Origin of the sequence: Neoroseomonas marina, from assembly GCF_012927745.1 — a bacterium.
Taxonomy (GTDB): domain Bacteria; phylum Pseudomonadota; class Alphaproteobacteria; order Acetobacterales; family Acetobacteraceae; genus Neoroseomonas; species Neoroseomonas marina.
This window is the reverse complement of record NZ_JABBKX010000001.1, coordinates 878949-933786: the sequence shown is the minus strand read 5'-3', so window position 1 is coordinate 933786 and position 54838 is coordinate 878949. Positions and strand designations below refer to the sequence as shown.

The 54838-nt window shown below is 70.3% G+C and carries 58 protein-coding genes and 4 tRNA genes (2 of these 62 only partly in view); 38 read left to right on the top strand and 24 right to left on the bottom strand.

Annotated features, from left to right (window positions below):
* On the top strand, positions 1 to 447 hold the 3' portion of the coding sequence (gene rfaE1, locus GWK16_RS04625) for a D-glycero-beta-D-manno-heptose-7-phosphate kinase (RefSeq protein WP_170052898.1). 1014 nt of this gene lie to the left of the window's left edge; the window shows 447 of its 1461 coding nt (coding positions 1015–1461); the start codon falls outside the window, past its left edge; it ends in the stop codon at positions 445 to 447.
* 163 nt (positions 448 to 610) lie between these two features.
* Here the strand turns inward: rfaE1 and GWK16_RS04620 are convergent, their stop codons facing one another.
* The 7 genes from GWK16_RS04620 to GWK16_RS04590 all read right to left on the bottom strand — a co-directional run bounded on the left by GWK16_RS04620 (position 611) and on the right by GWK16_RS04590 (position 8717).
* Positions 611 to 1072, bottom strand: a complete 462-nt coding sequence (locus GWK16_RS04620) for an MmcB family DNA repair protein (RefSeq protein WP_170052733.1) — start codon at positions 1070 to 1072, stop codon at positions 611 to 613.
* 30 nt (positions 1073 to 1102) lie between these two features.
* Complete coding sequence (locus GWK16_RS04615) at positions 1103 to 1627, bottom strand: dihydrofolate reductase family protein (protein ID WP_211187051.1); 525 nt, start codon at positions 1625 to 1627, stop codon at positions 1103 to 1105.
* Positions 1624 to 2199 (bottom strand): hypothetical protein, encoded by a 576-nt coding sequence (locus GWK16_RS04610; RefSeq protein WP_170052732.1) that lies wholly within the window; start codon positions 2197 to 2199, stop codon positions 1624 to 1626. Before GWK16_RS04610 ends, GWK16_RS04615 begins: the two co-directional genes overlap by 4 nt.
* 9 nt (positions 2200 to 2208) lie before the next feature.
* The gene (mdoH, locus tag GWK16_RS04605) at positions 2209 to 3870 is read right to left on the bottom strand and encodes a glucans biosynthesis glucosyltransferase MdoH (protein WP_170052896.1); all 1662 of its coding nucleotides are present in this window, start codon (positions 3868 to 3870) and stop codon (positions 2209 to 2211) included.
* A gap of 70 nt (positions 3871 to 3940) precedes the next feature.
* Positions 3941 to 4273: a thioredoxin TrxA gene (gene trxA / locus GWK16_RS04600; protein ID WP_168043038.1), complete on the bottom strand. Its 333-nt coding sequence runs from the start codon at positions 4271 to 4273 to the stop codon at positions 3941 to 3943.
* A gap of 78 nt (positions 4274 to 4351) precedes the next feature.
* Positions 4352 to 7525, bottom strand: coding sequence for an efflux RND transporter permease subunit (locus GWK16_RS04595; protein WP_170052731.1), 3174 nt, complete (start codon positions 7523 to 7525; stop codon positions 4352 to 4354).
* Positions 7526 to 7529: 4 nt separating this feature from the next.
* Complete coding sequence (locus GWK16_RS04590; protein WP_170052730.1) at positions 7530 to 8717, bottom strand: efflux RND transporter periplasmic adaptor subunit; 1188 nt, start codon at positions 8715 to 8717, stop codon at positions 7530 to 7532.
* A gap of 173 nt (positions 8718 to 8890) precedes the next feature.
* Between GWK16_RS04590 and GWK16_RS04585 the strand changes: the two genes are divergently transcribed.
* The 4 genes from GWK16_RS04585 to GWK16_RS04570 all read left to right on the top strand — a co-directional run bounded on the left by GWK16_RS04585 (position 8891) and on the right by GWK16_RS04570 (position 12087).
* Positions 8891 to 9565, top strand: coding sequence for a lysophospholipid acyltransferase family protein (locus GWK16_RS04585; protein WP_170052729.1), 675 nt, complete (start codon positions 8891 to 8893; stop codon positions 9563 to 9565).
* Complete coding sequence (locus GWK16_RS04580; RefSeq protein ID WP_170052728.1) at positions 9549 to 10886, top strand: 3-deoxy-D-manno-octulosonic acid transferase; 1338 nt, start codon at positions 9549 to 9551, stop codon at positions 10884 to 10886. The genes GWK16_RS04585 and GWK16_RS04580 overlap by 17 nt, the downstream gene beginning before the upstream one ends.
* A 64-nt stretch (positions 10887 to 10950) precedes the next feature.
* Positions 10951 to 11940, top strand: a complete 990-nt coding sequence (lpxK, locus tag GWK16_RS04575; RefSeq protein WP_170052727.1) for a tetraacyldisaccharide 4'-kinase — start codon at positions 10951 to 10953, stop codon at positions 11938 to 11940.
* A gap of 61 nt (positions 11941 to 12001) precedes the next feature.
* Positions 12002 to 12087, top strand: a tRNA-Leu gene (locus tag GWK16_RS04570).
* 20 nt (positions 12088 to 12107) lie between these two features.
* Here the strand turns inward: GWK16_RS04570 and GWK16_RS24960 are convergent.
* A complete protein-coding gene (locus GWK16_RS24960; RefSeq protein ID WP_211187050.1) occupies positions 12108 to 12527 on the bottom strand; it encodes a hypothetical protein in 420 nt (139 codons plus the stop codon).
* 118 nt (positions 12528 to 12645) lie between these two features.
* Between GWK16_RS24960 and GWK16_RS04560 the strand changes: the two genes are divergently transcribed.
* Entirely contained in the window at positions 12646 to 14049 is a 1404-nt protein-coding gene (locus GWK16_RS04560; protein WP_170052726.1) for a phenylacetate--CoA ligase family protein, read from the top strand.
* Here the strand turns inward: GWK16_RS04560 and GWK16_RS04555 are convergent.
* The 12 genes from GWK16_RS04555 to GWK16_RS04500 all read right to left on the bottom strand — a co-directional run bounded on the left by GWK16_RS04555 (position 14046) and on the right by GWK16_RS04500 (position 28489).
* On the bottom strand, positions 14046 to 14606 hold the full coding sequence (locus GWK16_RS04555; RefSeq protein WP_277613538.1) for a GNAT family N-acetyltransferase: 561 nt from the start codon (positions 14604 to 14606) through the stop codon (positions 14046 to 14048). The two genes, GWK16_RS04560 and GWK16_RS04555, sit on opposite strands and share 4 nt — an antisense overlap.
* Before the next feature lie 23 nt (positions 14607 to 14629).
* Positions 14630 to 15970, bottom strand: coding sequence for an aldehyde dehydrogenase family protein (locus GWK16_RS04550; RefSeq protein WP_170052724.1), 1341 nt, complete (start codon positions 15968 to 15970; stop codon positions 14630 to 14632).
* A complete protein-coding gene (locus tag GWK16_RS04545; RefSeq protein ID WP_170052723.1) occupies positions 15967 to 17202 on the bottom strand; it encodes a hydroxysqualene dehydroxylase in 1236 nt (411 codons plus the stop codon). The genes GWK16_RS04550 and GWK16_RS04545 overlap by 4 nt, the downstream gene beginning before the upstream one ends.
* A complete protein-coding gene (locus GWK16_RS04540) occupies positions 17199 to 18836 on the bottom strand; it encodes a squalene/phytoene synthase family protein (protein ID WP_170052722.1) in 1638 nt (545 codons plus the stop codon). Before GWK16_RS04540 ends, GWK16_RS04545 begins: the two co-directional genes overlap by 4 nt.
* On the bottom strand, positions 18833 to 19936 hold the full coding sequence (locus tag GWK16_RS04535; protein WP_170052721.1) for a glycosyltransferase: 1104 nt from the start codon (positions 19934 to 19936) through the stop codon (positions 18833 to 18835). The genes GWK16_RS04540 and GWK16_RS04535 overlap by 4 nt, the downstream gene beginning before the upstream one ends.
* On the bottom strand, positions 19933 to 20748 hold the full coding sequence (locus GWK16_RS04530) for a lysophospholipid acyltransferase family protein (protein ID WP_170052720.1): 816 nt from the start codon (positions 20746 to 20748) through the stop codon (positions 19933 to 19935). Before GWK16_RS04530 ends, GWK16_RS04535 begins: the two co-directional genes overlap by 4 nt.
* A complete protein-coding gene (locus GWK16_RS04525; protein ID WP_170052719.1) occupies positions 20745 to 22325 on the bottom strand; it encodes a phytoene desaturase family protein in 1581 nt (526 codons plus the stop codon). Before GWK16_RS04525 ends, GWK16_RS04530 begins: the two co-directional genes overlap by 4 nt.
* 17 nt (positions 22326 to 22342) lie before the next feature.
* Positions 22343 to 23917, bottom strand: coding sequence for a phytoene desaturase family protein (crtI, locus tag GWK16_RS04520; RefSeq protein WP_170052718.1), 1575 nt, complete (start codon positions 23915 to 23917; stop codon positions 22343 to 22345).
* 69 nt (positions 23918 to 23986) lie between these two features.
* On the bottom strand, positions 23987 to 25600 hold the full coding sequence (locus GWK16_RS04515; protein ID WP_170052717.1) for an acyl-CoA dehydrogenase family protein: 1614 nt from the start codon (positions 25598 to 25600) through the stop codon (positions 23987 to 23989).
* Positions 25597 to 26760 carry an FAD-dependent oxidoreductase gene (locus tag GWK16_RS04510; RefSeq protein WP_170052716.1) on the bottom strand — a complete coding sequence of 388 codons (1164 nt, stop codon included), beginning with the start codon at positions 26758 to 26760 and terminating at the stop codon, positions 25597 to 25599. The genes GWK16_RS04515 and GWK16_RS04510 overlap by 4 nt, the downstream gene beginning before the upstream one ends.
* A gap of 10 nt (positions 26761 to 26770) precedes the next feature.
* Complete coding sequence (locus GWK16_RS04505; protein ID WP_170052715.1) at positions 26771 to 27628, bottom strand: aldose epimerase family protein; 858 nt, start codon at positions 27626 to 27628, stop codon at positions 26771 to 26773.
* 87 nt (positions 27629 to 27715) lie between these two features.
* Positions 27716 to 28489, bottom strand: coding sequence for a 2-keto-4-pentenoate hydratase (locus tag GWK16_RS04500; RefSeq protein WP_170052714.1), 774 nt, complete (start codon positions 28487 to 28489; stop codon positions 27716 to 27718).
* Positions 28490 to 28553: 64 nt separating this feature from the next.
* Between GWK16_RS04500 and GWK16_RS04495 the strand changes: the two genes are divergently transcribed.
* The gene (locus GWK16_RS04495) at positions 28554 to 28850 is read left to right on the top strand and encodes a hypothetical protein (RefSeq protein WP_170052713.1); all 297 of its coding nucleotides are present in this window, start codon (positions 28554 to 28556) and stop codon (positions 28848 to 28850) included.
* A gap of 111 nt (positions 28851 to 28961) precedes the next feature.
* On the opposite strand, the gene rlmB is transcribed toward GWK16_RS04495, so the two are convergent.
* Entirely contained in the window at positions 28962 to 29837 is an 876-nt protein-coding gene (gene rlmB / locus GWK16_RS04490) for a 23S rRNA (guanosine(2251)-2'-O)-methyltransferase RlmB (protein WP_170052712.1), read from the bottom strand.
* A 119-nt stretch (positions 29838 to 29956) separates the two neighbouring features.
* Between rlmB and GWK16_RS04485 the strand changes: the two genes are divergently transcribed.
* The 6 genes from GWK16_RS04485 (at position 29957) to nusG (ending at position 32410) form a co-directional block, all read left to right on the top strand.
* Positions 29957 to 30039, top strand: a tRNA-Tyr gene (locus tag GWK16_RS04485).
* Positions 30040 to 30118: 79 nt separating this feature from the next.
* Positions 30119 to 30192, top strand: a tRNA-Gly gene (locus tag GWK16_RS04480).
* 58 nt (positions 30193 to 30250) lie between these two features.
* Positions 30251 to 31438, top strand: a complete 1188-nt coding sequence (gene tuf, locus GWK16_RS04475; protein ID WP_170052699.1) for an elongation factor Tu — start codon at positions 30251 to 30253, stop codon at positions 31436 to 31438.
* A 69-nt stretch (positions 31439 to 31507) separates the two neighbouring features.
* A tRNA-Trp gene (locus GWK16_RS04470) sits at positions 31508 to 31584 on the top strand.
* Positions 31585 to 31659: 75 nt separating this feature from the next.
* Positions 31660 to 31860: a preprotein translocase subunit SecE gene (gene secE, locus GWK16_RS04465; RefSeq protein ID WP_456306747.1), complete on the top strand. Its 201-nt coding sequence runs from the start codon at positions 31660 to 31662 to the stop codon at positions 31858 to 31860.
* A 13-nt stretch (positions 31861 to 31873) separates the two neighbouring features.
* On the top strand, positions 31874 to 32410 hold the full coding sequence (gene nusG, locus GWK16_RS04460; protein WP_170052710.1) for a transcription termination/antitermination protein NusG: 537 nt from the start codon (positions 31874 to 31876) through the stop codon (positions 32408 to 32410).
* Between the two features lie 72 nt (positions 32411 to 32482).
* Here nusG and GWK16_RS04455 read toward each other — a convergent pair whose 3' ends face one another.
* The 3 genes from GWK16_RS04455 to GWK16_RS04445 all read right to left on the bottom strand — a co-directional run bounded on the left by GWK16_RS04455 (position 32483) and on the right by GWK16_RS04445 (position 34080).
* Positions 32483 to 32866 carry a hypothetical protein gene (locus GWK16_RS04455; protein WP_170052709.1) on the bottom strand — a complete coding sequence of 128 codons (384 nt, stop codon included), beginning with the start codon at positions 32864 to 32866 and terminating at the stop codon, positions 32483 to 32485.
* Positions 32867 to 32942: 76 nt separating this feature from the next.
* Entirely contained in the window at positions 32943 to 33158 is a 216-nt protein-coding gene (locus tag GWK16_RS04450) for a hypothetical protein (protein WP_170052708.1), read from the bottom strand.
* 88 nt (positions 33159 to 33246) lie between these two features.
* Entirely contained in the window at positions 33247 to 34080 is an 834-nt protein-coding gene (locus GWK16_RS04445; protein ID WP_170052707.1) for a protein-methionine-sulfoxide reductase heme-binding subunit MsrQ, read from the bottom strand.
* A 219-nt stretch (positions 34081 to 34299) separates the two neighbouring features.
* On the opposite strand from GWK16_RS04445, the gene rplK reads away from it, so the two are divergent.
* The 25 genes from rplK to rpsN form a co-directional block, all read left to right on the top strand.
* The gene (gene rplK, locus GWK16_RS04440) at positions 34300 to 34734 is read left to right on the top strand and encodes a 50S ribosomal protein L11 (RefSeq protein WP_170052706.1); all 435 of its coding nucleotides are present in this window, start codon (positions 34300 to 34302) and stop codon (positions 34732 to 34734) included.
* Between the two features lie 4 nt (positions 34735 to 34738).
* Positions 34739 to 35440, top strand: coding sequence for a 50S ribosomal protein L1 (gene rplA / locus GWK16_RS04435; protein WP_170052705.1), 702 nt, complete (start codon positions 34739 to 34741; stop codon positions 35438 to 35440).
* A 288-nt stretch (positions 35441 to 35728) separates the two neighbouring features.
* Positions 35729 to 36253: a 50S ribosomal protein L10 gene (gene rplJ / locus GWK16_RS04430; protein WP_168044354.1), complete on the top strand. Its 525-nt coding sequence runs from the start codon at positions 35729 to 35731 to the stop codon at positions 36251 to 36253.
* Positions 36254 to 36338: 85 nt separating this feature from the next.
* Positions 36339 to 36722, top strand: a complete 384-nt coding sequence (gene rplL / locus GWK16_RS04425; RefSeq protein ID WP_170052704.1) for a 50S ribosomal protein L7/L12 — start codon at positions 36339 to 36341, stop codon at positions 36720 to 36722.
* A 183-nt stretch (positions 36723 to 36905) separates the two neighbouring features.
* A complete protein-coding gene (rpoB, locus tag GWK16_RS04420) occupies positions 36906 to 41090 on the top strand; it encodes a DNA-directed RNA polymerase subunit beta (protein WP_170052703.1) in 4185 nt (1394 codons plus the stop codon).
* Between the two features lie 79 nt (positions 41091 to 41169).
* On the top strand, positions 41170 to 45342 hold the full coding sequence (gene rpoC / locus GWK16_RS04415) for a DNA-directed RNA polymerase subunit beta' (protein WP_170052702.1): 4173 nt from the start codon (positions 41170 to 41172) through the stop codon (positions 45340 to 45342).
* Positions 45343 to 45419: 77 nt separating this feature from the next.
* Entirely contained in the window at positions 45420 to 45722 is a 303-nt protein-coding gene (locus GWK16_RS04410; RefSeq protein ID WP_170052701.1) for a hypothetical protein, read from the top strand.
* A gap of 326 nt (positions 45723 to 46048) precedes the next feature.
* Positions 46049 to 46420, top strand: a complete 372-nt coding sequence (gene rpsL, locus GWK16_RS04405; RefSeq protein ID WP_137127375.1) for a 30S ribosomal protein S12 — start codon at positions 46049 to 46051, stop codon at positions 46418 to 46420.
* A gap of 11 nt (positions 46421 to 46431) precedes the next feature.
* Positions 46432 to 46908 carry a 30S ribosomal protein S7 gene (rpsG, locus tag GWK16_RS04400; RefSeq protein WP_170052700.1) on the top strand — a complete coding sequence of 159 codons (477 nt, stop codon included), beginning with the start codon at positions 46432 to 46434 and terminating at the stop codon, positions 46906 to 46908.
* A gap of 27 nt (positions 46909 to 46935) precedes the next feature.
* Complete coding sequence (tuf, locus tag GWK16_RS04395) at positions 46936 to 48123, top strand: elongation factor Tu (RefSeq protein ID WP_170052699.1); 1188 nt, start codon at positions 46936 to 46938, stop codon at positions 48121 to 48123.
* A gap of 24 nt (positions 48124 to 48147) precedes the next feature.
* The gene (rpsJ, locus tag GWK16_RS04390) at positions 48148 to 48456 is read left to right on the top strand and encodes a 30S ribosomal protein S10 (RefSeq protein ID WP_137127378.1); all 309 of its coding nucleotides are present in this window, start codon (positions 48148 to 48150) and stop codon (positions 48454 to 48456) included.
* A 28-nt stretch (positions 48457 to 48484) separates the two neighbouring features.
* Positions 48485 to 49171, top strand: a complete 687-nt coding sequence (gene rplC / locus GWK16_RS04385; protein ID WP_168040298.1) for a 50S ribosomal protein L3 — start codon at positions 48485 to 48487, stop codon at positions 49169 to 49171.
* Between the two features lie 11 nt (positions 49172 to 49182).
* Positions 49183 to 49803 (top strand): 50S ribosomal protein L4, encoded by a 621-nt coding sequence (gene rplD / locus GWK16_RS04380; protein ID WP_170052698.1) that lies wholly within the window; start codon positions 49183 to 49185, stop codon positions 49801 to 49803.
* Positions 49804 to 49832: 29 nt separating this feature from the next.
* On the top strand, positions 49833 to 50129 hold the full coding sequence (locus GWK16_RS04375) for a 50S ribosomal protein L23 (protein ID WP_456306750.1): 297 nt from the start codon (positions 49833 to 49835) through the stop codon (positions 50127 to 50129).
* 3 nt (positions 50130 to 50132) lie between these two features.
* A complete protein-coding gene (rplB, locus tag GWK16_RS04370) occupies positions 50133 to 50969 on the top strand; it encodes a 50S ribosomal protein L2 (protein ID WP_168040302.1) in 837 nt (278 codons plus the stop codon).
* 5 nt (positions 50970 to 50974) lie between these two features.
* Positions 50975 to 51253: a 30S ribosomal protein S19 gene (gene rpsS, locus GWK16_RS04365; protein WP_168040304.1), complete on the top strand. Its 279-nt coding sequence runs from the start codon at positions 50975 to 50977 to the stop codon at positions 51251 to 51253.
* Between the two features lie 4 nt (positions 51254 to 51257).
* Entirely contained in the window at positions 51258 to 51659 is a 402-nt protein-coding gene (rplV, locus tag GWK16_RS04360; protein ID WP_168040306.1) for a 50S ribosomal protein L22, read from the top strand.
* Between the two features lies 1 nt (position 51660).
* Complete coding sequence (gene rpsC, locus GWK16_RS04355; protein WP_170052696.1) at positions 51661 to 52338, top strand: 30S ribosomal protein S3; 678 nt, start codon at positions 51661 to 51663, stop codon at positions 52336 to 52338.
* A gap of 12 nt (positions 52339 to 52350) precedes the next feature.
* Positions 52351 to 52770, top strand: a complete 420-nt coding sequence (rplP, locus tag GWK16_RS04350) for a 50S ribosomal protein L16 (RefSeq protein ID WP_170052695.1) — start codon at positions 52351 to 52353, stop codon at positions 52768 to 52770.
* A gap of 1 nt (position 52771) precedes the next feature.
* Positions 52772 to 52987, top strand: a complete 216-nt coding sequence (gene rpmC, locus GWK16_RS04345; RefSeq protein ID WP_170052694.1) for a 50S ribosomal protein L29 — start codon at positions 52772 to 52774, stop codon at positions 52985 to 52987.
* Positions 52988 to 53003: 16 nt separating this feature from the next.
* Positions 53004 to 53282: a 30S ribosomal protein S17 gene (rpsQ, locus tag GWK16_RS04340; RefSeq protein WP_170052693.1), complete on the top strand. Its 279-nt coding sequence runs from the start codon at positions 53004 to 53006 to the stop codon at positions 53280 to 53282.
* A 3-nt stretch (positions 53283 to 53285) separates the two neighbouring features.
* Positions 53286 to 53654 (top strand): 50S ribosomal protein L14, encoded by a 369-nt coding sequence (rplN, locus tag GWK16_RS04335; protein ID WP_137127388.1) that lies wholly within the window; start codon positions 53286 to 53288, stop codon positions 53652 to 53654.
* Between the two features lie 2 nt (positions 53655 to 53656).
* Positions 53657 to 53977, top strand: a complete 321-nt coding sequence (rplX, locus tag GWK16_RS04330; protein WP_170052692.1) for a 50S ribosomal protein L24 — start codon at positions 53657 to 53659, stop codon at positions 53975 to 53977.
* The gene (gene rplE / locus GWK16_RS04325; RefSeq protein ID WP_170052691.1) at positions 53974 to 54534 is read left to right on the top strand and encodes a 50S ribosomal protein L5; all 561 of its coding nucleotides are present in this window, start codon (positions 53974 to 53976) and stop codon (positions 54532 to 54534) included. The genes rplX and rplE overlap by 4 nt, the downstream gene beginning before the upstream one ends.
* Before the next feature lie 52 nt (positions 54535 to 54586).
* A protein-coding gene (rpsN, locus tag GWK16_RS04320) for a 30S ribosomal protein S14 (protein WP_170052690.1) crosses the window boundary here: on the top strand, positions 54587 to 54838 show its 5' portion. The gene runs 54 nt beyond the window's last position; only the first 252 of its 306 coding nucleotides appear in the window; it begins with the start codon at positions 54587 to 54589; the stop codon falls past the right edge of the window.

Here is a 54838-nt window from a genome sequence, read left to right as displayed (position 1 = left end):
TCCGCCGCGTTGGAGCAGGTGGAACGCTGGCGCCGCCGCGGCTGGCGCATCGGCTTCACCAACGGTTGCTTCGACCTGCTGCATCCCGGCCATGTGCACCTGCTGGAGCAGGCGCGGTCCTGGTGCGACCGGCTCGTCGTCGGGCTGAACACGGATGCTTCCGTGAAGCGGCTGAAGGGCCCGGCCCGGCCGATCCAGTCGGAGGCGGCGCGCGCGGCCGTGCTGGCGTCACTCGCGACAGTCGACTGCGTGACGCTGTTCGACGAGGACACGCCCATCGAACTGATCCGCGAACTGCGCCCCGACGTGCTGGTGAAGGGTTCGGACTACACGGTCGAGCAGGTGGTCGGCGGGAACATCGTTCTGGACTACGGCGGGCAGGTGAAGCTCGCGGAACTGCTGCCGGGGAATTCGACGACAGCGACGGTGGCGCGCATCAAGGGCTGATGCACGACCGGGAAGGGCGCTGCCCCTCTCGGCCTCTCCCTGCCACGGGTTCCCATCGGCCGAAAGGCCAATGGAAACCTGGCATTGCCCCCTCCGCGGCGGATAACGGTTTCCAAAGGCCTTTCGGCCTTTGGCGGGGAGGTTTGGAGGGGCGGAGCCCCTCCTATTCCACCCTGAGCGCCGCCCGCATTTCCGCCGCCCCTGTCGGATCCGCCAGCGCCGCGAGCCTCCCGCCCGCCAGCATCGCGTACCGATGGAGCAACGATCGTCGCCGCGCCGGCGCCAGCCGATGTTCCGGCGCGTCGCGCAGCAGCGCCGCCTCGCGGTCCTCGGCGACGATCAACCCGATGTCGTCCGGCAGCAGGTCCTGCGGGAAGTCGAGGTCCACGGCGAAGTAGAGCCGGTCGCACCAGGCCCGGTAGTCCGGCCATTTGCCGTCGGACAGGTAGTCCCGCGCGCAGGACTTCACCTCGATGATCGTGAAGTCGCCGGTCGGCTGCAGGGCGAGGATGTCGGCGCGGCGGCCGTCGGGCAGGGGCACCTGCTCGACCGGCGCCCAGCCGCGCAGGGCGCAGAAGCGCGCGGCGGCGCGGGTGACGGCGAGGGTGCGGGCCGGGACGTCCATGCCGCACGTTCGCGCTTCGTTCGCGTTCGATCAAGCCCGGTGGTAGGTCAGCCCCACCACGCCGTTCGCATAGGTCGTCGCCGCCTCCAGCCGCCAACCCTGCGGCATGCCGGCGGGCGAGAACAGCCGCAGGCCCGCGCCGAGCACCAGGGGAATGACGAAGAGCTCCAGCGAGTCGACGAGGTCGAGCGCGAGGCAGGCCTGCGCCACGGCCGCGCCGCCGAGCAACCAGATGTCGCCCGTCGTTTCGGCGCGCAGGCGCGCCACGACGGATCCGATCTCGCCCTGCATGGCCTCGACGCCGGCGGGTGGGTCGGCGTCCAGCGGGCGGCGCGTCAGCACGACGACACGCTTGCCCGCATAGGGCCAATCCCCGAATCCGCGTGCCTGGTCGTAGGTCGCACGGCCCGTCAGCACCGTACCGATGCCGGCGAGGAAGCCGGCCATGCCGTAATCCTGCACATCGAAGGGGTGCAGCCAGCCGACCTCGCCGCGGTCGTCCGCGAGGCAGCCATCGAGGGAGATCGCGGCGTAGAGCCGCAGGCGCGCGCTCACGCCTGGCCTCGCCACGTGCGGCGCGCGGAGCGCACACGCTCGAGCAGCGAGGGCGCCTCGCCGAGCAACGCCAGGCGCACGCGGCGCGCTGCCGCATGGATCGCGGCCTTCGCCCGCTTCATCGCATGGCGCACCGCCTGCCAGGCGGGCGAGGAATCGAGGAACGCGTGTGCCCGGGCGAGCAGCGCGACCACCCAGTTCCGCACCTTCGCGAAGATCGGGATCGTCATCAGCTTCGGCTCCGCGACCACGTAGAGGCGCGCCGAGAAGGCCGTGCCGATCGTCTTGGCCGCCAAAAGCACCGCGAGCCCGCCCAGTGGCTGGCCGTTGGTGATGAGCCAAAGCGCGGCGATCTTCACGGGGAACAGCAGCGCGATCGGGATGGCGAAGATCAGCAGCACCATCCGCGCGTCGAGTCGCAGGATCAGGCGCTCGAGAACCGCGAAGAGCGGGATGCGCGCGATCAGCCCGCCGATGGCCTTGGACCAGGACCACAGGGTCTCCTCCAGCACCACCCAGAGGAAGGCGAGGAGCAGGAGCGGGGGGCGCAGCAGGGCTTTCAGCGAGCGCATCGCGGCATTCTAGCGCATTGCTCCGCCGATCTCCTCGGGCAACGCGCAGATCCCGGCGTGGCGCAGCCGGGCGGAGACACCGGGATCGGCGGTGACCACCGCGAAGGGGATGGTGAGCAGCAGCGAGGCCAGCACCGGCAGGGCCAGCAGCAGGGCCAGCGGCGAGGCCATGGCGAAGAGCCAGGTCAGTACCAGTCCCGCCAGCGTCGGCGGCCAGAATTGCCGCGCCGCATCGACCCAGGAAACGCCGCGATCGGCCCGGTTCTGCGCCGTCCAGCCGACCTTGAGCCCGAAGGGCAGGGCGATCAGGAACAGCGTCTGCGCCATCAGCCGCGCCGGTTCCATCAGGGTGGTGAAGGCGATCTCGGCCGCCGCGCCGCGGGCGAAGGCGGTGCGCCCGCCATAGCGGTCGGCCAGCGCCGGCTTCAGCAGCACCTCGGCATAGCCCGCCAGCTTCGGGGCATAGTGGCAGGCCCAGGTCGCCGCCAGCAGCGCGACCAGCGCACCGGTCGGGGTCGTCGCCCCGCCGCCCGTCAGGGCGTTGCCGGCGGCCAGCACGAGGATCGCGCACCAGAGCGGCGCGCCGAGGAAGAGGAGGATGGCCTGCATCAGCTGCCAGCGCGCCATCGGCGTCATGCCCGGCAGGCGCAGCAGCGCGAGGTACTGCATGTTCCCCCCCGCCCAGCGCAGGTCGCGGATGACGAAATCGCCGAAGGTCGGCGGGTTGCCCTCGGCGCTGCCGGTGTCGTCGGGCAGCACCCGCACCTTCCAGCCGGCGGCGTGCAGGCGCGTCGCCTCGACCTGGTCGTGGGAGAGGATGCGCGACCCGTCGGGCAGGGGTTCCAGCCGGCAGAGCTCGCGGAACGGCGCGATGCGGATCAGCGCGTTGTGGCCCCAATAGGGGCCCTCGTCGCCCTGCCACCAGGCCTGGCCGGTCGCCCAGGACCGCATGCCCTGGCGCATGCCGAACTGGAACAGGCGCGGGAAGGCCGCGGTGGCCGGCAGGCCATGGATCAGCTGCTGGACGATGGCGAGCCGATCATCGGCCTCCATGCAGGCGACGAGGCGCAGCACGGCGGCCGGCGTCATCTCCGAATCGGCGTCGAGGCAGAGGAAGTAGTCGAGGCCCGCCGCGTGATGATCGAGGAAATCCATCACGTTGCCGGCCTTGAAGCCCTCGTTCACGGATCGGCGGCGGTAATGGACGTTGGGGCGGTCGGCGGCGAAGGTCCGGACCGCGGCTTCCTCGGCTTCGGCGCTGGGGCCGCCGGGCGTATCCGACAGCACCCAGAGCGCGAAAAGGTCCGGCGGCAGCCCATCCATCAGCCGGCCGAGCGGCGGCAGCACGGCGCCCATGTCCTCATTGCGGATGCAGATGGCGATGGCGGTGCGCCCGCTGGGTGGGTCGGGACGGGCCGCGCGGAGCGCCGGCAGGACGGCTGCCGGCGGGTCCTTGGCGGCCAGCAGGATGACCAGCCCCACCAGGGCATTCGCCGCGGACAGCGCGCTCCAGGGGACGGTGCCGAGGTAGCAGAGGAGGATCAGGATTTCCCACGCCGTCCAGCCGCCCGGTGCCAGCACGGCGACGGCAAGCGCCACCAGCCCCACCGTGATGGCGAGCGCAAGGCCGAGGAACAGGCTGCGTCGGACAAGCGGCGACTCGGTGGGCAGGCGCGGCCTCCTGCACCGCGGCGGGGCCGGGCGGGCGAAGCCGGGGCGCGCGGGGCGCCCCGGGGCGGGATCACTCGCCGATGGCGCCCGAGATCCAGGCCTTGAGCTGGCCCTTCGGCATGGCGCCGACCTTGGTGTCGAGCGGCTTGCCGTCCTTGAACAGGATCATGGTCGGGATGCCGCGCACGGCATACTCGGTCGGCGTCATCGGATTGTCGTCGATGTTCACCTTCGCAACGGTCAGCTTGCCGGCATATTCGGCGGCAAGCTCGTCCAGGATCGGCGCGACCATGCGGCACGGGCCGCACCATTCGGCCCAGAAATCCACGAGCACCGGGCCCGGCGCCTCCAGCACGTCCTGCTTGAAGGTGTCGTCCGAGACGGGCTTGGTGAGGTCACCCATCGGGGGGATGTCTCCATGTGGGGCGGGGGCGGAAGGCCGCCGCGGTTGTAACAGAGATCGTGCGGCGGGCGCGCCGGGTCAAGCGTGCGGCGCAGCGCCGTCGTCGGGCGCCGCCGCAGGCTCCGGCGGCTTCCAGCCCAGCAGCCGGGACTTCAGCTTTTCGCGAACGGTCTGAAACACGACGTAGAGCATCGGGATCATGAAGATGCCGACCGAGGAGGCCGCCAGCATGCCCCAGAAGACCGGCGTGCCGACGGCACGGCGGCTGATCTCCGACGCGCCTTCGGCCACCACCAGGGGGTAGAGGCCGAGGATGAAGGCGAAGGAGGTCATCATCACCGCGCGGAAGCGCAGCTTCGCGCCCAGGGTTGCTGCCTCCTGGATCGACTTCCCCGCGTGCTCGCGCTGTTCCTTCGCGAACTCGATGATGAGGATGCCGTTCTTCGCCGCGAGCGCGATCAGCACCACGATGCCGACCTGGGCATAGAGGTCCAGCGCCAGGCCTGCTGGTCCGATCGAGATCATCGCCCCCAGCACGCCCACCGAGACCGACAGCAGCACCGGCACCGGGATGGTCCAGGATTCGTAGAGGCCCACCAGGAAGAGGAAGGCGAACAGGACGGCGAGGGCGAGGATCGTCCCCGTCTGCCCGGCCGCCGCCTTTTCCTGGAAGGCCGTGCCCGTCCATTCATAGGAATAGCCCGCCGGCAGCGTCGCGGCCGCCACGCGTTCCATGGCCGCGAGGCCATCGCCGGAGGACCGCCCGGCGGCCGGCTCCCCGTTGATCGTCAGGCTGCGGACGTTGTTGTAGCGGATGATGGATTGCGGGCCGAACTCGATGCGCGCATCGGCCAGCGCGCGGAGCGGGATCATCTCCCCGTCCCGGTTGCGAACATGGACGCGGTAGATGTCCGGGATGCCCGCGCGATCGGCCTGCTCGGCCTGCAGACTGACCTTCCAGGTGCGGCCGAACAGGTTGAAGTCGTTCACATAGGCCCCGCCCATCGCCGAGGACAGGGCGGAGAAGATGTCGTTCAGCGACACCCCGAGCACCTGCGCGCGGTCACGGTCGATGTCGAGGAAGACCGAGGGCGTCGAGGCCGCGAAGGTCGAGAACACGCGGGTGAGATTCGGATCCTGGTTCGCGGCCAGCACCAGGGCGCGCATGACCGCTGCCATCTCGCCCACGGGACGGCCTTCGAGGTTCTGCAGCTGGAACTCGAAGCCGCCGGCGGTGCCGAGGCCCACGATGGGCGGCAGGTTGAAGGGAATGACGCGGGCCGGCACGGCAGCCGTGCGCGCGAGCGTCGCGCGGATGAGCGCATTCACGTCCGTGCCCGGCGCCGTCCGCTCCGAGAAGGGCTTGAGCGTGACGATGATGATGGCGGAGTTCGACTGCGCGAGGCCGTTCAGCATCGAGTAGCCGCTGATCGTCATGACGTCCTGCACGCCCGGCAGGTCGCGGATCGCCGCCTCGACCTGGCCGGCGATGACCCGCGTGCGGTTCAGCGAGGCGCCGTCGGGCAGGGCCACCTCCGCGAAGAAGGCGCCCTGGTCCTCCTGCGGCAGGAAGCCGGTCGGCGTGCGGGCTCCGACGCCGACGATGCCGGCGCCGAAGGCCGCCAGCAGCACGAGCGAGATGGCGGCGATGCGCACGAGCCGGGTGACCAGCCCGGCGTAGCCGTCCCGCACCCGGTCGATCCCGCGCGAGATGCGCCCCATGATCCCCTTCTTCGGGCCGTGATGCGCCGAGAGCAGGACGGCGCAGAGCGCCGGCGAGAGCGTCAGCGCGTTGATCGCCGAGAAGAACATCCCGACCGAGACGACGACCGCGAACTGGCGGAACAGCTCACCCGAGATGCCCGGGATGAAGGCGAGCGGCACGAAGACCGACAGCAGCACCAGGGTAATGGCGATGATCGGCGCGGTGATGGTCTCCATCGCCGCCTTCGTCGCATCGGCGACGGACAGCGAATGGTTCTCCTCCATCTTCGCCTCGACCGCCTCGACCACCACGATGGCGTCGTCCACCACGATGCCGATGGCGAGCACCATGGCCAGCAGCGAGACGGTGTTGGCCGAATAGCCCATCGCGTTCATGACCACGAAGGTCGCGATCAGGCTGACCGGCACGGCGATGAGCGGGATGAGCGTCGCGCGGACGGAACCGAGGAAGATGAAGACCACCAGCACGACGAGGACGAAGGCCTCGATCAGGGTGTGGATGACGACCTCGATCGTCAGCTTCACGAAGCCCGTGGTGTCGTAGGTGACCGCGTATTCGACGCCCTGCGGGAAGCGGGCGGCGAGGCCGCGCATGGTCTGGGCCACCGCTTCCGCCGTGCCGACCGCATTGGCGCCGGGGGCCAGGTAGATCTGGATGCCGATCGCGTCCTGCCCGTTCAGCGTCATCGCCTGGTCCTGGTTCCAGGCGCCGAGCTCGATCCTGGCGACGTCACGCACGCGCAGGACGGATCCGTCGGGGTTCGCGCGCACCAGGATGGCGCCGAACTGCTCCACGTCCTCGAGCCGGCCGGTGGTGCGGATATTGAGCTGGTAGGAGGTGTCGTTGGACGAGGGCTGCGCCCCGATCCGCCCCAGCGGCGCGACCTGATTCTGCGCGCGGATGGCCGAGACGATGTCGTTCGGCGTCAGATTGAGCGCCGTCAGCCGGTCCGTTTCGAACCAGATGCGCATGGCGTAGTCGCGCGCACCGAACATCGACGCGTCGCCGACGCCGGGGACGCGCTTCAGCACGTCCATGATGTTGATGGTCGCGTAGTTCGACAGGAAGAGCGGGTCTTGCTCCCCGCTGACCGAACGCAACGTGATGACCTGCAGCAGCGCCGAGGACTTCTTGCGCACCGTCAGGCCCTGGCGCTGCACTTCCTCGGGCAGCTGCGCCAGCGCGAGCTGCACGCGGTTGTTCACGTTGGTGGTGTTCTGGTCCGGATCGGTGCCGACGCGGAAGGAGACGGTGAGGTTGTAGGACCCGTCATTGCCGCTGGTGGACCGCATGTAGATCATGTTGTCCACGCCGTTGACCTGGCTCTCGATCGGCTGGGCGACCGTCGCCTCCACCACCTCGGCGGAGGCACCGGGGAAGAAGGCCGTGACCGAGACCTGCGGCGGCACGATGTCCGGGAACTGCGCGACCGGGATCTGCTTCAGCGCGACGATGCCGGCGATCGTCATGACGATGGCGATGACGACCGCCAGGCGCGGCCGATCGACGAAGACCTTGCTGATCATGGACTCAGCCGCCGCGAGCCGGGGTGGCGGGATCGGCGCCGAGGGGCGGGGCATCCTGCGGGCGTGGCGTGACCGGCTGGCCGGGCCGGGCGCCCTGCGAGCCCTCGGTGATGATGAGCTGGCCGACCTCGAGCCCTTCGGTCACGACGACCTGGCCCGCCGGGCCGGCGTTGGTGCGGATGCGCTTGACCTCGACCTTGTTGTCCGCCCCGACCACGAGGACGAAAGCCCCCTGCTGATCGATCTGCAGCGCGGACTGGGGAATGACGATCGCATGGCGCCGCTCGGGAGCCTCCACCACCACCGCGACGGCCTGGCCGTCGGTGAGCAGCCGCTGGGCATTCGGCACGACGGCCTGCACCAGCACCGAGTCCGTCGAGCGGTTGGCGGTGACGTCGACGAAATCGATCCGCCCGGTCGTATCCATCAGCGTGCCGTCGGGCAGGCGCACGCGCACCTGCACGCCGTCCGGAGCGCCGTTGGTGCCGCTCGCCCGCCGCACCCGGAGCAATTCGCGCTGGGTGACGGGGAAGTTCACGCGGATCGGGTCCTCGCGGACGATGGTGACGAGCACGCCCGAATCGGGCCCCACCACGTTGCCCGGGCTGAGCGGGGAGCGACCTGCGCGCCCGTCGAAGGCGGCGCGGATCTCGGTGTAGCCGTACTGGATGCGCGCCTGTTCGAGCTGCGCGCGCGCGGCCTCGATCTCCGCCTTGGCCTGGGCTTCGGCGGCGATGCGTTCATCCAGCGTCGATTGCGGGATGGCGTTGGTGCGCACCAGTTCCCGCCCGCGCGCCACCTGGGCGGTGGCGTAGTTGAGGTCCGCGACGCCACGGTCGACCTGCGCCTGGCGCAGTGCGACCTCGGCGGCGAAGGGCGCCTGCTCGATGGTGAAGAGCAGGTCGTTGGCCTTCACCGCGTCGCCTTCATTGAAGTGCCGCGCGTAGAGGAAGCCGGTGACGCGGGCGCGGACGTCGACCTTGTCGATGGCCTCGACGCGGCCGATGAACTCCGCCGCCGGCGTGATGGACTGCATCGCGACGCGCTGGACGCCGACCGCCGGCGGCGGGCCGGCCTGGCGCGCCGGCGGCGCGGCGTCCTTGCAGCCGGCGAGCGTCAGCACGGCCGCCAGCCCCACCGTCGCCAAGGTCCCGGCACGCCACGAAACCTGCCCCTCACGCGCCTCGACCATGCCGCCTGCCCCTCGAACACAGGATGATGTCGGCGCCAGACTACGCGCCCTGCGCGCCCGCCACCATTGCCGTCGCGTTGCAAATCGCCGGCCCTTCGCGCGGGGGGCCGCCTTCGCCGCCGCGCCCGGGCGTGCTAGGGCCGGCTCGTGACCCCCGCCCTTCGCACCCTCCCATGGCGAAACGACTGATCCGCCACCCCGCGGTGCAGGGGCTGCTGGCGTGGCTGGTCGCGGTCTACCTGCGGGTGGTCTGGGGGACGACGCGCTGGACCCTGGTGGGGGAGGACCATGCCCGCCCCTTCGCCGACCAGCCGATGATCCTCGCTTTCTGGCACGAACGGCTGCCGCTCGCGGCGCTCGGCTGGCGCCTGCTTGCCAAGCGGGTGCCCCAGTCCGGCGGGCGCCGGGCCCAGGTGCTGATCTCGCGCCACCGGGACGGACGGCTGATCGCGGCCGCGGTGCGGCCCTTCGGGATCGACGTCGTGCACGCCTCCTCCTCGAAGGGCGGTGCGGCGGGACTGCGCGGCCTGGCGCGGATCCTGTCCCATGGCGGGGTCGCGGTCATCACGCCGGACGGGCCGCGCGGGCCGGCGCGGATCGCAGCGCCGGGGGTCGCACAGCTCGCCGCCCTGACCGGCGTGCCGGTGCTGCCCTGCGCCGTGGCGTCGACGCGCATGCGGCTGGCGCGGTCCTGGGACCGGATGCGTTTCCCGCTGCCCTTCGCGCGCGGCGTCGCGGTCATGGGGCCGCCCATCGCCGTGCCGCGGGACGGGGCGGACGCCGCGCTGCCGGCCATCGCCGCCGCGCTGACGGCCGCCTGCGACCAGGCGGATGCGCTCGCTGCATGAGGCGCCGGTGACGATCGGGGGCTGCGTCTGGCACTGGGGTACGACGGCGATCGCGCCGGCGCTGCCCTTGCACCTTCGCCGCCGCGTCGCGCGCGGCAAGGAGATCGCGGACCGCCTGCCCGAGCGCTACGGCCTGAACGCCGACCGACCCGCCGGGCGATTGCTGTGGCTGCATGCGGCAAGCGTCGGCGAGACCCTGTCCGTCCTGCCGCTGATCGAGGCGCTGGCCACCGCCGATCCGGCATTGACCATCCTGCTGACGACGGGAACGGTCACCTCGGCGACGCTGCTCGCGCGGCGCCTTCCGGCCGCGCTGGCACCGCGCGTGCTGCACCGCTTCGTGCCGCTCGACGTGCCGCGCTGGGTGGCGCGATTCCTTGATGGCTGGCGGCCCGATGCCGCCGTGCTGGTCGAATCCGAGATCTGGCCGAACATGATCGCCGCGGTCGCGGCGCGCGACATTCCACTCGCGCTGATCAACGGACGGATGTCCGAGCGCTCGGCGCGCTGGTGGGCGCGCGTGCCGGGCCTTGCGCGCAGCCTGCTGTCGACATTCCGCCTCGTGCTCGGCCAGACCGAAGCCGATGCGGCGCGCTTCCGCGCCCTCGGCGCCGCCGGCGCGGCCTGCTGGGGCAACCTGAAATACGCCGCCGCCCCGCTGCCGGTGGAGGAGGCCGAGCGCCGGCGCCTCGCGGCCATGATCGGCGATCGCCCGGTCTTCCTGGCCGCCAGCACGCATCCCGGGGAGGAGGCGATCGTCATCGCCGCCCATCGCCGCATCGCCGCCGCGCATCCGGGGCTGTTGACGGTGATCGTGCCGCGCCACCCCGAGCGGGGGACGGAGGTTGCCGCCCTCGGCACCGGCCTCATCGTCGCGCGCCGCGCGGCGGGCGAGGATCCATCACCTACGGCCGAGCTCTATATCGCGGACACGCTTGGCGAGCTCGGTCTTTTCTATCGCCTGGCGCGGCTGGCCTTCGTCGGCGGGTCCCTGGTGCCGCATGGCGGGCAGAACCCGCTGGAGCCCGCGCGTCTGCACTGCCCCGTCCTGACCGGCCCGCACACCTGGAACTTCGCCGAGATCCTGGCGCGACTCGATGCCGTGGGTGGGGTTACAAGGATCGATATCGGAACGGATCCGGCCGCCGCGCTGGCCGAGGCGGTTTCCGCCATGCTAACGGAGTCGGACCGGGGGCGGGCTCAGGCCGAGGCCGCCGCCGGGATCGCGGCCGAGGAGGCCGGATTGCCCGGGCGGGTCGCGGCGGCGCTGCTGCCGCTGCTGTCTGCGGATGGGAAGGCGGCAGCCGCGTCGGGCGGCTGATCGCGGGCGGTTCCGGAAGCCTCCGGGCCGCGGGGGCTATTGTGAAGGTGGACGACACGAACTGATGCGCGCTCCTGAGTTCTGGAGCGGCGGTGGCGGGGGGCTCGTGCCTTTCCTGCTCTCGCCCGTCTCCGCCCTGTATGCCGCGACCACGGCGCGGCGTATGGCGCGCCATGGATGGACGGCGCCGGTGCCGGTGCTGTGCTGCGGCAATGCCACGGCCGGCGGGGCCGGCAAGACGACCGTCGCGCTCGATATCGGGCGGCGGCTCGGCAATCGCGGCATCAACGCGCATTTCCTGCTGCGCGGCTATGGCGGCCGGATCAAGGGGCCTGCGCGCGTGGACCCGGCGCAGCATGACAGCACTGCGGTGGGCGACGAGGCATTGCTGCTGGCCGCCGAGCGCCCGACCTGGGTCGCGGCCGACCGCGCCGCCGGCGCGCAGGCGGCGATCGCGGGCGGGGCGCAAGCCATCGTCATGGATGACGGGCTGCAGAATCCGACGCTCGAGAAGGATTTGTCGCTGCTGGTGATCGACGGGTCCTACGGCTTCGGCAATGGCCGGGTCATCCCGGCCGGGCCGCTGCGCGAACCGGTCGCCGCCGCGGCCGCGCGCAGCCGCGCGGCCGTGCTGATCGGGGAGGACGAAACCGGGGCGCTGGCGCAGCTGCCCGAGGCGCTGCCTGTCCTGCGCGCACGGCTCGTACCCGGGCCGGAGACGGAGCTCCTGTCCGGCCAGCCGGTCTTCGCCTTCTGCGGCATCGCCAATCCGCGGAAATTCTTCGCCACGCTGCAGGAGGCCGGCGCCTTCATCGCGGGGCGGCAGGCCTATGCCGACCACTACCCCTATGACGAGGGCGACCTGCGCGACCTGTTCGCCGAAGCCGAGACTCTGCGCGCCACGCCGGTGACGACGAAGAAGGATTGGGTGCGTCTGCCGCCCGCCTATCGCAACCGGGTGACGGTCGTGACGGTGCGGCTGGAATGGGACGAGCCGGTGGCGATCGAGGCGCTGATCGACCCGCTCGCGGCCCGGGTGCCGATGCCGGCGTGACGGCGCGGCCCGATTGCATGAGGCCGGGCCGGCCTTAACCTGCACGCTCGCGATTCGGCACGCCCGCCTGGCGGAATGGTAGACGCAGCGGACTTAAAATCCGCAATCCGCAAGGATGTGCCGGTTCGAGTCCGGCGGCGGGCACCAATCGCGCCCGCGCCCTGTCCCTAGAACCGGAAGTTCAGGCTGACGCCCGGCGCCGGCGCGTAATAGGCCGGGGGCGGAGGCGCGTAGTACACGGGCGGCGGCGGCGCGTAATAGACCGGCGGCGGCCGGTAGTACCGCGGCCGCGGCGGGGGCGCGTAGTAGTAGCCCGGCGGCGGACCCCAGCCCGGATAGGCGTAGTAGCCGCGGCGTCCACGGCCCCGCCCGCCTTCGCCGACCGGCACGATGTCGGCCGCCTCGGTCTGCGGCGCGGCGAGGAAACTGCTGGCACCGGCGCGCGCGAGCGTCACGCCCGTCCCGCCATCGGCAATCGCCGCCGGCACCGCCGCGGTCGCGGCGGCGGGCGCGGCAGCGGCCGGGCCGGCCGCGAAGGTCACATGCGCGACGCCGAGCAGCACCGCGCTGATCGCACCCTGTCGCATGGCGTCACTCCTTTGCTTCAGGCAGGACATGAACATCTGTTCATACTCTCGCGGCCGGTTGTGGCCATGTCATGGCAGGAATTGAGGCAGCCGCCATGGCTGTCCACGGAGGTCCGGATTGCACAACGTTCCGCCGCTCGACTTGGTTTCAGCCGTTCCCGGGGTCGCCTGGCCGGCGCTGCCGGATCCGGCGGGCTCGGCGCTGCTCGCCTTGTTGTTCCAGTTCGAACGCAGCCAATGGTGGCCGGCGGCGCGGATCGAGGCGTCGCAGCGGCGGCAGCTCGCGGCGCTGCTGGACCATGCGCGGCGCACGGTGCCCTTCCACGCCGCGCGGCTGCCTGTCGCCATGCCCGATCCCGACGACGGCGCGGCCTTCGAGGCCGCCTGGCAGGCGCTGCCCATTCTGACCCGCGGCGAGATCCAGGCCGCCGACGCCGAGGAGGCGTTGCTCGCCGAATCATTGCCGCCCGGGCATGGCGAGTACCGGGAGATCTTCACCTCGGGTTCCACGGGCCGCCCGGTGCGCGCCATACGCAGCCAGCTCTGGGAACTGATCTGGAGCGCCTTCACCCTGCGCGACCATCTGTGGCATCGGCGGGACTTCGCCGGGACGCTCGCCGTAATCCGCGACAGCACGCCAGGGGCCGCACCTTGGCCGGAGGGCATGACGGCGCCTGGCTGGGGTGGCGCGGGCGGCGGCCTGATCGCGACCGGCCCTCTCGTCGGCCTGAACGTCATGACACCGCCGGCAGAGCAACTCGGCTGGCTGCTGCGGCGCGATCCCGACTACCTGCTGTCGCATCCCTCGATCCTCGCGCGCCTCGCCGAGGAATCGCGCCGCACCGGACGTCGGCCGACCCGGCTGCGCCAGGTGATCGCCATTGCCGAGACGCTGCGTCCCGAGACGCGCGCCACGATCGAGGCCGCCTTGGGGGCGCCGGTCGCCGAGGTCTACAGCACGCGCGAGGCCGGCTACCTCGCTCTGCAATGCCCCGACCATCCGCACCTGCACGTGCAGTCGGAGGGCGTGCGCGTCGAGGTGCTGGACGAGGCCGGACGCCCCTGCAGGCCGGGCGAGGTCGGCCGCGTGGTGGTCACGCCGCTGCACAACCTCGCCATGCCGCTGATCCGCTACGACATCGGCGATGCGGCCGAGGTCGGCGCACCCTGCCCCTGCGGGCGGGGCCTACCCGTTCTGAACCGCGTGATCGGGCGCCGGCAGAACATGCTGCGCCTGCCGGGCGGGGAGCGGCGCTGGCCGCTGCTGTCGTCGTCGGACCTCGGCGCGCTCGTCGCGGCGGTGCCGGGGCTGCGCCAGTATCAGGTCGTGCAGGAGGCGCTCGACCGGCTGCGCCTGGTCCTCGCGGTCGAACGGACGCCGTCGACGGCTGAGCAGGCGGCTGCGATCGCCTGGGCGCGTGGGAAGTTCGGCGCGGACTTCGCCGTGACGGTCGAGGTGCTGTCGGAGGTCCCGCGCAGCGTCGCCGGCAAGTTCGAGGATTTCGTCTGCGAGGTGCCTTAGCGGCCCGCGGCGTCCGGCCGAGCGACCTCGAACCAGAGGCAGGATTCCTCCTGTCCGCGCGACGGACACCAGATGCGGCCGGTCCCCATCGGCCTCATCCCGAGCAACTCCACCACGGCGAGGGAGGCGCCGTTGTCCACCTGCACCGCGGCGCGCACACGGTCGATGTCCAGGACACGAAAGGCCTCGGCGAGGGCGGCCGGCGCCGCCTCCCGCATCAATCCCTGGCCATGGAAGGGCTCGCCGAGCCAGTAGGTGATCAGCGCCGTACGGGGATTTCCCGGCGCGCAGGAGATGCTGATCCAGCCTGTGACCGCGCCGTCCTCCCGCCGTTCCATCACCAGGGGCAGGGACCGGCCCGCCTCGGCGGCCATGCGGATGCCGGCGATGCGGTCGAGCGCCATGAGAGGCGTATAGGGCACCGGCCAGGAGGCAAGCCGCCGGCTGATCGTCTCGTTCATCAACGTCGCCAGCGCTTCGGCGTCGCGGGGTTCCGGACATCGGAGGCGCAGGCGTGGAGTCTCGACAGCGGGCAAAATCGACAAGGCCGCAACCATGTGGGGAATTTAGGGAACGAGTCTTAACGCAATAACAGCCTCGCCACGAGTTCAGCGGCACGCCGGCGGGGCGGGTCGAACAGTCGCGCCAGGGAGAAGCGCCGATGCCGGACGCGGGTGCGGAGGTTGGACAGGCTCCGGAAGCCTTCTTCCCCATGCAGCCGACCCTGGCCGGAGGCGCCGATGCCGCCGAAGGGCAGGGCGGGGAATCCGACATGCTCGACGCAGCGTTCGCTGACCAGCGCGCCCGAGCGGGTCCCGGCGGCGATGGCGCCTTCTTCCTCGGGCGTCGCCCCGAAGATGTAGATGACGAGCGGCGCCGGACGCGCCGCGATCCAGGCGATCGCGTCGGCTAGCCCGGCACAGGGCCGCACGGGCAGGACGGGGCCGAAGACTTCGTCCTGCAGCAACGGGGCATCGTCCGCCGCTTCCGCCAGCGTCAGGGGGCGGCGTAGGCCCTCGCCGGGCGGGCCGAGGGCCGTCAGCGTCGCATCCCCTGCGAGGCGTTCGAGCCGCGTCGCCTGGGTCGCGTTCAGCACGGCAGTGGCCGGGACGGCGATGCCGGCCGCACGGCAGGCGGCCGCGAAGGCCTCGGGCGCATGGCCGACGAGCAGGACGGTGTCGGGTGCCACGCAGGTCTGCCCGGCATTCAGCGCCTTGCCCGCGAGCAGGTCGCGCGCCGCGACGACGAGGTCGGCCCCCGGCAGCACGACGGCGGGGCACTTCCCACCCAGCTCCAGCGTGACCGGCACCAGGTTCGCCGCCGCCGCCTGCGCGACCCGCCGGCCGGTCGCGGTGCCGCCGGTGAAGACCAGGTGGTCCCAGGGCTGGGCGGCGAAATCGGCGGCGACCGCGGCATCCCCGGTAACGCAGCGGGCCATGTCCGGACCCAGGGCGGCCTCCAGCACCTCCCCGATCAGGGCGGCGCAGCGGGGCGTGTGCTCCGACGGCTTCACCGCCACGCGGTTTCCGGCCGCGATGGCGTCGACCACGGGGGCCAGGGCGAGCTGCACCGGGTAGTTCCACGGCGCCATGACGCCGACGATGCCCTTGGGCATCGGCTCGACCCAGGCGCGGGCAGGCAGGAAGGGGAAGGGCACGCCGACACGCCGCGGCCGCATCCAGCGCCGCAGCCGCCGCCGCGCATACAGCGCCATGTCGGCGACCAGCAGCACGTCGGCGAGCAGCGTCTCGATCCGGTCGCGGCCGCCGAAATCGGCATCGGCCGCGGCGGCGATCTCCTCCCCACGCCGCTTCACCTCGGCGGCGAGGCGCGCGAGCAGGTCGCGCCGGCGCGCGGCGTCCGGCGCGCCGTCGCGGGCCTCGGCGGCGCGCAGGGCAGCGAGGGCCTCGGCGGGCGTCATGCGGTGGGCCCCAGGCGCAGCAGCACCTTGGTGGCGGCCTCGCCGGACAGGGCGGCGGCTTCGATGGTCGCGGGCAGGCCGGGCCAGGTCCAGTCGCCGGCCAGCGCCAGGTTGCGCATCGGCCGGCGGGGCGCCAGTGGCGGGAAGCCGACTGCATGGCGCGGCGTGGCGCGGCGTTCCTTGACCGCGTGGCAGGGCGGCGGCGCCTCGGGCCAAGCACCAGGCAGGGCGAAGGCGGCGGCGGCGCGGCGGATCTCGGCCCAGGCGCGCGGGGCCAGGGTGTCCACCGGTTCCTCGCTCTCGTCATCCGCGGCGCTGACGGTGACCGAGACGCCCGAGGGCCGCACCAGCACCCATTGCGCGAGCCCTCCGACGAGGCCGAGGAAACGCACCGGGCCGACGCCGTCGATCGCGAAATGCAGGTTGAGGATCGGCGCGTGGCGCTCCGGCACCTTCAGGCCGGTGATGAGCCGCGCCGCCTCCCAGGGCGGCAGTGCGAGGAGGACCGCGTCGCCTTCCGTGACGGCGAGGGAGTCCTCGCCGAGATGCAGCGCGGCGATGCGGCCATCGGCCTGGGTCATGGCGCGCAGCCGGCTGCCGAAGCGGATCGCGACCCCGGCGGCCTGCAGCGCGGCAAGCGCGGGCGTGACCAGGTTCGGGCCGAGTCCCTCCCGCGCCACCAGCAGCCGTGCCGCACCCGCGCCGCCGAGGCGGCGCAGCACCTGGCCCAGGCGGGCGGAGGAGGCCTCGGCGACCGGCGTGTTCAGCGCCGCGACGGTCAGCGGTTCCACGAAGCCGCGCAGCAGGGCGGGATGCTTCGCGAGCACCTCCGCGACCGGCTTGTCCGTGAAGGGCAGCGCCATGCCGAGCAACGCGAGAAACCCGGCGGCCGTCAGTCCCGGCGGGCGCAGCGCGGGATCGCGCCAGGCCAGCGGCGACGCCGCGATCCGCCGCGCCGCGCCGTCCGCGAGGTCGAGGACCGGCAGTCCCGCCGGTTCGGGTTCGATCCAGCCCTCCGCCGCGCCGATGTCGGCGAGGAAGCGCAGCGCGGCGCGGTTCGCGCCCATCAGCGCATGGGTGCCGTTGTCGGTGCCGTCCGGCAGGGCGCGGCAACGGCCGCCGGCGACGGGCGCGGCTTCGTGCAGCGTCACCGCCCGGCCGGCACGTGCGAGGGCAAGTGCCGCCACCAGCCCGGCGACGCCGGCGCCGACGACGTGGACGGCGCGGCTCATCGCGCCCCGACGGGGGCGAGCCGCAGGGCGAAGGCGGCCATGCGCGCCTTCTCGGACGCCGTCAGGCGCGGGCGCGTGCGCGGCGGGCCGAAGCCCCGCGTCAGCAGCCGGTCGAGCAGGCGCCGGTAGCCCCACATCATGATCCGCGCCGGCAGCAGTGCGGCGGCGTCGAAGTCGCGAAGCTCGCGCTCGGCGCGGGCGAAGCCGGCCTCGGCCTCGGCGGCGAGCGTGCGTGCGGCCTCCGCTGTGCCGGGCGCGGCGAGCATCCGTGCCGCCGGCCCGTCCTCGACGCCATGGGCGGCAAGCAGGTCGAGCGGCAGGTAGACGCGGTCGCGCGTCGCGTCCTCGTCCATGTCGCGCAGGATGTTCACCAGTTGCAGCGTGCGGCCGAGGGCGAGGCCGAACGCTGCGGCTTCCGGCGCGCCGAAGATGCGCACGGACATGGCCCCGACGCTGCCCGCGACGCGGCGGCAATAGAGATCGAGCGCGGCGCGATCGGCGATGCGCACGGATGGCGCGGCGTCGGTTTCCATGCCCGCGATCATCGCCGCGCATTCTTCGATGGGCAGGGCGAAGCCGGCGCGCGCGTGCGCGAGTTCGCGCGACAGGGCGCAGTCTGGGCGGTCGAGCCTGGCGCGCCATTCGGCGAGGAAGCGGTGCTTCTCCGCTTCCGGCAGCGCGCCATCGGCGATGTCGTCGACCGCGCGGCAGAAGGCATAGACGGCCCAGAGGGCGCGGCGGCGTTCCCCGCGCAGTGCCGACATGCCGCGCGAGAAGGAGGATCCCGCCGCGTTCACCCGCGCCCGCACCAGCGCCGCGTCGGAGGGGCCGCGGAAGGGGGCCGCGGCGAAGGCGCGTGCGAAGTCGGCCTTCGTCAGCGCGACGCGGCCCGTGACGGGATCGCCCGCGCGCAGCCGCGCCAGCAGCCGCCGCGCGAGGGCGAGCGTCACCGTCGCCTCCATCGCGAGCCGCCGCGACGCGATCCGGCGCGGCAGCGCGGCCGCGGCCTCCAGCCGTTCCTCGATGCGGTCGAGCGCGGCGTCCAGCACCGCGCGGCGCGGCACGGCATTGGCGGGATCGAAGAAGGCGGCCTCGCCCCCGGCCAGCGCCATCCAGGATTCGGGCAGGTAGATGCGGCCGATTCCGTCGCGGTCCGGCACCAGGTCCTGCAGGTGGTTCAGGATCTGCAGGGCGGTGCAGAGCGCATCGGAGGCCGCGATCGCCTGCGGATCCTCCTCGCCATGCAGGCGCAGCAGCATCCGACCCACCGGCACGGCCGAGGACGCGCAATAGGCTTCGAGCGCTGCCCAATCGGCATAGCGAAGCTGCGTCGCATCCTGGCGGAAGGCGGCGAGCATCCGCCGCGCCTCCGTCGTGCCCGCGCCGCTGTCGTGCAGCGGCCGCGCGGCGGGCTCGTCGGTGGCGGCATCGTCGATGGCGCGTTCCAGCGCGTCGAGGCGTGCCAGCTTCTCTTCCGGCGAAAGCGCGGCGCTGTCGGCGATGTCGTCGGCGGTGCGCACGAAGCGGTAGAAGCCGAGCACCTTCGGGCGCAGCGCGCGGGCCAGCAGCAGCGAGGCGACGGGAAAGTTCTCGCTGCCCGCGTCGCGGCTGGGCGGCCCGGCGGCGACGGTCACGAAGGTTCCGGCGCCGCGTAGCTGCGCCCCTTCCAGCCTTCCTTGCGCCCCGTCAGCACGCGCGCCAGCGCGGTCCACTGGATCGCGAGCGCCACCACCACGGCGGCGGGATGCAGGACGATGGTCCAGGCGGGTTCCCCGCTGCGCAGCGTCACCGCCGCGCGCAGCGCGAAGACCAGGGCGAGCGCCAGCCAGGCCGCGCCCGCCGGCAGCAGCGCGAAGGGCCAGAGATGCGCGCCCGCCAGCACCACCGTCCATACCGGCAGGCCGAGCGGCGTCGCCATGCCTTCGCGCGCGTTCTTGAGGAAGCCGCGCCAGGATTCCCCGAAGCCGCGATACATCCGGCAGGCGGCGAGGTCGGCGCCGGCGACCATCTCGGTGCGCCAGCCGCGCGTGCGCAGCAGGCGCGTGAGCTTCAGCCCGTCATGCAGCGTGGTGCGCACGGCGCCATGCCCGCCCGTCGCGGCATAGGCGTCGCGCGCGACCATCATCATCTGCCCGCAGCCGGCGGCGAAGCCGGGCAGGCGCGTGAAGGCGCGCCCGCCGCCCGGCAGATAGCCGAGCAGCAGCAGGTTGATGATGGGGACGGTGAGGCCCTCGCCGATCGTCTCGATGCGCTGGCGCGGCACGGCGCTGACCAGGCCGAGGCCGTGGCCGACCGCATGGCCCGCGAGCCCCGCCGCCGCGCCGGGGGCGAGGCGCACATCGGCATCGATGAAGAGCAGGTGCGTCCCGCACGCCGCCGCGCCGAGCTGCGCGCAGGCGTGCATCTTCCCGGACCAACCCTCGGGCAGCGGCGGCGCCGCGATCAGGCGCACCCGCGGGTCGCGCGCGGCGATGGCACCGACGATATCGGGCGTGCCATCGGTCGAACCGTCGTCCATGACGACGACCTCGATGTCGACACCCTGCTGGGCGAGGGCGGCCTCGAGGCAGGCGCCGATATTCGCGGCCTCGTCGCGCGCCGGGATCAGGATGGAGACGAGCGTGCCCGCCGGCGCCGGGCCGTCCGGCGCGCGCAACAGAAACAGGTTCACGAGCCCGTTCAGCGCCGGAAGGGCGGCAAGCGCCAGGGCGATGGTCGTCGGATCCCAGGTCATGCGGGGCGATCCGGCTGGTGGTCGTGGCGCGGGTCGAAGCGTTGCCCGCGCAGCAGCGCGCCGAGCCGCCGCCACCCCTGGTAGATACCGCCCATGCCTTCCTTGCCCTGCACCAGGGTCTCGAAGCGGTCCGGATCGCGGGCGATCGCGTCCTCCGTCAGCCGGTCGGCGACCGCCTCCAGCGCGTCGGCAAGGCGCGCCGCGCGCGCCTCGCGGTCCATCGCCAGCAAGCCCGACGCCGGCATCGGCGGGCCGAAGGCGACGAGCATCTCCGCCTTGCGTTCCGACCAGAAGGGGTAGTCGAGCGCGAGGGGGACGAACCAGGCCGCCGGGGCCAGTTCCGGCAGCCGCGTCAGTCCCGGCGCGATCGGAATGGGCCGTTCGCGCGGATCGCAGAACCGCCCCGGCGCATGGACCCACAGCGCATGGCGCGGGTCCTGCAGCACGCGCTCCGCCGTGCGCAGGAAGGCGACGGTGCCGCGCGTGGTGCCGGTCTCGACCCCGAAGACGCCGATCCGGCGCATGAAGCCGTACTTCTCCAGCGCCCAGGCGGCCATGGGGGTGAATACGCGCCGTTCACGCAACAGTCGCCGCCCGAGCAGCATCACCGCCACGCCATCCCACCAGGAGGGGTGGTTCACGAAGATCACCGCCGGGGCGCCGGCGGGGATCTGCGGCAGGCCCCAGCGCGCGACGCGCGCCGCGCGCATGTGGCGGCGGAAGAATCGCGTGAAGGCGAGGTCGAAGAAGGCGATGTACCGCTCCGAACGGAGCGGCACCGGATCGGGCTGTGGTCGGTCCGCGCCGGTCATTCCGCTGCGAGCAGCGCGTCCCGCAGCCCGGCGCGCTCCGCCGCCGCCGACATGCCGCGCCCGCCAAGGTCGCGGTCGAGCGCATCGGCCGCGATCCAGCCCGACATCATCACCATCGGCATGCCCGGCCCCGGATGCGCCGCGCCGCCCGCGAGGTAGAGCCCCTTGATCGCCTTCGACCGGTTCGACGGCTTGAAGGCGCCGAGGAAGGCGCCGTGCGAGGCGAGGCCGTAGATCGCCCCGTCCAGCACCTTGTAGCGCTCGTGGATGTCGACCGGCGTCAGCGCACGTTCGACGACGATGCGCTCCTCGATGTCCTCCATCCCAGCGGTGCGCTTCAGCTTATCGAGGATCTGCTGCCGGTAGGGCGCGAACATCTTCGACCAGTCATGGCCGTGGCGCAGGTGCGGGGTGTGGACCAGGATGTAGAGCGCCTCGCCGCCCTCGGGTGCGACCGTGTCGTCCGACACGGAGGGCGCGCAGAGATAGGCGGTCGGATCCGGCGCGGGCTCGCCCTTGCGGTAGATGCTGTCGAACTCCTCCTCCGCATCGCGGGAGAAGACGAAGCAGTGATGCGCGAGGTGGTCGTACTTCTTCTTCAGGCCGAGATAGAGCACCACCCCCGAGCAGGCCGGCTGGTAGCCGCGCTTCTGCATGGTCTTGGCCGGCGGTCCCTTCACGAGCTCCGTATAGGTGCGGATCGCGTCCATGTTGGAGATCAGCGCGTCGCAGGGGATGCGTTCCCCGTTCGCGGTCACGCTGCGCACGGCGCCGTTGACGATCTCGATATCCGTCACCTCGGCATCGGTGCGCAGGTCGGCGCCGAGGTCGCGGGCGAGCTTCGCCAGTCCTTCCGCCACGGCGCGGGTGCCGCCGACGGGATACCAGACGCCCTCGCTCGCCTGCATGTCGCCGATCCCGCAGAGCACCGCAGGGGCGAGGTAGGGGTTCGAGCCGACATACTGGGTGAAGTGGTCGAGCATCTGCGCCAGGCGTTCGTCCGGCACGTGGCCGCGGATCACCTTCGCGACGGTCTTGCCCATGCGCAGCGCGAGGACATCGCGCAGGACCTCCGGCTTGAAGTTGCTGGCGAAGTTCAGCGTGTCGCCGATGCCCTCCACCGGCTTCCAGAAGAAGAACTTCTCGCTGATCTCGTGCAGATGGCGTGAGACTTCCTGGAACTTGCGGTAGCCCGGCCCGTTTCCCTTGCCCGGCGCGAAGGCGTCCATGGACTTCGCCATGGTGTCCACATCGGCCATCAGGTCGATGCGCGTGTTGTCGTCGAAGAAGCAGCGCCACTGCGGGTCGAGGCGGATCAGCGGCAGCTCGTCTTGCTGCACGCGGTTCGCCTCGGCGTAGATGCGGCGGAGCACGCGCGGCACGGTCAGGATGGTCGGGCCCATATCGAAGCGGAACCGCCCCGGGCCCGTCGGATTGTCGAGGTGGAGCACCGCGGCCTTGCCGCCCAGCCAGGGGTTGCGCTCGAGCAGCGTGACCTGGTGCCCGCGCGCCTGCGCGACGGCGGCGGCGGCAAGTCCGCCCAGACCGCTGCCGATGACGACGACCTTCGCGCTCATCTGCGCCTCCTGACCGTTCAGCCGCCCAGCGCGGAGTGCGCCGCGCCATGCCCGCCGCCCGCCGTCACGCCCTGCTGCAGGCCCAGATCGGCCATCAGCAGCCGCGTGCTGATGCGCGCGCCTTCGTAGATGACCGGCAGGCCGCTGCCCGGATGGGTGCCGCCGCCGACCAGATAGACGCCCTGCGCCTTGCCGAAGCGGTTGCGCGGGCGGAAATGCAGCATCTGGCGCACGTCATGCGCCAGGTTGAAGGTCGCCCCATAGCCGACCGCGTATTCGTTCCGCCAGTCCTGCGGCGTCAGCATCCGCTCGTAGCGGATGCGCGGCTCGATGTCGCCGAGGCCGAGGGCCTTCAGCCGGTCGAGCGCCACGCGACGGTAGCGCTGCGCCTCCGCCGCCCAGTCCCCGCCCTCGCGCAGGTTGGGCACGGGCACGAGGACATACAGCGTCGAATGCCCCTCCGGCGCGAGGGAGGGGTCGGTGCCTGCTGCCGCCTGGACGTAGACGGAGGGATTGTCCGGGATCTCGCCGCTCTCGATCTGGCGCAAATTGCGCTCGTAATCCTCGGCCAGCAGCACGGTGTGGTGCGCAAGGTTCGGCAGCCGCCCCTCGATGCCGAGGTAGAGCATGAAGGTCGAGCAGGAGTAGCGCGCCTTCGCGATCTTCGCGTCGGGCCATTGCGGCCGGAGCTCCTCCGGCATCAGGCCGGGGATGGCGTGGGCGAAGTCGGCGTTCACCACCACGGCGTCGGCGGCGTGGCGCGTACCGCCGACCTCGACGCCCGCGGCGCGCCGGCCTTCGAAGGCGAGGCGATCGACCTTGGCGCCGAAGCGGAACTCGACGCCGAGACGCCCGGCGACGCGCGCCATCGCTTCGGACACGGCACCGCAGCCTCCGCGCGGATGGAACACCCCATGCTCGTATTCGAGGAAGGACAGGATCGTGAACATGCTCGGGCAGCGGAAGGGGCTCATCCCGAGGTATTTCGACTGGAAGCCGAAGGCGAGGCGCGTACGCGGATCGGCGAAGTGCCGCCGCAGGTCCTGATCGAGCGACGCCCAGGGGCGCAGGTAGCGCAGCCCGTTCACCACCTCGGGCGCCAGATAGTCCGACAGGCCGCCGAAGGGGCGTTCCAGCACCGGGCGGAAGGCCTCGAGCTTGGTGCGGTTGTCCTCCATGAAGCTCCGCAGGCCGCGCGCATCGGCGGGGCTGAGCTTCGCGATCTCGGCTTCCATGCGCGCGAGGTCGGGGCTCGCGTCGACGCTGACCGGCGATGCGCCCTCGAAGACCAGCCGGTATTGCGGGTCGAGGCGCATCAGCTCGACCTCCGCGTCGAGGTCCGCGCCGCAGCTGGCGAAGATCTCGCGCAGGATGCGCGGGTAGAGGAAGAAGGTCGGGCCGATGTCGAAACGGTAGCCGCCCGGCGCGGTGACCGTGCGCGTGCGCCCGCCGACCACATCGTCGCGCTCGAAAACCGTGACTCGCGCGCCGGCAGCGGCGAGGAGCATGGCGGCGGCGAGGCCGCCGGGTCCGGCGCCGACGATGGCGACGCGCGGGCGGGTGCGGGCGATGGCAGGCAGGGGAGCGTTCATCCGGCTTGTTCGTATCCGATCCTGGATACCGCAGATTGCCCCGGATTGCGCGCCTGCAAGGTCACCTCCTTATGCGGCGAGCGCGCCCTCGATCTCGGCGACGCGCCCCGCGGCGCGCGGCAGCAGGCGGCGCAAGTAGAAATCGGCCGGCGGGCCATAGGCGGCCGGGTCCTCGGCAGCCGCACGGGCCAGCATCCAGCCGCCCAGCACCCAGCCTGCGGCCTCGAGATAGGCGACGGCGACGGACTGGCCCGCATCGGCATCGCGCGCCTGGGCGGCGATGACGGTCGCGGTGGCGGCGGCCAGCGTGTCGGCGGCGGCGCGCAGCCGGGCGTCGGGGGTGCGCTTCACCTCCTCGATCAGCGCGCGCATCTCCGCGCCGCCGTCCTTGGCGACCTTGCGCACCAGCAGGTCGATCGCCTGGATGCCGTTGGTGCCTTCGTAGATCGGGGCGATGCGGGCGTCGCGCAGGATGCGCGCGGCGCCGGTCTCCTCGATGAAGCCCATGCCGCCATGCACCTGCACGCCGGTCGAGGCCGTCTCCACGCCGCGATCGGTGCACCAGGCCTTGAGGATGGGCGTGAGCAGCGCCTGCCGCGCCTGCGCGCCCGTATCGCCGGCCGCGTGGCGATCGACGCAGATCGCGGTTTCCAGCGCGAGCAGCCGGGAGGCGAGGGTGACGGCGCGCATCTCCATCAGCATGCGTGCGACATCGGGGTGCTCGGCGATGACCCGGCCGCTCTGCACGCGCTGCGCGGCATAGGCCTCGGCGAGGCGCAGCGCCGCCGCGCCATGCGCGACGCCCTCGGTGCCGACGCCGAGACGGGCGTTGTTCATCATCGCGAACATCGCGTTCAGGCCGCGATTGGGTTCGCCGACCATCTCGGCCTCGGCGCCCTCGAACAGCATCACGCAGGTGGGCGAACCATGGATGCCGAGCTTGTGCTCGATCCCGCCGCAGCGGAGGTCGTTGCGGCTGCCATCCTCCTTCACCTTGGTCGCGACGAAGAGGCTGATGCCGCGCGAGCCCGGTGGCGCGTCGGGCAGGCGGGCGAGCACCAGGTAGACGATGTTGTCGGTGCAGTCGTGCTCGCCCCAGGTGATGAAGATCTTCTGGCCATGCAGGGCGTACTTGCCGTTGGGCAGGGGCTCGGCGCGGGTGCGCAGCACGCCGAGGTCGCTGCCGGCATTGGGTTCGGTGAGGCACATCGCGCCGGTCCATTCGCCGCTGACCATCCTGGGCAGCCAGCGCGCCGCCTGGTCGGGTGTCGCATAGTGCATCAGGCAGTCGATGGCGCCGGCCGTCAGCATCGGACCGAGCATGAACGACGTGTCGGCCGCCATGCCGAGCTCGGTCATCGCGGTCCAGAGCGAGTGCGGCAGGCCCTGGCCGCCGTATTCCGCGGGCGCGGAGAGCGACTGCCATCCGCCCTCGACCCACTTCGCATAGGCGGCGGGATAGGTGGGCGGGGTGGTGACGACGCCATTGGCATAGACCGCGCCGGCACGGTCGGCGGCGAGCGCGTTGGGCTGCAGCACCTCGGTGCAGAAGCGGTCGGCCTCGGTGACGATCTGGGCGATGTCCTCGGCCGAGAGCGGCGCGCCGGCCTTCTCGCTCACGGCGGGCAGGCCGACCACGCGGGTCAGGCCGAAGATCAGGTCGGTGGCGGCGGTCGTGGTCATGCGGGAATGCCTTCGAGCGCGGAGAGGAGGCCGGGGGCGGGCGGTGCCTCGCCGGCCGCCCAGGGGACGAGGGCCGGCAGCAGCGCCGGGTCGGCCGCCGCGGCGGCGAGCGCCAGGCCGAGCAGCGGGCCGAACTTGAAGCCATGGCCGGAGAAGCCGGACATCACCAGGCAGCGCGGTGTGGCGGGCTCGAGGACGAAGCGCTCCGCGTCCTCGACGTCGTAGTAGCAGGCCCGCGCGCCGAGGATGCGGTAGCCCGCCATGTCGCGCAGGCGGGGGCGAGCGAAGGCGAGGATCTCCTCCGCCTCGGCCGGCGTCGCGTCGCGCGGGTCGGCCTCGGCATCGCCCACGCGGGAGAAGCGGTGGTCACCGATCTTGAGCGGCGTGCCCGCGACCGGCGGCACGGCGTAGAATCCGCCGTCCTCGGCGAGGTCGAGCAGCATCGGGGCCTTCGACCAGCCGTCCCGGTGCTGCGGCGGCGGTTCGAGCAGCACGAGGATCTGGCGGGAGGCGACGACGCGCGGGCCCAGCGCGGCGGGGATTAGGCGCGGCGCCCAGGGCCCGGCGGCGACCACCAGCAGGTCCGCGCTGCGCTCCGTGCCGTCGGCGAGGCGCAGCGTGGCACGGTCGGGATCGACGGCGGCGGCGCGGGCGCGCTCGATCGTCACGCCGCGGGCGGCGAGGTGCCGCGCCAGGCCCTCGACGATCCGCCCGGCGAGCAGCACGCCGCCGGGTTTCATGTGGAACGCGGCGCCGATGCCGGCCTCAGTGAAGATCGGGAAGCGGGCGGCGACCTCGGCTGCCGTCAGGTCGTCGAAGGCGAGGCCGTCGGCGGCGAGCGTCGCGCGGCTCTCGCCGAGCCAGCCCCTGGTGCTGCCGGAGACGGCGAGCACGCCGGTCTGGATGTGCAGCGCCTCCCCGATGTCGCGCCAGACCATGTCCCAGGCGGCATAGGCGGGATCGACCATGCGCATGTAGCCGGCCTGGGCGCCGTAGGCGTGGCGGATCAGCCGGTGGTGGTCGACGGAGGCTCCGCGCGGGTTCGGGATCTCGTCCTGCTCGACGATGCTGACGGAGAAGCCCCGGCGGGCCAGGCCCCATGCGGCCGAGAGCCCCATGATGCCGGCGCCGAGGACGAGTGCGGTGGGAGGGGATGCCATCGCGGCCATCCTATGCCGCGCCGCCGGGCGGGTGTGAACACTCCGCGGTCAGGCGGATGACGCCGGTCAAGACATCGCCCGGGGCAAGGACGCGCATCGGGCCGAGGGGCGCGAGATCCGGCCGGTTCGGCGCGTCCGGGAGGTGGGAGGACGGCTCGACGCAGAGCACCGGCTGCGGGGGCGGAGCGTAGACCTGGAGGTTGGTGGCCAGCGCGCCCGTCGCCGCGATGGTCAGGTCCAGGCCTGGCCAGGCGATGCGCGCGGCGCCGTCCCAGCCGGCGAAATGGGTGTCGAGCCCGAGGAAGGCGTCCTCCCCGCCGTCGAGGCCGGCGGTGGGCGCCGCCGAGACCGGCAGGCAGCGGGCGTCATGGGTGCATCGATGGGTGGCACGGAAGGCGAGGCGCGTGCCCGGCGGCCGGACGAACCAGGGGTGCCAGCCGGCGCCGAAGGGCATGGGATCCTGTCCCGTATTGGTCACGGCAAGGTCCAGGGTGAAGCCGTCCTCCGCTGCCGTCATCGCGAGGTGGGCGGCGTAGCGGTAGGGCGAACCCTCGACCGATTGGGTCAGAGACACGCGATCCGGCGCGGCCTGCGCGACGGTCCAGGCGCGGTCGCGGGACAGGCCGTGGATGGCCGTTCCGTCCTGCGGCCGGTTGATCGGCAGCCGGTGCGGCCCGAGTCGCCCGCCATCGAGCCGGTTCGCCCAGGGGATCATCCAGAAGGCGCCGAAAGGCCCGCCGAGGCGCGTTCCCCCCGGCGCCGGGACGAGGATGTCCTGGCCGGCGAAGCGCAGCCGCGTCAGTCCCGCCCCGTCGGCCGGCTGGACCGTCGCCTCCCAGCCCCCGCCCGTGATGTGGATGCCGTCCATGCCTGTCTCCCGTCCCCGGCCATCGGCCCGGGGGGCGCAGCCAATGAAGGTGGGGGTGCGGGGGAGTTCGCTCCCCCGCGTCCTTTCTCAGGTCAGCGTCAGCTCGACCCGTCCGAGCGTGTCGAACTCGACCACCACCGTGGACGGCCCGTCGAGCCAGATCGGCGGCGTCACGGACCCCAGGAACACCACCTGCCCCGCCCGCAGCCCGCCGAATGCCGTCGCGCAGGCCGAGGAGGCGAGCCAGGCCAGCGCCTCGAAGGGATGGCCGAGCAGGTCGGCGCCGACGCCTTCCCCGCGCACCGTCCCGTTCACCGTCATCCGCCCGCGCGTGGCCGCGAGATCCAGGCCCAGTGCCCGCCATCCCGCGACCGGGGTCCCGAGCACCCCGCCGGCATGGAAGACCTGGTCGGCGATCAGCGTGGGCGTGGTCAGCACCGCGAGGTCGTCGTAGCGCTTCTCGACGATCTCGATGGCGGGAAAGACCTCGCCCACGGCGTCGCCCGCCTGGTCGCGGGTGCAGGGCCCCGGCGGGATGTCGCGGGCGAGGCGCAGGGCGACCTCGCATTCGACGCCGGGGTTGAGGAAATCGGCGTAGCGGACGGTGGCCGGCGTCGGGCGCAGCCCGGCCTTGGGCGTAAAGCCGCCGGCGGGGCCGGACAGGCCGAGGATCGCCTGCATCTGCTTCGTGGTGGCGCCGATCTTGAAGCCGGCCGGCGGCAGGCCGCCCAGGCGCAGCGCGACCTCCTTCTGCACGGCGTAGCCCGCTTCCGGCGTCTTCGGCGCGATGGCGCCGAGCGGGGCGAGGATGCGCTTGCTGCGGCGGGCCTCGATGATGGCTTCGGCGGCGTCGGATGCCATGGTGTGTCCTCCCTGCGTGCGGACATGGTCGCCGCGGGCCGGGCGCGGGGCAAGGGAGGCGGCGATGTACATCCGCTACAGGGTGATGCTGCTGGTGGCGGCGCTGGTGGCGGGCGCGGCCGTGGTGAACCCCCTCACCGGCGACGTGGATGCCCTCGAGGAACGGACGGGGCTCTTCGCCTTCCTCGGCACGCTGGTCATCGACGGGATCGTGCTGCTTGCCGGGGCTCTCGCGGCGATCTACGCGGCGTCGGTCTTCTTCCCGCGCCGGTGGGGGGAGAGGGCGGGACCGGTCGGCGCGATCGTCGCGGCGGCGGTCGCGGCGTTCTGCTTCAGGGTGTTGTGGCCGGGCGGGGCATGACGGTCACCGAGAGGGGCGCCGCCCCTCTCGGGCTCACCCCGCCGAGGGCCGAAAGGCCCTCGGAACCCGGTTTCCAAGGGCATTTCGGCCTTTGGTGGGGGCTCTCGAGGCCTAGCGGCGCACGATCTCGTAGAGCGCGACGGCCGCGGCGGCCGCGACGTTGAGGCTTTCGACGCCTTCGGCCATGGGCAGCCGCACCAGCTCGTCGCAGGTCTCGCGCTGCAGCCGGCGCAGGCCGGTGTCCTCGGCGCCCAGGACCAACGCGACGCGGCGGTCGCGCGGCGCGGCCTCGGCCAGGGTCCGCTTCGCATCGCCGGCCAGGCCCATCACCCAGAAGCCCGCATTCTGCAGCGTGGCGATGGCGCGGGAGAGGTTCACCTCGCGGACCACCGGCACCACGTCGAGCGTGCCGGAGGCCGCGCGGGCGAGCGCCCCGGTCTCGGGCGGCGCGTGGCGGTCCTGGAGCACGACGCAGGCGGCGCCGAAGGCCGCGGCGGATCGCAGCACCGCGCCGACATTGCGCGGGTCCGTCACCTGGTCGAGCAGCAGCACCGGCCCTTCGCCGGCCTCGATCGCGTCCTCGAGGGCCACGGCCTCGAGCGGTTCGGCCAGCAGGGCGATGCCCTGGTGGATCGCGTCCTCGGGCAGGAAGGTTCCGAAGCGGGATCTGTCCGAACGTTCGGGCGTCACGCGCCAGGGGCCGGCGAAGCGTTCGCGCAGCGCGGCCTCGGCCTCGGCGGTGGTCAGCAGGCGGCGCGGCTTGCGGCGCGGATTCGACAGCGCACCGAGCACGGCATGTTGACCGTAGATCCAATAGGCGCCGGACCCCGCGCCGGCGCCCGGGCGGGGCGGTTCGGGCGCGGCCTCGACGGGCTCGGGACGGCGGGCGGGCTCCGCGTCGGGGCGCGGCAAGCGGCCGCGGCCGGGCGGACCGGCAGGGCCGCGCGTGGGGGGGCGGCCTTCGGGCCGCTTCGGGGGACGTCGCATGACGACCATCCTGCCCTGGACGTCCGATCAGCGCCAACCGCGCGCTCTCCGTTGACAGGCCGGGCGCCATGGGCTTTACCCCGCGCGCTCCCGCCGGCCTCGGTCGGGTGAGCGGCTGCGGAGGGGTGCCCGAGTGGCTAAAGGGGACGGACTGTAAATCCGTTGGCTTGCGCCTACGTTGGTTCGAATCCAACCCCCTCCATATCGCCCGCCCGTGTCGAACGGGGTGACTTTCCCGGTCCGGGCGGCCGGAACTTGGTGGGTTCGCGGCGCCTTCCGGCGCGGGTGTAGCTCAATGGTAGAGCCCCAGCCTTCCAAGCTGGTTGTGCGGGTTCGATTCCCGTCACCCGCTCCAGCGAAGCGCGGGTGTCGGTTGGCATTGACGGATCGGAACGAGGACGCAGGACAGGGCCATGGCGAAGGCGAAATTCGAGCGGAACAAGCCGCACTGCAACATTGGCACGATCGGGCACGTGGACCATGGCAAGACGTCGCTGACGGCGGCGATCACCAAGGTTCTCGCGAAGTCGGGCGGTGCGTCGTTCACGGCGTACGACCAGATCGACAAGGCGCCTGAGGAGCGGGCCCGCGGCATCACGATCTCGACGGCGCATGTCGAGTACGAGACGCCGAACCGGCACTACGCGCATGTGGACTGCCCCGGCCACGCCGACTACGTGAAGAACATGATCACGGGCGCGGCGCAGATGGACGGCGCGATCCTGGTGGTCTCGGCGGCCGACGGCCCGATGCCGCAGACGCGCGAGCACATCCTGCTGGCGCGCCAGGTGGGCGTGCCGGCGCTGGTGGTGTTCCTGAACAAGTGCGACATGGCGGACCCCGACCTGCTCGAGCTGGTCGAGATGGAAGTGCGCGAGCTGCTGTCGTCGTACCAGTTCCCGGGCGACGACATTCCGATCATCAAGGGCTCGGCGCTGTGCGCGCTCGAGGACCGCGAGCCGGAGCTGGGCGAGCAGGCGATCCTGAAGCTGATGGAGGCGGTGGACGCCTACATTCCGCAGCCGGCGCGCGAGGTGGACAAGCCGTTCCTGATGCCGGTCGAGGACGTGTTCTCGATCTCGGGCCGCGGGACGGTGGTGACGGGCCGCGTGGAGCGGGGGATCATCAAGGTCGGTGAGGAAGTCGAGATCGTGGGCCTGAAGGCCACGGTGAAGACGACGGTCACGGGCGTGGAGATGTTCCGCAAGCTGCTCGACCAGGGCCAGGCGGGCGACAACATCGGCGCGCTGCTGCGCGGCACGAAGCGTGAGGACGTGGAGCGCGGGCAGGTGCTGGCGGCGCCGGGTTCGATCACGCCGCACACGGAGTTCAAGGCGGAAGCCTACGTGCTGACGAAGGAAGAGGGCGGGCGTCATACGCCGTTCTTCACGAACTATCGTCCGCAGTTCTACTTCCGGACGACGGACGTGACGGGCGTGGTGACGCTGCCCGAGGGCGTGGAGATGGTGATGCCGGGCGACAACGTGTCGATGGACGTGACGCTGATCGCGCCGATCGCGATGGACGAAGGCCTGCGCTTCGCGATCCGCGAAGGCGGCCGCACCGTCGGCGCCGGCGTCGTCGCCAAGATCACGAAGTAAAAAGGGCCGTCAGGGCCTTGAGTCCTCGGCGCGCGGCGGTAGTGTTGCCGCCCCGCGCCGGGACCGGATAGGGGCGTAGCTCAATTGGCTAGAGCGCCGGTCTCCAAAACCGGAGGTTGGGGGTTCGAGACCCTCCGCCCCTGCCATTCCTGCCCGTCGCGGCAATTCTCAGCGTGGGTGGCGACCCTGACGGGACGCCGCCCGCACTCGTTCCAGAGGTAATGGTCTTGGCCAAGCTCGATCCGGCGCAGTTCGTCCGGGAAGTCCGCCAGGAAGTGGCCCGGGTGACCTGGCCCTCGCGCAAGGAGACGCTCGTCACCACCGGTCTGGTGCTGGCGCTGTCGGCGCTGGCCGCGGTGTTCTTCCTGGTGACGGACCAGCTGATCCAGCTGGTCATGCGCCTTGTGTTCAAGATCGGCTGAAGGGGACGCCGCCGTGGCCGACAAGAAGTGGTACGTGGTCCATGTTTACTCGGGCTTCGAGAAGAAGATCGCCGAGCAGATCAAGCAGCAGGCCGCGCAGAAGGGCCTCGCGGACAAGTTCGACGAGGTGCTGGTCCCGACCGAGCAGATCACCGAGGTCCGCCGCGGCCAGAAGGTCGACACCGACCGCAAGTTCTTCCCCGGCTACGTGCTGGTGAAGATGGAGATGACCGACGACGCGTGGCACCTGGTGAAGGACACGCCGAAGGTCACGGGCTTCCTCGGCGCGCGCAACAAGCCGCAGCCGGTCCCGGCGAGCGAGGCCGAACGCCTGCTGAAGCAGGTGCAGGAAGGCGTCGAGAAGCCCCGCAAGCCCGCCGTGGTCTTCGAGGTGGGCGAGCAGGTCCGCGTCGCCGACGGTCCCTTCACGTCCTTCAACGGCGTGGTGGAGGAAGTCGACGAGGAGAAGGGCCGCGTGAAGGTGTCGGTCTCGATCTTCGGGCGCTCGACGCCGGTCGACCTGGAATACGGGCAGGTCGAGAAGCTGTAAGGGCCTCGGGCGAGCTGCCCGCGAATCCCCGCCGGGGTTGCCGGGCCACCCCGGACCCCGCCGGATGCCGAATCAGATGCGCCGCCAGTAGGCGATGTAGCATCGGATGGGCTCCGGGAGCGTCCCGCCCGGGGCAACCTGCATCCTGATGCCGGGAATGAAGCCAGGGCGCGCGCCGTTCTGCACCTGAACGGCCCCGAAGGTGCGCCGCCAGACCAACGCCTCGACCGCCGCGCAGGGGCTGGACTGACGTTCCCAGACGAAAGGGAACAGCGTCAACACGCCGACCGCGATGGCGATCGTTGCCAGCAGCAGTTGGAACGTGAACCGAATCCAGCGGGCTGAAGCCCGCGGCGCACCAGGGTCGGCGCGGAACCAGTGCAGTTCGAACCGCCCGCGGCGGCCGCGATGCAGGCCCTCGAAGCGGCGTCGCCGCGAATCATCCTCGCCGCTCAATGTTTCCGGCCCTGGCTATGCTGTCGCGCGAGCCTAACCAGTCCGATGCGGATCGATCCAGCCCATCGAAGAGCGTTCAGCGCGGCCGGAAGGCCAGGGCTTCGTGGCCCCGCACGGTCGCCTCGACCATGCCCTCCCGGCAGGCGACCAGCCCGCCCTCTACCGCATCCTCCCACACCGTCAGGCGCGGGCAGGAGGTTCGCCAGGCGTCGAGCACCTCGGCATAGGGCCGCGGCCGCTCCGCGACGAAGGCCACGAGGTCGAGGATCAGCGGGCGCAACGTCTCGGACAAGTGCGGATCTCCTTCGAAACGATCCGATCCTGCGCGCAGGCGAGCCGCCCGCGCCATGCAATTGATGCGGAGGGGGGCTGCGCCCCGGTCAGGCTTCGGCCGGCCGCCGGGCGGTGCGCCGGCGCGGCAGGGCCCGCAACGCAGCGGCGCCCAGGCCGGCGATGCCGACCCACAGCGCCGGCCGCAGGCCGAAGGTCACGTCCAGATTGGCCTCGAGTACGCGCCAGGGGTTGATCCCTGTCGCCAGCGCATACCAGGCGAACTCGATCCCGGCCGTCGCCGCGGCGGCCGCCACGGCCAGCGCCAGCAGGACCGGCAGCGACGGCGCCCCGCCCTGTGGCGCGACCAGCCGGTAGCCCATCAACCAGGCGAAGAGCCCGGCCATGAGCATCGGCTCGGTGACGTCGGCCTTGGATTGCAGGGTGAAATGGACCAGCGCGAGCGCCGCGATCGGGTAGGCGAGGCGATGCAGCCGCCGCCAGCCCGGCCCGCCCAGCCGTTGCACTGCCCCGTCGGTCGAGGTCGCGGCCAGCGCCGCGAGGCCGAGCAGCGCCACGAAGCCGATCGTGAGGTAGATGCGGCGGAGGATCTCACTCGCGACCTTCAGCCAGTCGAAGGCGAGGTCGCCGGCGTAGATGACCAGATGCAGCATGACATAGGCGAAGCAGGCCACGCCGATCATGCGCCGCAGCTCGGCGATGCGGGCCTGGCGCAGGATCTGCCGCGCCGGCGTGATGGCGAGCGAGAGCAGCAGCAGTCTTATCGCCCAGGTGCCGCTGTCATGCGTCGCCGCCTGCCAGGGCTTGGGGCCGAGGGTGGCGGTCCAGGCCGCCTCGGCCAGCAGCAGCGCGGGGAGGAAGAGAGCGGCGAAGACGACGGCCTTGAAGGGCGAGAAGGCGCCGGTGCGGTCGCGCCAGGGCATGCGGGCGGGATCTCCTGTTCCGCCCCATATACGTTGCCGCAGCGGCGGCGGTTAGCATCTGCTAAAGGCACTGGACTCATCCGCCGGGGCGGGCTAGATGCCCGGCCTCGCCGACCGGCCGGGGGATTTCCCCGGCCTTCGGCGTTTCAGGGAACGCGGGAGAGCCTCAGGGCTCGCACGGACCGCGGGCCTCTGGAGTAACAGCAGAGGACTGCCACAGTGGCGAAGAAGATCGCAGGCTACATCAAGCTGCAGATCCCGGCCGGCAAGGCGAACCCGTCGCCGCCCGTCGGGCCCGCGCTCGGTCAGCGCGGCCTGAACATCATGCAGTTCGTGAAGGAATTCAACGCGGCGACGCAACAGATGGAGCCCGGCACCCCGACGCCGGTCGTCATCACCGCGTACACCGACCGCACCTTCTCCTTCGTGACGAAGACGCCGCCGAACACCTACTTCCTGCTCAAGGCCGCGAAGCTCGAGAAGGGCTCCACCGCGCCGGGCAAGTCGGGTCCGGTCGGTCGCGTGACGAAGGCCCAGCTGGTCGAGATCGCGAAGACCAAGATGGTGCACATGAACGCGAACGACGTCGACGCGGCCGTGCGGATGCTCGCGGGGTCCGCGCGCTCCATGGGCCTCACCGTGGTGGAGGGCTGATCCCATGGCGAAGCAGGGCAAGCGTCTGAAGGCCGTCTACGCCGGTTTCGACCGCGAGAAGGCCTATGCGCTGGAAGAGGCGGTGAAGCTCGCCAAGACCAACGCCAAGGCGAAGTTCGACGAGACGATCGAGATCTCGATGAACCTCGGCATCGACCCGCGTCACGCCGACCAGATGGTCCGCGGCGTGGTCGGCCTGCCGCACGGCACCGGCAAGACGGTCCGCGTGGGCGTCTTCGCCCGCGGCCCGAAGGCCGAGGAAGCCAAGGCCGCCGGTGCCGACGTGGTGGGCGCGGACGACCTCGCGGCGCTGGTGCAGGAAGGCAAGATCGAGTTCGATCGCTGCATCGCGACCCCGGACATGATGGCCCTGGTCGGTCGCCTCGGTAAGGTGCTGGGCCCGCGCGGCCTGATGCCGAACCCGAAGCTCGGCACCGTGACCATGGACGTGAAGGGCGCCGTGACGGCCGCCAAGGCCGGCCAGGTCGAGTTCCGCGCCGAGAAGGCGGGCATCATCCATGCCGGCATCGGCAAGGCGTCGTTCGGCGAGGACCAGCTCCTGGCCAATGCGCGCGCCTTCGTGGACGCGATCCAGCGCGCCAAGCCGACCGGCGCCAAGGGGACCTACGTGAAGAAGGTCGCCGTGTCCTCGACGATGGGCCCGGGCGTGCGGGTGGACGTCGCCAGCCTCGCGGCCGGCGCCTGACGAGATACGCCCGGTCCCTCGGGGCCGGGCGGGCAGGGGGCGGCCTTGGCCGTTCCCGAAACCTGTCGGAGACCTCCTGTCACCCCTCGGGGTGGTGAAGGGCCCTCGGGCCCGCAGGGGAGAGACGGGGTGCCGAAGCGATGACGTATCCCGTGCCGCTGGCACGGGTATGGCTTGGCTTGGTGTTCCGGCCTGACAGGCGAACCGGGGTGTGGGGCAGGTCCCGCGCCCCCGAGTGAACCGGCCGGAGCCCTTCCACAAGGCGCCGGCCACCGACGGAGACGTGGAGTGGACCGTACGGAGAAGCGTGAGTTCGTCGCCTCCCTCGCGGCCGTCTTCGCAGACACGTCGTTCGTGCTCGTGGCCCAGAACAAGGGTCTTACGGTCGCGGACGTCAGTGAGCTGCGCCGGCGGATGCGCGCGGCGGGTGCGACGTACAAGGTCGCGAAGAACCGCCTGGCCACCCTCGCCCTCGAAGGCACCCGTTTCGACGGCGTCAAGCCGCTGCTGAAGGGCCCGACCGCGCTCGCGTGGTCGACGGATCCGGTGGCGGTGGCGAAGACCGCGGTCGAGTTCGCCAAGACGAACGACAAGTTCGTTGTCCTGGGCGGTGCGCTCGGAACCCAGACGCTGAACGCCGATGGCGTGAAGGCTCTGGCCGAGCTGCCGTCCCTGGAGACGCTGCGCGCGCAGCTGCTGGGTCTCATCCAGACCCCGGCGACGCGGATCGCGGGCATCCTCCAGGCCCCTGGTGGGCAGGTGGCGCGGGTCCTTTCGGCTTACGCCAAGAAGGACGAGGCCCAGGCGGCCTGAGGGCCGAGTGGAATCATTCCCTGGCATGGGTTGCCGGGGAGTTGCAGAACCGAAGTCAAGCCATTAGATCGAGGAGCATTCAAACATGGCCGATCTCGCGAAGCTGGTGGACGAGCTGTCGTCCCTGACCGTCCTGGAAGCCGCCGAGCTCTCCAAGATGCTTGAGGAGAAGTGGGGCGTTTCCGCCGCGGCGCCGGTCGCCGTTGCGGCGGCGCCGGCCGCGGGTGGCGGTGCTGCCGCCCCGGCTGCCGAGGCCCAGACCGAGTTCACCGTGATCCTTGCCGCCTCCGGCGACAAGAAGATCAACGTGATCAAGGAGATCCGCACCATCACCGGCCTCGGCCTCAAGGAAGCCAAGGACCTGGTCGAGGGCGCCCCGAAGACCGTCAAGGAAGGCGTGTCCAAGGACGAGGCGGACAAGATCAAGAAGGTGCTGGAAGAGAACGGCGCCAAGGTCGAGATCAAGTGATCTCGCCCTCCGTCCCCGTCCGGCGACGGGCGGGGATGGGGGAACAGTGTTGAGAGGGTGCGGGTGGGGTTGCCGGAAGGGTCCGGCAATGCCGCCCGTTCCTGCGTTGCCAGGGATGGCGATGCGAGAGTTCCCCGCCGGCCGGGGTGTTCGGGCCGGGGCAGATAGGGAAGCAGGACAGGCATGAACGCTATCACGAAGTCGTTCACGGGGCGCAAGCGGATCCGCAAGAGCTTCGGGCGTCTCCCCGAAGTGGCGCCGATGCCGAACCTCATCGACGTGCAGCGGGCTTCCTACGAGGCCTTCCTGCAGATGGAGGTGAGCCCGGACAGCCGGACGCATACCGGCCTGCAGGAAGTCTTCAAGTCCGTCTTCCCGATCGACGATTTCGCCGGGCGTGGCCGCCTGGAGTTCGTGCAGTACGAGCTCGAGGAGCCGAAGTACGACGTCGAGGAATGCATCCAGCGCGGGCTGACCTTCGCCGCGCCGCTGAAGGTGCGCCTGCGCCTGATCGTATGGGACGTGGATGAGGACACCGGGTCCCGCTCCGTCCGCGATATCAAGGAGCAGGACGTCTACATGGGCGACATGCCGCTCATGACGGACAACGGCACCTTCATCATCAACGGCACCGAGCGCGTCATCGTCTCCCAGATGCACCGTTCGCCGGGCGTGTTCTTCGACCACGACAAGGGCAAGACGCACTCCTCGGGCAAGTACCTGTTCGCCGCGCGCGTCATCCCCTATCGCGGCTCCTGGCTCGACTTCGAGTTCGATGCCAAGGACATCTGCTATGTCCGCATCGACCGGAAGCGGAAGCTGCCGACGACGACGCTGCTGCTTGCGTTGGACGGTACGCGCACCGAAGGGCTGCGCGCCCAGGCCGCCGCCGAGGGCCGCGACCTGGAGCCGAACGAGATCCGCGGCATGGACGCCGAGGAGATCCTCAACGCCTTCTACGGCCAGGTGGTGTTCAGCCGCGGGCCGAAGGGCTGGTCCCGCGCCTTCGATCCCGAGGCCTTCCGCGGCGTGAAGCTCGCCGAGCCGCTGGTCGACGCCAAGACCGGCCTGGTGGTGGCCGAGAAGGACGCGAAGCTGACCCCGCGCGCGGCGCGCAAGATCGCCGAGGCCGGGACGACCGAGGTGCTGGTCGGCCGCGCCGACCTCCTCGGCCGCTTCGTGGCCGAGGACCTCGTTGATCTGCAGACCGGCGAGATCTGGGCCGAGGCCGGCGACGAACTGACCGAGCCGAAGCTCGCGGCCATCGAGGGCGCGGGGCTCGACCGCCTCCCGACGCTCGCGATCGACCAGTCGGTCGGCCCGTGGATGCGCAATACGCTCGCGGTGGACAAGAACACCAACCGCGACGAAGCGCTGATGGACATCTACCGGGTCATGCGCCCGGGTGAGCCGCCGACGCCGGAGACCGCCGAAGCCCTGTTCAAGGGCCTGTTCTTCGACGCCGAGCGCTATGACCTCTCGGCCGTCGGCCGCGTGAAGATGAACATGCGCCTCGGCTTCAGCACCGAGGAAGTGCCGGACCACGTCCGCACGCTGCGCAAGCACGACATCGTCGCGACGCTGCGCGTGCTGATGGACCTGAAGGACGGCCGCGGCCAGATCGACGACATCGACAATCTCGGCAACCGCCGGGTGCGCTCGGTCGGCGAGCTGATGGAGAACCAGTACCGCGTCGGCCTGCTGCGCATGGAGCGCGCGATCAAGGAGCGCATGGGGTCGGTCGATATCGACACCGTCATGCCGCACGACCTGATCAACGCGAAGCCGGCCGCCGCCGCGGTGCGCGAGTTCTTCGGCTCCTCGCAGCTGTCGCAGTTCATGGACCAGACCAATCCGCTGTCCGAGGTGACGCACAAGCGCCGCCTCTCGGCGCTTGGCCCGGGCGGCCTGACGCGTGAGCGCGCCGGCTTCGAGGTGCGCGACGTGCACCCGACGCATTACGGCCGCATCTGCCCGATCGAGACGCCGGAAGGCCCGAACATCGGCCTGATCAACTCGCTCGCGACCTTCGCCAAGGTGAACAAGTACGGCTTCATCGAGACGCCCTACCGCCTCGTGAAGGACGGCAAGATCGTCGGCGACCCGCGCTATCTCTCCGCGATGGAGGAGGAGCGGCTCGTCGTCGCGCAGGCCGATGCGAATGTCGACGACGCCGGCGCCTTCAAGGACGAGCTCGTTTCGGTCCGCCAGGGCGGCGACTTCCGCTTGGTGAAGCCGGAGGAAGTGACGGCGATCGACGTCTCGCCCAAGCAGCTCGTCTCCGTCGCCGCGGCGCTGATCCCGTTCCTCGAGAACGACGACGCCAACCGCGCGCTGATGGGTTCGAACATGCAGCGCCAGGCGGTGCCGCTGATCCGCGCCGATGCGCCGCTGGTCGGCACCGGCATGGAAGCCGCGGTCGCGCGTGACTCCGGCGCGACCATCGTCGCGAAGCGCGACGGCGTGATCGACAGCATCGATGGCGCGCGCATCGTGGTACGCGCGACGGGCGACGACGGCACGACCCGCGGCGTCGACATCTACCGTCTGCGCAAGTTCATGCGCTCCAACCAGTCGACCTGCATCAACCAGCGTCCGCTGGTGAAGGTGGGCGACAAGGTGCTGGCCGGCGACATCATCGCCGACGGGCCCTCGACGGAGCTCGGTGAACTCGCCCTCGGCCGGAACGTGCTCGTCGCGTTCATGCCGTGGAACGGCTACAACTTCGAGGACTCGATCCTGATCAGCGAGCGCATCGCGAAGGACGACGTCTTCACCTCGATCCACATCGAGGAATTCGAGGTGATGGCCCGCGACACCAAGCTGGGCCAGGAAGAGATCACCCGCGACATCCCGAATGTCGGTGAGGAGGCGCTGCGGAACCTCGACGAGGCCGGCATCGTCTACATCGGCGCCGAGGTGCAGCCGGGCGACATCCTGGTCGGCAAGGTGACGCCGAAGGGCGAAAGCCCGATGACGCCGGAAGAGAAGCTGCTCCGCGCCATCTTCGGCGAGAAGGCCTCCGACGTCCGCGACACCTCGCTGAAGCTGCCGCCGGGCGTGGCGGGCACCATCGTCGACGTTCGCGTCTTCTCCCGCCGCGGCGTGGACAAGGACGAGCGTGCGATGGCGATCGAGCGCGCCGAGATCGAGCGCCTGGCCAAGGACCGCGACGACGAGAAGGCGATCCAGGAGCGGTCCTTCTATTCCCGTCTGCGCGAGCGGATGCTGAACAAGAAGGCCTCCGGCGGCTTCAAGGGCGTGAAGGCCGGCACGGTCATCACCGATGAGGTGCTGGACCAGTTCGCCAAGGCGACCTGGCGCCAGATCGGCGTGTCGGACGATGCGGCGATGGCGGAGATCGAGGCGCTGAAGCGTGAATTCGACGCCGCGGTCGAGAAGCTGCAAAAGCGCTTCGAGTCCAAGGTCGAGAAGCTGCAGCGCGGCGACGAGCTGCCGCCCGGCGTGATGAAGATGGTCAAGGTCTTCGTCGCGGTGAAGCGCAAGCTGCAGCCGGGCGACAAGATGGCCGGCCGCCACGGCAACAAGGGTGTCGTCTCCCGCGTCGTGCCGATCGAGGACATGCCGTTCCTCGAGGATGGCAGCCATGTCGACCTCGTGCTGAACCCGCTCGGCGTGCCCTCGCGCATGAACGTCGGGCAGATCCTCGAGACGCATCTCGGCTGGGCCTGCGCGAGCCTCGGCAAGCAGGTCGGCGAGATGGTGGAGGAGTACCGCCACCGCGGTGCCCGCCGCAGCGAGCTCGAAGAGAAGCTCAAGGGCGTCTACGGCGAGGAGATCTTCGCCCGCGACATCGCGCCGATGAGCGACGAGCAACTGGTCGAGCTCGGCGAGAACCTGCGCAAGGGCATCCCCATCGCGACGCCGGTCTTCGACGGCGCCCGCATGGACGATATCGAGGGCATGCTGGAGAAGGCCGGCCTCGACAGGTCCGGGCAGGTCTGGCTGCACGATGGCCGCACGGGCGAGAAGTTCGAGCGCAAGGTCACGGTCGGCTACATCTACATGCTGAAGCTGCACCACCTGGTCGACGACAAGATCCACGCGCGTTCGATCGGGCCCTACTCGCTCGTCACCCAGCAGCCGCTGGGCGGCAAGGCGCAGTTCGGCGGCCAACGCTTCGGCGAAATGGAGGTGTGGGCGCTCGAGGCCTATGGCGCGGCGTACACCCTGCAGGAGATGCTGACGGTCAAGTCGGACGACGTCTCGGGCCGTACCAAGGTCTATGAGGCGATCGTGCGCGATCAGGACAACTTCGAGGCCGGCATTCCGGAATCCTTCAACGTGCTCGTGAAGGAACTGAAGTCGCTCGGCCTCAACGTCGATCTGGAGAACCGCCCGGCGTGATGCGCCGGCGCTCCACCCCTTTCGAAACGCTCAGCCGCCGTGGTGATGCCACGGCGGCGGCCTCATTCACGAGGACCGCATGAACGAGCTGATGAAGATCCTGGGCCAGACCGGCCAGGCGATGACCTTCGACCAGATCAAGATCACGATCGCTTCGCCCGAGCAGATCCGGTCCTGGTCCTACGGCGAGATCAAGAAGCCCGAGACCATCAACTACCGCACCTTCAAGCCGGAGCGGGATGGTCTGTTCTGCGCGCGCATCTTCGGTCCGATCAAGGACTACGAGTGCCTGTGCGGCAAGTACAAGCGGATGAAGTTCCGCGGCATCATCTGCGAGAAGTGCGGCGTCGAGGTGACCCTGGCCAAGGTGCGCCGTGAGCGCATGGGTCATATCGAGCTGGCCTCCCCGGTCGCGCACATCTGGTTCCTGAAGTCGCTGCCGAGCCGCGTCGGCCTGATGGTCGACATGTCGCTCAAGGAGCTCGAGAAGGTCCTGTACTTCGAGAACTACGTGGTTCTCGAGCCGGGCCTGACCGACCTGAAGCTCCATCAGCTGCTGAACGAGGACCAGTACCAGCAGAAGATGGACGAGTTCGGCGAGGACGCCTTCTCGGTCGGCATCGGCGCCGAGGCCGTCAAGCAGATGCTCGGCGGCATCGACCTGCAGCAGGAAGGCGTGAAGCTGCGCGGCGAGCTGAAGGAGACGACCTCCGAGGCGAAGCGCAAGAAGCTCGTGAAGCGCCTGAAGCTGATCGAGTCCTTCGCGGAATCGGGCGCGCATCCGCAGTGGATGATCCTCGACGTGATCCCGGTCATCCCGCCCGAGCTGCGTCCGCTGGTGCCGCTGGACGGCGGCCGCTTCGCGACCTCGGACCTCAATGACCTCTATCGTCGCGTCATCAACCGCAACAACCGCCTGAAGCGGCTGATAGAGCTGCGCGCGCCCGACATCATCGTGCGCAACGAGAAGCGCATGCTGCAGGAGGCCGTCGACGCGCTGTTCGACAACGGCCGCCGCGGCCGCGCCATCACGGGCGCGAACAAGCGTCCGCTGAAGTCGCTGTCCGACATGCTGAAGGGCAAGCAGGGCCGGTTCCGCCAGAACCTGCTCGGCAAGCGCGTCGACTACTCGGGCCGTTCGGTCATCGTCGTCGGGCCGGAGCTGAAGCTCCACCAGTGCGGCCTGCCGAAGAAGATGGCGCTCGAGCTGTTCAAGCCGTTCATCTACTCGAAGCTCGAGAAGTACGGCCACGCCACCACCATCAAGGCCGCGAAGCGGATGGTGGAGAAGGAGCGTCCCGAGGTGTGGGACATCCTCGAGGAGGTGATCCGCGAGCACCCGGTCATGCTGAACCGGGCGCCGACGCTGCACCGCCTGGGCATCCAGGCCTTCGAGCCGGTCCTCATCGAAGGCAAGGCCATCCAGCTGCATCCGCTGGTCTGCACCGCCTTCAATGCGGACTTCGACGGCGACCAGATGGCCGTGCACGTCCCGCTGTCGCTCGAAGCGCAGCTGGAAGCGCGCGTGCTGATGATGTCGACCAACAACATCCTCAGCCCCGCGAACGGCAAGCCGATCATCGTGCCGTCGCAGGACATCGTGCTCGGCCTCTACTACCTCTCGCTCGACACGCCGGAGTTCCAGGCGACCGACGACGCGAAGGCGCCGATCTTCGCGACCGTCGGCGAGATCGAGCAGGCACTCGAGGCCAAGGTCATCAACCTGCACACCAAGATCCGCGCGCGTCGCAAGACGATGAACGCGGAAGGCAAGGTCGTCACCGAGCGTCCCATCACGACGGCGGGCCGCATGATGATCGGCGCCCTGCTGCCGCTGCATCCGAACCTGCCCTACTCGCTGGTCAACCGGATGCTGACCAAGAAGAACGTCTCGGACGTCATCGACGCGGTGTACCGGCACTGCGGCCAGAAGGAGTCGGTGATCTTCGCCGACCGGCTGATGGGCCTTGGCTTCCGCCAGGCGGCCAAGGCCGGCATCTCCTTCGGCAAGGACGACATGGTGGTGCCCGACACCAAGGTCGAGCTCATCGCGAAGACCAAGGAGGAGGTGAAGGAGTTCGAGCAGCAGTACCTCGACGGCCTCATCACCGCCGGCGAGCGCTACAACAAGGTCGTCGACGCCTGGTCGCGCTGCACGGATGAAGTCGCCGGCGCGATGATGAAGGAGATTCAGAAGCAGGAGGTCGGCAAGCCGACCAACTCCGTCTGGATGATGTCGCATTCCGGTGCGCGTGGTTCGCCCGCGCAGATGCGTCAGCTCGCGGGCATGCGCGGCCTGATGGCCAAGCCCTCGGGCGAGATCATCGAGCAGCCGATCATCGCGAACTTCAAGGAAGGCCTCTCGGTTCTCGAGTACTTCAACTCCACCCACGGCGCCCGCAAGGGCCTCGCGGACACGGCGCTGAAGACCGCGAACTCGGGCTACCTGACGCGTCGTCTCGTCGACGTGGCGCAGGACTGCATCATCGTGGAGCAGGATTGCGGCACCGAGCGCGGCCTGACCGTGGGTGCGGCGATGGACGGTGCGGAGGTCGTCTCCTCCCTGTCCGAGCGGATCCTGGGCCGGACCTCGCAGGAGGACGTGCTCGACCCGGCGACCGGCGAGGTCATCGTCGCGCGCAACGAGCTCATCGACGAGGTGGGTGCGGAGCGCATCGAGAAGTCCGGCGTGGAGCAGGTGAAGATCCGCTCCGTGCTGACCTGCGATGCGCGCCAGGGCGTGTGCGGCCGCTGCTATGGCCGTGACCTCGCACGCGGCACCCCGGTCAACATCGGCGAAGCGGTCGGCGTCATCGCCGCCCAGTCGATCGGCGAGCCCGGCACGCAGCTCACGATGCGCACCTTCCACATCGGCGGCGCGGCGCAGCGTGGCGCCGAGCAGTCGGCGGTCGAGGCCTCGGGCGACGGCACCATCAAGGTGCTGAACCGCGTCGTGGTGGCGAACAGCCAGAACCAGCCGATCGTGATGTCGCGTAACTGCGAGATCGTGCTGGTCGACGCCCAGGGCCGTGAACGCGCCCGCCAGCGCGTACCCTACGGCGCGCGCCTGATCGGCGAGGACGGCCAGGCCGTCACGCGCGGCCAGAAGCTGGCCGAGTGGGACCCCTTCACCCTGCCGATCATCACCGAGCGGAACGGCAAGGTCGAGTTCGCCGACCTCATCGAGAACGTCACGCTGGTCGACCGCGTGGACGAGGTCACCGGCCTCTCCTTCAAGGAGGTGGTCGAGTACAAGGCCCCCGGCAAGGCGGCCGACCTGCGTCCGCGCCTGATCCTGCGCGACGAGAAGAACAACGTCGTGAAGCGCGAGAACGGGACCGAGGCGATCTACTTCCTCACCCCGGGCACCATTCTCTCGATCGACAACAGTGCCGCCGTCGCCGCCGGCGACGTGCTGGCCCGCCTGCCGCGCGAATCGTCCAAGACCCGCGACATCACCGGCGGTCTGCCGCGAGTCGCGGAGCTGTTCGAGGCGCGGCGCCCGAAGGACCACGCGATCATCAGCGAGATCGACGGCCGCGTGGAGTTCGGCAAGGACTACAAGGCGAAGCGCCGCATCCTCGTGGTGCCCGAGCAGGTGGGCGACGAGCAGCCCGTCCCGCGCGAGTACCTCGTGCCGAAGGGCAAGCACGTCTCGGTGCAGGAAGGCGACTACGTCAAGAAGGGCGATCCGCTGGTCGACGGGCCGCGCGTCCCGCACGACATCCTGCGCGTGCTGGGTGTCGAGAAGCTGGCCGACTACCTCGTGGAGCAGATCCAGGAGGTCTATCGACTGCAGGGCGTGAAGATCAACGACAAGCACATCGAGGTCATCGTCCGGCAGATGCTGCAGAAGGTGGAGGTCACCGACCCCGGCGACACCACCTACCTGATCGGCGAGCAGGTCGACCGCATCGAGTTCGAGATCGAGAACGAGAAGCGGGTCGAGGCCAAGGAGCGTCCCGCGGTGGCCGAGCCGGTCCTGCAGGGCATCACCAAGGCCTCGCTGCAGACGACCTCCTTCATCTCGGCCGCCTCCTTCCAGGAGACGACCCGGGTGCTGACCGAGGCCGCGACCGCGGGCAAGGTCGACTACCTGGCCGGCCTGAAGGAGAACGTGATCGTCGGGCGCCTGATCCCGGCGGGCACGGGCTCGGTGATGAACCGCCTGCGCGCGCTGGCCGCCCAGCGCGACAAGGGCCGCCTGCCGTCCTCCGCGCCGGCGCTGCCGGAGCCGCACGCGGCGGAGTAACCGCCGCGCAGCGATGCGATCGTGGAAGGGCCGGCATCCGACGAGGGTGCCGGCCTTTTCCTTTGATGGGGTGACCGATGGCGCGACTCGTGGCGTTGCTCCTGCTGTTCGCGGCCCAGCCCGCCGCGGCGCGCAGCTGGACGGAGGAGAAGTGCGAGCTCTACGGCCAGGCCTGGGCCGAGGCGGTGCGGCAGCGGGGAACCGCAGGCCTTTCCCCTGGGTTCCTGGCTGCCCATCAGGCGTTCTTGGCGAGCGGCTGCCGGGACCGGGGCGCCTGCCCCCGCAGCGCGGGCGAGATCGCCATGGCGGATCTGATGACGGTCGCGGCGGTGAACGCCCGGATCTCCGGGACCTTCCTGCCCTTCATCTGCCGACCGTGATGCGGCGCAATAGGCCGTGCGATCAGGCTCTTGGAGGCGGGGACTGAGAGCGTCCGCGGACCCTGTGCGACCAGCGCGTGAATCGGGCCTTGATGCGCTTGACTCGCCCGGGGGCGGGGCGTAGAAGCCGCCCCTCGGCAGGGCCCCGGCAACGGGCGCCCTGTCAGGTTTTGGTCCACAACGCTGCGCCGCCGGCGCCGCCCCTGACTCAGGGGCTGAGGCCGGCAGCGGGACGGACGCCCGGAGGGCGCGCTGATGCGCGCGACCCGGGCCATGTTCTTTGGCAAGGCCGGCGGTGGGGATTGGTATGGTTACGAAGGGGCGTCATGCCGACGATCAACCAGCTCATCGCCAAGGGGCGTGAGACGAAGCCGGCCCGGAACAAGGTTCCGGCACTGAAGGGCAGCCCGCAGAAGCGGGGCGTCTGCACGCGCGTCTACACGACCACGCCGAAGAAGCCGAACTCGGCCCTTCGTAAGGTCGCCAAGGTGCGTCTGACGAACGGCTTCGAAGTCGTCAGCTACATCCCCGGTGAAGGCCACAACCTGCAGGAGCACTCGGTCGTCCTGATCCGCGGTGGCCGCGTGAAGGACCTTCCGGGCGTCCGCTACCACATCCTGCGCGGCGTGCTCGACACCCAGGGCATCGCCAAGCGCCGCCAGCGCCGTTCGCTTTACGGCGCGAAGCGTCCGAAGTGAGGATCTGAGAGATGTCCCGTCGTCACCGCGCCGAGAAGCGCGAGGTCCTGCCCGATCCGAAGTTCGGCGACGTCGTGCTGAGCCGTTTCATGAACGTGCTCATGTACGACGGTAAGAAGAGCACCGCCGAGCGGATCGTCTACGCCGCCATGGACACGCTGAAGAAGCGCGGCGGTGCGAACAGCGACCCGCTGCGCCTGTTCCACGAGGCGATGGACAACGTGAAGCCGGCCGTCGAGGTCCGCAGCCGCCGCGTCGGCGGCGCGACCTACCAGGTGCCGGTGGAAGTCCGCCCGGAGCGGCGTCAGGCGCTGGCGATCCGCTGGCTGATCGAATCCGCGCGCAAGCGCGGCGAGAACACGATGGAAGAGCGCCTCTCCGGCGAGCTGATGGACGCGGCGAACAACCGCGGCTCGGCCGTCAAGAAGCGCGAAGACACGCACCGGATGGCCGAAGCCAACAAGGCTTTCAGCCACTACCGCTGGTAACGAAACCCCCGATCGGGAACGACGACGATGGCGAAGGCAAAGTTTGAGCGGAACAAGCCGCACTGCAACATTGGCACGATCGGGCACGTGGACCATGGCAAGACGTCGCTGACGGCGGCGATCACCAAGGTTCTCGCGAAGTCGGGCGGTGCGTCGTTCACGGCGTACGACCAGATCGACAAGGCGCCTGAGGAGCGGGCCCGCGGCATCACGATCTCGACGGCGCATGTCGAGTACGAGACGCCGAACCGGCACTACGCGCATGTGGACTGCCCCGGCCACGCCGACTACGTGAAGAACATGATCACGGGCGCGGCGCAGATGGACGGCGCGATCCTGGTGGTCTCGGCGGCCGACGGCCCGATGCCGCAGACGCGCGAGCACATCCTGCTGGCGCGCCAGGTGGGCGTGCCGGCGCTGGTGGTGTTCCTGAACAAGTGCGACATGGCGGACCCCGACCTGCTCGAGCTGGTCGAGATGGAAGTGCGCGAGCTGCTGTCGTCGTACCAGTTCCCGGGCGACGACATTCCGATCATCAAGGGCTCGGCGCTGTGCGCGCTCGAGGACCGCGAGCCGGAGCTGGGCGAGCAGGCGATCCTGAAGCTGATGGAGGCGGTGGACGCCTACATTCCGCAGCCGGCGCGCGAGGTGGACAAGCCGTTCCTGATGCCGGTCGAGGACGTGTTCTCGATCTCGGGCCGCGGGACGGTGGTGACGGGCCGCGTGGAGCGGGGGATCATCAAGGTCGGTGAGGAAGTCGAGATCGTGGGCCTGAAGGCCACGGTGAAGACGACGGTCACGGGCGTGGAGATGTTCCGCAAGCTGCTCGACCAGGGCCAGGCGGGCGACAACATCGGCGCGCTGCTGCGCGGCACGAAGCGTGAGGACGTGGAGCGCGGGCAGGTGCTGGCGGCGCCGGGTTCGATCACGCCGCACACGGAGTTCAAGGCGGAAGCCTACGTGCTGACGAAGGAAGAGGGCGGGCGTCATACGCCGTTCTTCACGAACTATCGTCCGCAGTTCTACTTCCGGACGACGGACGTGACGGGCGTGGTGACGCTGCCCGAGGGCGTGGAGATGGTGATGCCGGGCGACAACGTGTCGATGGACGTGACGCTGATCGCGCCGATCGCGATGGACGAAGGCCTGCGCTTCGCGATCCGCGAAGGCGGCCGCACCGTCGGCGCCGGCGTCGTCGCCAAGATCACGAAGTAATCGGCAGGAACGCGGGTCCTCATCATGGACAACCAGAACATCCGCATCCGCCTCAAGGCGTTCGATCACCGCGTGCTGGACGGCAGCACGCGGGAGATCGTGAACACCGCGAAGCGGACGGGCGCGCGCGTGCGGGGCCCGATCCCTCTGCCGACGCATATCGAGCGGTTCACGGTGAACCGTTCGCCGCACGTCGACAAGAAGTCGCGCGAGCAGTTCGAGATCCGGACGCATCGCCGCCTTCTCGACATCGTCGACCCCACTCCGCAGACCGTGGACGCGCTGATGAAGCTCGACCTCGCCGCGGGCGTGGACGTCGAGATCAAGATCTAAGATCTCAAGGCCAGAGGGAAATAGAGCCATGGCCGCGAAGACGGGCCGCACGGGCCTGATCGCGAAAAAGCTGGGGATGTCCCGGCTGTTCAACGAGGACGGTTCGACCGTTCCCGTGACGCTGCTCCATGTGGACAATGTCCGCGTGGTGGCGAAGCGCACCACCGACAAGGACGGCTACGAGGCCGTGCAGCTCGGCATCGGCGACGCGAAGCCCAAGAACGTCTCCAAGGCGAACAAGGGTCACTTCGCGAAGTCCGGCGTCGAGGCGCCGAAGAAGGTCGTCGAGTTCCGCGTCGGTTCCGATGCGGCGCTCGAGCCGGGCGCGAAGCTGTCCGCCGCCCATTTCGTGGCGGGCCAGAAGGTCGACGTGACGGGCGTCACGGTCGGCAAGGGCTTCGCGGGCGGCATGAAGCGCTGGAACTTCGCGGGCCTCGAGGCCTCGCACGGCGTGTCGATCAGCCACCGTTCGCTGGGTTCGACGGGTAACCGCCAGGATCCGGGCAAGACCTTCAAGAACAAGAAGATGGCCGGCCATCTCGGCGTCGAGCGCGTGACCACCCAGAACCTGGAAGTGGCCGGCGTGGACGCGGAGAAGGGCCTGGTGCTGATCAAGGGCGCCGTCCCCGGTGCAAAGGGCGGCTACGTGCTGATCCGCGACGCTGTGAAGCGCGCGCGTCACGCCGATGCGCCCTTCCCGGCGGCCGTGGCCTGAGGACCGAGACAATGCAGGTCAACGTCATCACCCTCGACAACGCCGCCGCCGGTCAGATCGACCTGCCGGAAGAGGTGTTCGGCGCCGCTCCGCGCGCCGACATCATGGCGCGCGTGGTGCACTGGCAGCTCGCCAATCGCCGTGCGGGCACCCACAAGGCGAAGGGCATGGGCGAGGTCTCCGGGACCACGAAGAAGCCCTATCGCCAGAAGGGCACCGGCAACGCCCGTCAGGGTTCGCTGCGCTCCCCGCAGTTCCGCAAGGGCGGCGTGGTGCATGGCCCGGTCGTGCGCGACCACGGCTACAGCCTGAACAAGAAGGTCCGTCGCCTCGGCCTGATCTCGGCGCTCAGCCAGAAGGCCGCCGAGGGCAAGCTCGTGGTGCTCGAGACCGCGGCGCTGCCGGCCGACGCCAAGACCGGCGTCGTGGCGAAGCAGCTGAAGGCGCTCGGCTGGACCAGCGCGCTGGTGGTGGATGCCGCGGCGGACGAGAACTTCGCCCGCGTCGTGCGCAACCTGCCGAAGGTTCAGGTGCTGCCGACGGTCGGCGCGAATGTCTATGACATCCTCAAGCACGACGTGCTCGCGGTGACGCGCGCCGGCGTCGAGGCGCTGAAGGAGCGGCTGGCATGAGCGACGCCCCGAAGCAGAAGCGTCCGGTGATCGGCCGGGAGCGGATGTATCAGACCATCCTCTCCCCGCTCGTGACCGAGAAGGCGACGCTGAACAACGAGCGCGGCCAGGTGACCTTCAAGGTCGCCCCCGACGCGACCAAGCCGCAGATCAAGGCGGCGGTCGAAGGCCTGTTCGGCGTGAAGGTCCTCGCGGTCAACACGATCGTGGTGAAGGGCAAGACGAAGCGGTTCCGCGGCCGTCCCGGTCAGCGGTCCGACTGGAAGAAGGCGATGGTGCGCCTGGCCGAAGGCCAGAGCATCGACCTCACGACGGGGCTCGCGTAAGCCATGGCTCTGAAGAATTTCAACCCGGTCACGCCTTCGCTGCGCGGCACGATCCTCATCGATCGGTCCGAGCTGTGGAAGGGTGCGCCGGTCAAGGGCCTGACCGAGGGCAAGCATTCCTCGGGCGGGCGTAACCAGCATGGCCGCATCACCGTCCGCTTCCGTGGCGGCGGACACAAGCGCGCCTACCGCCTGGTGGACTTCAAGCGCCGCGCGAAGTTCGGCATGCCGGGCGTCGTCGAGCGCCTGGAGTATGACCCGAACCGCACGGCCTTCATCGCGCTGGTGAAGTACCAGGATGGGGAGCTGTCCTACATCCTGGCGCCGCAGCGCCTGAAGGCGGGCGACACGGTCGTCGCCGGCGAGAAGGCCGACATCAAGCCGGGCAACGCGATGCCGATGGCCGCGATCCCGGTCGGCACGATCATCCACAACATCGAGCTGAAGCCCGGTGCCGGTGGCAAGATCGCGCGTTCGGCCGGCACCTTCGCGCAGCTGGTCGGCAAGGACCAGGGCTACGCGCAGGTGAAGCTGCAGTCCGGTGAGCTGCGCATCATCCGTTCGGAGTGCATGGCGTCGATCGGCGCGGTGTCCAACCCGGACAACTCGAACCAGCAGCTCGGCAAGGCCGGGCGCAATCGCTGGCTGGGCAAGAAGCCGCATAACCGCGGCGTCGTGATGAACCCGGTTGACCACCCGCATGGCGGTGGTGAAGGCCGTACCTCGGGTGGCCGGCATCCGGTCACCCCGTGGGGCAAGCCCACGAAGGGTGCGAAGACCCGTAACAACAAGCGGACCGACGGGCTCATCGTCCGCCGCCGCAACGCGACGAAGGGCTGACGCAGATGGCGCGCAGCGTCTGGAAGGGGCCGTTCGTCGACGGCTACCTGCTGAACAAGGCCGATGCGGCCCGTGCGTCCACGCGCAACGAGATCATCAAGATCTGGTCGCGTCGCAGCACGATCCTGCCGCAGTTCGTCGGCCTGACCTTCGGCGTCTACAACGGCAAGAAGTTCCTGCCGGTGCAGGTGACGGAGAACATGGTGGGCCACAAGTTCGGCGAGTTCTCGCCGACGCGCACCTTCACCGGCCACGCGGCCGACAAGAAGGCGAAGCGGGGCTGATCCGATGAGCAAGCCGAAGCATCCCCGCACCCTGGCGGAGACCGAGGCGCAGGCGGTGACGTGGAACATCCGCGTCTCCCCACGGAAGCTGAACCTTGTTGCCGGCATGATCCGCGGCAAGAAGGCGCAGGACGCCGTCGCGCAGCTCACCTTCTCCAAGCGCCGCATCGCGGTGACGGTGAAGAAGACGCTCGAATCCGCGATCGCGAACGCCGAGAACAACCACAGCCTCGACGTCGACCGCCTGGTCGTCTCGAAGGCCGAGGTCGGCCGCGCGCAGGTGATGAAGCGCTTCCACGCGCGTGGCCGCGGCCGTGCGTCGAGCGTCGAGAAGTGGTTCAGCCACCTCAAGATCGTGGTGGCGGAGCAGCAGCTGGCCGCCCCGGCCGAGCAGGAGGCCGCGTAACATGGGCCAGAAAGTCAATCCGATCGGGCTGCGGCTCGGCATCAACCGCACCTGGGACAGCCGCTGGTTCGCGGGCGCGGATTACGCCAAGCTGCTGCACGAGGACTTCAAGCTGCGCGAGACGCTGGCGAAGCGCCTCAAGGGTGCGGGCGTGTCCCGCATCGTGATCGAGCGTCCGGCGAAGAAGCCCCGCGTGACGATCCACGCCGCCCGCCCGGGCGTCGTGATCGGCAAGAAGGGCGCGGACATCGAGGTGCTGCGCAAGGACCTCCAGAAGATGGCCGGCGCCGAAGTCGCGCTGAACATCGTCGAGATCCGCAAGCCCGAGATCGACGCGACGCTGGTGGCCGAGAACATCGCCCAGCAGCTCGAGCGCCGCGTGGCCTTCCGCCGTGCGATGAAGCGCGCGGTGCAGTCCGCGATGCGCCTCGGCGCCGGCGGCATCCGCATCAACTGCTCCGGCCGTCTGGGCGGGGCGGAGATCGCGCGCATGGAGTGGTACCGCGAGGGCCGCGTGCCTCTGCATACGCTCCGCGCGGACATCGATTTCGGCACGGCGACCGCGAAGACCACCTACGGCACCTGCGGTGTGAAGGTGTGGATCTTCAAGGGCGAGATCATGGCCCATGATCCGATGGCGCAGGACAAGCGCGCCGCGGAACAGGCGCCGCAGCGCTGAAGGTGAAGGACAATGCTGCAGCCTAAGCGCACCAAGTTCCGTAAGGCCCACAAGGGCCGCATCCACGGCCTGGCGAAGGGCGGCTTCGCGCTGTCCTTCGGCGGGTTCGGCCTGAAGGCCCTCGAGCCGGAGCGTGTGACCGCGCGCCAGATCGAGGCCGCCCGTCGTGCGATCACCCGCGCGATGAAGCGTCAGGGCCGCGTGTGGATCCGCATCTTCCCGGATGTGCCGGTTTCGACCAAGCCGGCGGAAGTCCGCATGGGTTCCGGCAAGGGCGCGCCCGAATACTGGGTGGCGCGCGTGAAGCCGGGCCGCGTCATGTTCGAGATCGACGGCGTCTCCGCGGAGACGGCGCGCGAGGCGCTGACCCTCGGCGCGGCGAAGCTGCCGATCAAGACCAAGTTCGTCACCCGCCTGGGTGCGGAGGCCTGATATGGCTGCGACCAAGATCGGCGATGTCCGCGCGAAGTCCGCGGACGAGCTCACCACCATGCTGCTCGACCTGCGCAAGGAGCAGTTCAACCTGCGTTTCCAGCGCGCGACCGGCCAGCTTGAGGCGCTTTCGCGCATCAAGCAGGTCCGTCGCGACATCGCGCGGGTGAAGACCATCATCGGCGAGCGGACGCGCACCGCCGCCACCAAGGCCTGAGAGGAGACCGACGGCGATGCCGAAGCGCGTCCTCACCGGGCGGGTCACCAGCGACAAGACGGACAAGACCATCACGGTCCTGGTCGAGCGTCGCGTGATGCATCCGCTCTACAAGAAGTTCATCCGGCGCTCGAAGAAGTACGCCGCGCATGACGACGCCAACCTGTGCAAGGAAGGCGACGTCGTGGCGATCGAGGAGTGCCGCCCGATCTCCAAGTCCAAGTCCTGGGTGGTGATCGAGCGCAACGGCGCGGCCGTCGAGAAGCCCGCCTTCCTCGCGACCGCGGAGGCCTGATCCATGATCCAGGTCGAATCCAACCTCGAAGTCGCCGACAACTCGGGTGCGCGCCGCGTGCAGTGCATCAAGGTGCTCGGCGGCTCCAAGCGGAAGACCGCTGGCGTGGGCGACATCATCGTCGTCTCCGTCAAGGAAGCGATTCCGCGCGGCAAGGTGAAGAAGGGGACGGTGGAGCGCGCGGTGATCGTGCGCACCGCCTACCCGGTGCGCCGCCAGGACGGCACGGTGATCCGCTTCGACCGCAATGCGGCCGTGCTGATCAACAAGCAGAACGAGCCGATCGGCACCCGTATCTTCGGACCGGTCGTGCGCGAACTGCGCGCGAAGAAGTTCATGAAGATCATCTCCCTGGCTCCGGAGGTGCTGTAACCATGGCCGCGAAGATCCGTAAGGGCGACCGCGTCCAGGTCCTGGCCGGCAAGGACAAGGGCCGCCAGGGCGAGGTGATCAAGGTCATGCCGACCGAGGGCCGCGCCCTCGTGCAGGGCGTGAACCTGGTGAAGAAGCACGAGAAGCCGCAGGGCATGGGCCGTCCCGGCGGCATCCAGGAGAAGGAGGCGGGTATCCACCTCTCCAACCTGGCGCTGCTGGATCCGAAGTCGGGCAAGCCGACCCGGGTCGGCTTCAAGGTGCTCGAGGACGGCAAGAAGGTCCGGGTGGCGAAGGCCTCCGGCGAGGTGCTCGACGCATGAGCGAAGCGATGGAGCAGCCGCGGCTGCGCAAGCACTACGACGAGGTCGTGCGCAAGCGCCTCGTCGAGGAGTTCGGGTACAAGAACCCGATGGAAGTGCCGAAGCTCGACAAGATCGTCATCAACATGGGCGTCGGCGAAGCCTCCGGCGACCAGAAGAAGCTCGACGCCGCTGTCGCCGAGCTGACGATGATCGCGGGCCAGAAGCCGGTGAAGACGAAGGCGAAGAAGGCCATCGCGGGCTTCAAGATCCGCGAGGGCATGGCGATCGGCACGAAGGTGACGCTTCGCAAGCAGCGGATGTACGAGTTCCTCGACCGGCTCGTGACCATCGCGCTGCCGCGCGTTCGCGACTTCCGCGGCCTGCCCGGCAACAAGGGCTTCGACGGGCGGGGGAACTTCTCCCTTGGCCTGAAGGAGCAGATCGTGTTCCCCGAGATCAACTACGACAAGGTGGACGCGATCCGCGGCATGGACATCGTCTTCGTCACCACGGCGAAGACCGACAAGGAAGCGAAGGCGCTGCTGAAGGCGTTCGAGCTTCCCTTCCAGAACTGATTTTGGAAAACCGCCGGGTGCAGCCCGGCAGGTTCCGGAGGACCTAGACGGTATGGCCAAGACCTCGTCTGTCGAGAAGAACAAGCGCCGCGAGAAGCTCTCGAAGCTTCACGCGCCGAAGCGCGCCGCCCTGAAGGCCGTGATCATGGATCGCGATCTGCCGGTGGAGGAGCGCTTCGAGGCGACGCTGAAGCTCGCACAGTTCCCCCGCAACGGCGCGAAGAACCGCGTCCGTCTGCGCTGTGAAGTGACCGGCCGCCCGCGCGGCAACTATCGCAAGTTCAAGCTCTGCCGCAACCAGCTG

Excerpts from the sequence above, each read along its gene's own strand:
- GWK16_RS04620 (WP_170052733.1), bottom strand. The coding sequence starts at position 1,072 with ATGGACGTCCCGGCCCGCACCCTCGCCGTCACCCGCGCCGCCGCGCGC.
- GWK16_RS04610 (WP_170052732.1), bottom strand. The coding sequence starts at position 2,199 with ATGCGCTCGCTGAAAGCCCTGCTGCGCCCCCCGCTCCTGCTCCTCGCC.
- trxA (WP_168043038.1), bottom strand. The coding sequence starts at position 4,273 with ATGGGTGACCTCACCAAGCCCGTCTCGGACGACACCTTCAAGCAGGAC.
- GWK16_RS04595 (WP_170052731.1), bottom strand. The coding sequence starts at position 7,525 with ATGATCAGCAAGGTCTTCGTCGATCGGCCGCGCCTGGCGGTCGTCATC.
- GWK16_RS04590 (WP_170052730.1), bottom strand. The coding sequence starts at position 8,717 with ATGGTCGAGGCGCGTGAGGGGCAGGTTTCGTGGCGTGCCGGGACCTTG.
- GWK16_RS04585 (WP_170052729.1), top strand. The coding sequence starts at position 8,891 with ATGGCGAAACGACTGATCCGCCACCCCGCGGTGCAGGGGCTGCTGGCG.
- GWK16_RS04580 (WP_170052728.1), top strand. The coding sequence starts at position 9,549 with ATGCGCTCGCTGCATGAGGCGCCGGTGACGATCGGGGGCTGCGTCTGG.
- lpxK (WP_170052727.1), top strand. The coding sequence starts at position 10,951 with ATGCGCGCTCCTGAGTTCTGGAGCGGCGGTGGCGGGGGGCTCGTGCCT.
- GWK16_RS24960 (WP_211187050.1), bottom strand. The coding sequence starts at position 12,527 with ATGCGACAGGGTGCGATCAGCGCGGTGCTGCTCGGCGTCGCGCATGTG.
- GWK16_RS04555 (WP_277613538.1), bottom strand. The coding sequence starts at position 14,606 with ATGGTTGCGGCCTTGTCGATTTTGCCCGCTGTCGAGACTCCACGCCTG.
- GWK16_RS04550 (WP_170052724.1), bottom strand. The coding sequence starts at position 15,970 with ATGACGCCCGCCGAGGCCCTCGCTGCCCTGCGCGCCGCCGAGGCCCGC.
- GWK16_RS04545 (WP_170052723.1), bottom strand. The coding sequence starts at position 17,202 with ATGAGCCGCGCCGTCCACGTCGTCGGCGCCGGCGTCGCCGGGCTGGTG.
- GWK16_RS04535 (WP_170052721.1), bottom strand. The coding sequence starts at position 19,936 with ATGACCTGGGATCCGACGACCATCGCCCTGGCGCTTGCCGCCCTTCCG.
- GWK16_RS04530 (WP_170052720.1), bottom strand. The coding sequence starts at position 20,748 with ATGACCGGCGCGGACCGACCACAGCCCGATCCGGTGCCGCTCCGTTCG.
- GWK16_RS04525 (WP_170052719.1), bottom strand. The coding sequence starts at position 22,325 with ATGAGCGCGAAGGTCGTCGTCATCGGCAGCGGTCTGGGCGGACTTGCC.
- crtI (WP_170052718.1), bottom strand. The coding sequence starts at position 23,917 with ATGAACGCTCCCCTGCCTGCCATCGCCCGCACCCGCCCGCGCGTCGCC.
- GWK16_RS04515 (WP_170052717.1), bottom strand. The coding sequence starts at position 25,600 with ATGACCACGACCGCCGCCACCGACCTGATCTTCGGCCTGACCCGCGTG.
- GWK16_RS04510 (WP_170052716.1), bottom strand. The coding sequence starts at position 26,760 with ATGGCATCCCCTCCCACCGCACTCGTCCTCGGCGCCGGCATCATGGGG.
- GWK16_RS04505 (WP_170052715.1), bottom strand. The coding sequence starts at position 27,628 with ATGGACGGCATCCACATCACGGGCGGGGGCTGGGAGGCGACGGTCCAG.
- GWK16_RS04500 (WP_170052714.1), bottom strand. The coding sequence starts at position 28,489 with ATGGCATCCGACGCCGCCGAAGCCATCATCGAGGCCCGCCGCAGCAAG.
- GWK16_RS04495 (WP_170052713.1), top strand. The coding sequence starts at position 28,554 with ATGTACATCCGCTACAGGGTGATGCTGCTGGTGGCGGCGCTGGTGGCG.
- rlmB (WP_170052712.1), bottom strand. The coding sequence starts at position 29,837 with ATGCGACGTCCCCCGAAGCGGCCCGAAGGCCGCCCCCCCACGCGCGGC.
- tuf (WP_170052699.1), top strand. The coding sequence starts at position 30,251 with ATGGCGAAGGCGAAATTCGAGCGGAACAAGCCGCACTGCAACATTGGC.
- secE (WP_456306747.1), top strand. The coding sequence starts at position 31,660 with ATGGTCTTGGCCAAGCTCGATCCGGCGCAGTTCGTCCGGGAAGTCCGC.
- GWK16_RS04445 (WP_170052707.1), bottom strand. The coding sequence starts at position 34,080 with ATGCCCTGGCGCGACCGCACCGGCGCCTTCTCGCCCTTCAAGGCCGTC.
- rplA (WP_170052705.1), top strand. The coding sequence starts at position 34,739 with ATGGCGAAGCAGGGCAAGCGTCTGAAGGCCGTCTACGCCGGTTTCGAC.
- rplL (WP_170052704.1), top strand. The coding sequence starts at position 36,339 with ATGGCCGATCTCGCGAAGCTGGTGGACGAGCTGTCGTCCCTGACCGTC.
- rpoB (WP_170052703.1), top strand. The coding sequence starts at position 36,906 with ATGAACGCTATCACGAAGTCGTTCACGGGGCGCAAGCGGATCCGCAAG.
- rpoC (WP_170052702.1), top strand. The coding sequence starts at position 41,170 with ATGAACGAGCTGATGAAGATCCTGGGCCAGACCGGCCAGGCGATGACC.
- GWK16_RS04410 (WP_170052701.1), top strand. The coding sequence starts at position 45,420 with ATGGCGCGACTCGTGGCGTTGCTCCTGCTGTTCGCGGCCCAGCCCGCC.
- rpsL (WP_137127375.1), top strand. The coding sequence starts at position 46,049 with ATGCCGACGATCAACCAGCTCATCGCCAAGGGGCGTGAGACGAAGCCG.
- rpsG (WP_170052700.1), top strand. The coding sequence starts at position 46,432 with ATGTCCCGTCGTCACCGCGCCGAGAAGCGCGAGGTCCTGCCCGATCCG.
- tuf (WP_170052699.1), top strand. The coding sequence starts at position 46,936 with ATGGCGAAGGCAAAGTTTGAGCGGAACAAGCCGCACTGCAACATTGGC.
- rpsJ (WP_137127378.1), top strand. The coding sequence starts at position 48,148 with ATGGACAACCAGAACATCCGCATCCGCCTCAAGGCGTTCGATCACCGC.
- rplC (WP_168040298.1), top strand. The coding sequence starts at position 48,485 with ATGGCCGCGAAGACGGGCCGCACGGGCCTGATCGCGAAAAAGCTGGGG.
- rplD (WP_170052698.1), top strand. The coding sequence starts at position 49,183 with ATGCAGGTCAACGTCATCACCCTCGACAACGCCGCCGCCGGTCAGATC.
- rplB (WP_168040302.1), top strand. The coding sequence starts at position 50,133 with ATGGCTCTGAAGAATTTCAACCCGGTCACGCCTTCGCTGCGCGGCACG.
- rpsS (WP_168040304.1), top strand. The coding sequence starts at position 50,975 with ATGGCGCGCAGCGTCTGGAAGGGGCCGTTCGTCGACGGCTACCTGCTG.
- rplV (WP_168040306.1), top strand. The coding sequence starts at position 51,258 with ATGAGCAAGCCGAAGCATCCCCGCACCCTGGCGGAGACCGAGGCGCAG.
- rpsC (WP_170052696.1), top strand. The coding sequence starts at position 51,661 with ATGGGCCAGAAAGTCAATCCGATCGGGCTGCGGCTCGGCATCAACCGC.
- rplP (WP_170052695.1), top strand. The coding sequence starts at position 52,351 with ATGCTGCAGCCTAAGCGCACCAAGTTCCGTAAGGCCCACAAGGGCCGC.
- rpmC (WP_170052694.1), top strand. The coding sequence starts at position 52,772 with ATGGCTGCGACCAAGATCGGCGATGTCCGCGCGAAGTCCGCGGACGAG.
- rpsQ (WP_170052693.1), top strand. The coding sequence starts at position 53,004 with ATGCCGAAGCGCGTCCTCACCGGGCGGGTCACCAGCGACAAGACGGAC.
- rplN (WP_137127388.1), top strand. The coding sequence starts at position 53,286 with ATGATCCAGGTCGAATCCAACCTCGAAGTCGCCGACAACTCGGGTGCG.
- rplX (WP_170052692.1), top strand. The coding sequence starts at position 53,657 with ATGGCCGCGAAGATCCGTAAGGGCGACCGCGTCCAGGTCCTGGCCGGC.
- rplE (WP_170052691.1), top strand. The coding sequence starts at position 53,974 with ATGAGCGAAGCGATGGAGCAGCCGCGGCTGCGCAAGCACTACGACGAG.